The sequence below is a fragment of the Niallia sp. Man26 genome (assembly GCF_022049065.2).
In the GTDB taxonomy this organism is placed as follows: Bacteria; Bacillota; Bacilli; order Bacillales; family Cytobacillaceae; genus Niallia.
In genome coordinates, this window is record NZ_CP095744.1 from 1 (window position 1) to 57,671 (window position 57,671).

Annotated in this window: 62 protein-coding genes, 1 pseudogene and 1 other annotated feature (1 of these 64 running past the window's edge); of the genes and pseudogenes, 35 read left to right on the forward strand and 28 right to left on the reverse strand. The window is 37.3% G+C overall.

Annotation, left to right across the window (positions count from 1 at the left end):
- Positions 1 to 23: 23 nt before the first annotated feature.
- Positions 24 to 1,742, reverse strand: coding sequence for a glycoside hydrolase family 2 protein (locus L8T27_RS19420; RefSeq protein ID WP_237942400.1), 1,719 nt, complete (start codon positions 1,740 to 1,742; stop codon positions 24 to 26).
- Positions 1,743 to 1,899: 157 nt separating this feature from the next.
- Between L8T27_RS19420 and L8T27_RS19425 the strand changes: the two genes are divergently transcribed.
- The 5 genes from L8T27_RS19425 (at position 1,900) to L8T27_RS19440 (ending at position 4,664) form a co-directional block, all read left to right on the forward strand.
- Entirely contained in the window at positions 1,900 to 2,736 is an 837-nt protein-coding gene (locus L8T27_RS19425) for an AraC family transcriptional regulator (protein WP_233315662.1), read from the forward strand.
- Between the two features lie 107 nt (positions 2,737 to 2,843).
- Positions 2,844 to 3,437: a hypothetical protein gene (locus L8T27_RS19430; protein WP_237942402.1), complete on the forward strand. Its 594-nt coding sequence runs from the start codon at positions 2,844 to 2,846 to the stop codon at positions 3,435 to 3,437.
- 59 nt (positions 3,438 to 3,496) lie between these two features.
- Positions 3,497 to 3,631 (forward strand): hypothetical protein, encoded by a 135-nt coding sequence (locus L8T27_RS28765; protein ID WP_282581454.1) that lies wholly within the window; start codon positions 3,497 to 3,499, stop codon positions 3,629 to 3,631.
- 55 nt (positions 3,632 to 3,686) lie between these two features.
- A complete protein-coding gene (locus L8T27_RS19435) occupies positions 3,687 to 4,187 on the forward strand; it encodes an NUDIX hydrolase (protein WP_237942403.1) in 501 nt (166 codons plus the stop codon).
- Between the two features lie 51 nt (positions 4,188 to 4,238).
- The gene (locus L8T27_RS19440; RefSeq protein ID WP_237942405.1) at positions 4,239 to 4,664 is read left to right on the forward strand and encodes a stage III sporulation protein AH; all 426 of its coding nucleotides are present in this window, start codon (positions 4,239 to 4,241) and stop codon (positions 4,662 to 4,664) included.
- A 25-nt stretch (positions 4,665 to 4,689) separates the two neighbouring features.
- Here the strand turns inward: L8T27_RS19440 and L8T27_RS19445 are convergent, their stop codons facing one another.
- Positions 4,690 to 5,562, reverse strand: a complete 873-nt coding sequence (locus L8T27_RS19445; RefSeq protein ID WP_237942407.1) for an AraC family transcriptional regulator — start codon at positions 5,560 to 5,562, stop codon at positions 4,690 to 4,692.
- Positions 5,563 to 5,729: 167 nt separating this feature from the next.
- Between L8T27_RS19445 and L8T27_RS19450 the strand changes: the two genes are divergently transcribed.
- Complete coding sequence (locus L8T27_RS19450) at positions 5,730 to 6,881, forward strand: DUF2264 domain-containing protein (protein ID WP_282581455.1); 1,152 nt, start codon at positions 5,730 to 5,732, stop codon at positions 6,879 to 6,881.
- Between the two features lie 48 nt (positions 6,882 to 6,929).
- Positions 6,930 to 8,108, forward strand: a complete 1,179-nt coding sequence (locus L8T27_RS19455; protein ID WP_237942409.1) for a glycoside hydrolase family 88 protein — start codon at positions 6,930 to 6,932, stop codon at positions 8,106 to 8,108.
- Positions 8,109 to 8,151: 43 nt separating this feature from the next.
- Here L8T27_RS19455 and L8T27_RS19460 read toward each other — a convergent pair whose 3' ends face one another.
- From L8T27_RS19460 to L8T27_RS19470, 3 genes are read right to left on the reverse strand one after another with little or no spacing between them, the layout of a single operon-like run.
- Positions 8,152 to 8,424 carry a hypothetical protein gene (locus L8T27_RS19460; RefSeq protein ID WP_233315517.1) on the reverse strand — a complete coding sequence of 91 codons (273 nt, stop codon included), beginning with the start codon at positions 8,422 to 8,424 and terminating at the stop codon, positions 8,152 to 8,154.
- A gap of 1 nt (position 8,425) precedes the next feature.
- On the reverse strand, positions 8,426 to 8,815 hold the full coding sequence (locus L8T27_RS19465; protein ID WP_233315516.1) for an SHOCT-like domain-containing protein: 390 nt from the start codon (positions 8,813 to 8,815) through the stop codon (positions 8,426 to 8,428).
- Positions 8,816 to 9,190, reverse strand: coding sequence for a DUF2089 domain-containing protein (locus L8T27_RS19470; protein ID WP_233315515.1), 375 nt, complete (start codon positions 9,188 to 9,190; stop codon positions 8,816 to 8,818). It lies immediately after the preceding gene.
- A gap of 274 nt (positions 9,191 to 9,464) precedes the next feature.
- On the opposite strand from L8T27_RS19470, the gene L8T27_RS19475 reads away from it, so the two are divergent.
- Both L8T27_RS19475 and L8T27_RS19480 read left to right on the forward strand, forming a co-directional pair.
- Positions 9,465 to 9,956: an HIT family protein gene (locus tag L8T27_RS19475; protein ID WP_237942411.1), complete on the forward strand. Its 492-nt coding sequence runs from the start codon at positions 9,465 to 9,467 to the stop codon at positions 9,954 to 9,956.
- Between the two features lie 72 nt (positions 9,957 to 10,028).
- Entirely contained in the window at positions 10,029 to 10,160 is a 132-nt protein-coding gene (locus tag L8T27_RS19480; RefSeq protein WP_233315513.1) for a YuzL family protein, read from the forward strand.
- Between the two features lie 39 nt (positions 10,161 to 10,199).
- Here the strand turns inward: L8T27_RS19480 and L8T27_RS19485 are convergent, their stop codons facing one another.
- On the reverse strand, positions 10,200 to 11,036 hold the full coding sequence (locus tag L8T27_RS19485; protein WP_237942412.1) for an STAS domain-containing protein: 837 nt from the start codon (positions 11,034 to 11,036) through the stop codon (positions 10,200 to 10,202).
- Between the two features lie 146 nt (positions 11,037 to 11,182).
- Positions 11,183 to 12,004, reverse strand: coding sequence for an STAS domain-containing protein (locus L8T27_RS19490; RefSeq protein ID WP_233315511.1), 822 nt, complete (start codon positions 12,002 to 12,004; stop codon positions 11,183 to 11,185).
- A 189-nt stretch (positions 12,005 to 12,193) separates the two neighbouring features.
- Here L8T27_RS19490 and L8T27_RS19495 point away from each other — a divergent pair, with 189 nt between their 5' ends.
- A complete protein-coding gene (locus L8T27_RS19495) occupies positions 12,194 to 14,119 on the forward strand; it encodes a beta-glucoside-specific PTS transporter subunit IIABC (RefSeq protein ID WP_237942414.1) in 1,926 nt (641 codons plus the stop codon).
- A 22-nt stretch (positions 14,120 to 14,141) separates the two neighbouring features.
- Positions 14,142 to 15,551 (forward strand): aryl-phospho-beta-d-glucosidase, encoded by a 1,410-nt coding sequence (bglH, locus tag L8T27_RS19500; RefSeq protein WP_237942416.1) that lies wholly within the window; start codon positions 14,142 to 14,144, stop codon positions 15,549 to 15,551.
- A 45-nt stretch (positions 15,552 to 15,596) separates the two neighbouring features.
- Here bglH and L8T27_RS19505 read toward each other — a convergent pair whose 3' ends face one another.
- Entirely contained in the window at positions 15,597 to 16,703 is a 1,107-nt protein-coding gene (locus tag L8T27_RS19505) for a GGDEF domain-containing protein (protein WP_248574488.1), read from the reverse strand.
- A gap of 162 nt (positions 16,704 to 16,865) precedes the next feature.
- Positions 16,866 to 17,033 carry a hypothetical protein gene (locus tag L8T27_RS19510; RefSeq protein ID WP_237942420.1) on the reverse strand — a complete coding sequence of 56 codons (168 nt, stop codon included), beginning with the start codon at positions 17,031 to 17,033 and terminating at the stop codon, positions 16,866 to 16,868.
- Between the two features lie 175 nt (positions 17,034 to 17,208).
- Positions 17,209 to 17,433, forward strand: a binding site (T-box leader).
- A 40-nt stretch (positions 17,434 to 17,473) separates the two neighbouring features.
- On the opposite strand from L8T27_RS19510, the gene argS reads away from it, so the two are divergent.
- The 3 genes from argS (at position 17,474) to L8T27_RS19525 (ending at position 20,230) form a co-directional block, all read left to right on the forward strand.
- Entirely contained in the window at positions 17,474 to 19,156 is a 1,683-nt protein-coding gene (gene argS / locus L8T27_RS19515; RefSeq protein ID WP_237942422.1) for an arginine--tRNA ligase, read from the forward strand.
- Positions 19,157 to 19,265: 109 nt separating this feature from the next.
- On the forward strand, positions 19,266 to 19,565 hold the full coding sequence (locus L8T27_RS19520) for a hypothetical protein (protein ID WP_237942424.1): 300 nt from the start codon (positions 19,266 to 19,268) through the stop codon (positions 19,563 to 19,565).
- Between the two features lie 338 nt (positions 19,566 to 19,903).
- Positions 19,904 to 20,230, forward strand: a complete 327-nt coding sequence (locus tag L8T27_RS19525) for a hypothetical protein (RefSeq protein ID WP_233315505.1) — start codon at positions 19,904 to 19,906, stop codon at positions 20,228 to 20,230.
- A 143-nt stretch (positions 20,231 to 20,373) separates the two neighbouring features.
- On the opposite strand, the gene L8T27_RS19530 is transcribed toward L8T27_RS19525, so the two are convergent.
- The 8 genes from L8T27_RS19530 to L8T27_RS19565 all read right to left on the reverse strand — a co-directional run bounded on the left by L8T27_RS19530 (position 20,374) and on the right by L8T27_RS19565 (position 29,656).
- Positions 20,374 to 21,855, reverse strand: coding sequence for a glycoside hydrolase family 30 protein (locus L8T27_RS19530; RefSeq protein ID WP_237942426.1), 1,482 nt, complete (start codon positions 21,853 to 21,855; stop codon positions 20,374 to 20,376).
- 93 nt (positions 21,856 to 21,948) lie between these two features.
- Positions 21,949 to 24,657 carry a beta-glucosidase gene (locus tag L8T27_RS19535; protein ID WP_237942428.1) on the reverse strand — a complete coding sequence of 903 codons (2,709 nt, stop codon included), beginning with the start codon at positions 24,655 to 24,657 and terminating at the stop codon, positions 21,949 to 21,951.
- Positions 24,658 to 25,143: 486 nt separating this feature from the next.
- A complete protein-coding gene (locus L8T27_RS19540; protein WP_233315502.1) occupies positions 25,144 to 25,782 on the reverse strand; it encodes a nitroreductase family protein in 639 nt (212 codons plus the stop codon).
- A 294-nt stretch (positions 25,783 to 26,076) separates the two neighbouring features.
- Positions 26,077 to 26,415 carry an AzlD domain-containing protein gene (locus L8T27_RS19545; RefSeq protein WP_233315501.1) on the reverse strand — a complete coding sequence of 113 codons (339 nt, stop codon included), beginning with the start codon at positions 26,413 to 26,415 and terminating at the stop codon, positions 26,077 to 26,079.
- Positions 26,406 to 27,137: an AzlC family ABC transporter permease gene (locus L8T27_RS19550; RefSeq protein ID WP_237942431.1), complete on the reverse strand. Its 732-nt coding sequence runs from the start codon at positions 27,135 to 27,137 to the stop codon at positions 26,406 to 26,408. The genes L8T27_RS19545 and L8T27_RS19550 overlap by 10 nt, the downstream gene beginning before the upstream one ends.
- A gap of 76 nt (positions 27,138 to 27,213) precedes the next feature.
- Positions 27,214 to 28,023, reverse strand: coding sequence for a TrmB family transcriptional regulator (locus L8T27_RS19555; protein WP_233315660.1), 810 nt, complete (start codon positions 28,021 to 28,023; stop codon positions 27,214 to 27,216).
- 190 nt (positions 28,024 to 28,213) lie between these two features.
- The gene (locus L8T27_RS19560) at positions 28,214 to 29,011 is read right to left on the reverse strand and encodes a MerR family transcriptional regulator (protein ID WP_233315499.1); all 798 of its coding nucleotides are present in this window, start codon (positions 29,009 to 29,011) and stop codon (positions 28,214 to 28,216) included.
- A 51-nt stretch (positions 29,012 to 29,062) separates the two neighbouring features.
- The gene (locus L8T27_RS19565) at positions 29,063 to 29,656 is read right to left on the reverse strand and encodes a GNAT family N-acetyltransferase (RefSeq protein ID WP_233315498.1); all 594 of its coding nucleotides are present in this window, start codon (positions 29,654 to 29,656) and stop codon (positions 29,063 to 29,065) included.
- A gap of 397 nt (positions 29,657 to 30,053) precedes the next feature.
- Here L8T27_RS19565 and hutP point away from each other — a divergent pair, with 397 nt between their 5' ends.
- The 6 genes from hutP (at position 30,054) to L8T27_RS19595 (ending at position 37,808) form a co-directional block, all read left to right on the forward strand.
- Positions 30,054 to 30,482, forward strand: a complete 429-nt coding sequence (hutP, locus tag L8T27_RS19570) for a histidine utilization transcription antiterminator HutP (protein WP_233315659.1) — start codon at positions 30,054 to 30,056, stop codon at positions 30,480 to 30,482.
- Between the two features lie 207 nt (positions 30,483 to 30,689).
- Positions 30,690 to 32,201, forward strand: a complete 1,512-nt coding sequence (gene hutH, locus L8T27_RS19575; protein ID WP_237942433.1) for a histidine ammonia-lyase — start codon at positions 30,690 to 30,692, stop codon at positions 32,199 to 32,201.
- A 64-nt stretch (positions 32,202 to 32,265) separates the two neighbouring features.
- Positions 32,266 to 33,924 carry a urocanate hydratase gene (hutU, locus tag L8T27_RS19580; RefSeq protein WP_237942435.1) on the forward strand — a complete coding sequence of 553 codons (1,659 nt, stop codon included), beginning with the start codon at positions 32,266 to 32,268 and terminating at the stop codon, positions 33,922 to 33,924.
- A gap of 14 nt (positions 33,925 to 33,938) precedes the next feature.
- Positions 33,939 to 35,213: an imidazolonepropionase gene (gene hutI, locus L8T27_RS19585; protein ID WP_237942437.1), complete on the forward strand. Its 1,275-nt coding sequence runs from the start codon at positions 33,939 to 33,941 to the stop codon at positions 35,211 to 35,213.
- A complete protein-coding gene (locus L8T27_RS19590) occupies positions 35,210 to 36,478 on the forward strand; it encodes a Zn-dependent hydrolase (RefSeq protein ID WP_237942439.1) in 1,269 nt (422 codons plus the stop codon). Before hutI ends, L8T27_RS19590 begins: the two co-directional genes overlap by 4 nt.
- A 4-nt stretch (positions 36,479 to 36,482) precedes the next feature.
- Positions 36,483 to 37,808, forward strand: coding sequence for an amidohydrolase family protein (locus L8T27_RS19595; protein WP_237942441.1), 1,326 nt, complete (start codon positions 36,483 to 36,485; stop codon positions 37,806 to 37,808).
- Between the two features lie 607 nt (positions 37,809 to 38,415).
- Here the strand turns inward: L8T27_RS19595 and L8T27_RS19600 are convergent.
- Positions 38,416 to 39,582 (reverse strand): RNA-guided endonuclease InsQ/TnpB family protein, encoded by a 1,167-nt coding sequence (locus L8T27_RS19600; protein ID WP_237944093.1) that lies wholly within the window; start codon positions 39,580 to 39,582, stop codon positions 38,416 to 38,418.
- Positions 39,583 to 40,340: 758 nt separating this feature from the next.
- Here L8T27_RS19600 and L8T27_RS19605 point away from each other — a divergent pair.
- Together L8T27_RS19605 and L8T27_RS19610 are read left to right on the forward strand one after the other, a co-directional pair.
- Positions 40,341 to 41,111 carry a TerC family protein gene (locus L8T27_RS19605; RefSeq protein ID WP_233315491.1) on the forward strand — a complete coding sequence of 257 codons (771 nt, stop codon included), beginning with the start codon at positions 40,341 to 40,343 and terminating at the stop codon, positions 41,109 to 41,111.
- 112 nt (positions 41,112 to 41,223) lie between these two features.
- Positions 41,224 to 42,450 carry a TolB family protein gene (locus tag L8T27_RS19610; protein WP_237942448.1) on the forward strand — a complete coding sequence of 409 codons (1,227 nt, stop codon included), beginning with the start codon at positions 41,224 to 41,226 and terminating at the stop codon, positions 42,448 to 42,450.
- A 43-nt stretch (positions 42,451 to 42,493) separates the two neighbouring features.
- On the opposite strand, the gene L8T27_RS19615 is transcribed toward L8T27_RS19610, so the two are convergent.
- Positions 42,494 to 43,129, reverse strand: coding sequence for a YczE/YyaS/YitT family protein (locus L8T27_RS19615; RefSeq protein WP_237942450.1), 636 nt, complete (start codon positions 43,127 to 43,129; stop codon positions 42,494 to 42,496).
- Between the two features lie 126 nt (positions 43,130 to 43,255).
- Here L8T27_RS19615 and paiA point away from each other — a divergent pair, with 126 nt between their 5' ends.
- The gene (paiA, locus tag L8T27_RS19620) at positions 43,256 to 43,771 is read left to right on the forward strand and encodes a spermidine/spermine N(1)-acetyltransferase (RefSeq protein WP_237942452.1); all 516 of its coding nucleotides are present in this window, start codon (positions 43,256 to 43,258) and stop codon (positions 43,769 to 43,771) included.
- Between the two features lie 57 nt (positions 43,772 to 43,828).
- Here the strand turns inward: paiA and L8T27_RS28770 are convergent, their stop codons facing one another.
- The 4 genes from L8T27_RS28770 to L8T27_RS19635 form a co-directional block, all read right to left on the reverse strand.
- Entirely contained in the window at positions 43,829 to 43,951 is a 123-nt protein-coding gene (locus L8T27_RS28770; RefSeq protein ID WP_267913362.1) for a hypothetical protein, read from the reverse strand.
- A gap of 230 nt (positions 43,952 to 44,181) precedes the next feature.
- Complete coding sequence (locus L8T27_RS19625) at positions 44,182 to 44,649, reverse strand: DMT family transporter (RefSeq protein ID WP_233315487.1); 468 nt, start codon at positions 44,647 to 44,649, stop codon at positions 44,182 to 44,184.
- Positions 44,650 to 44,661: 12 nt separating this feature from the next.
- Positions 44,662 to 45,090, reverse strand: coding sequence for a DMT family transporter (locus tag L8T27_RS19630; RefSeq protein WP_233315486.1), 429 nt, complete (start codon positions 45,088 to 45,090; stop codon positions 44,662 to 44,664).
- Between the two features lie 82 nt (positions 45,091 to 45,172).
- Positions 45,173 to 45,487: an ArsR/SmtB family transcription factor gene (locus L8T27_RS19635; RefSeq protein ID WP_233315485.1), complete on the reverse strand. Its 315-nt coding sequence runs from the start codon at positions 45,485 to 45,487 to the stop codon at positions 45,173 to 45,175.
- A 164-nt stretch (positions 45,488 to 45,651) separates the two neighbouring features.
- On the opposite strand from L8T27_RS19635, the gene L8T27_RS19640 reads away from it, so the two are divergent.
- From L8T27_RS19640 to L8T27_RS19660, 5 genes are all read left to right on the forward strand, one after another.
- Entirely contained in the window at positions 45,652 to 46,230 is a 579-nt protein-coding gene (locus L8T27_RS19640) for a LysE family translocator (protein WP_233315484.1), read from the forward strand.
- A 23-nt stretch (positions 46,231 to 46,253) separates the two neighbouring features.
- On the forward strand, positions 46,254 to 47,030 hold the full coding sequence (locus tag L8T27_RS19645; RefSeq protein ID WP_237942456.1) for an AraC family transcriptional regulator: 777 nt from the start codon (positions 46,254 to 46,256) through the stop codon (positions 47,028 to 47,030).
- 111 nt (positions 47,031 to 47,141) lie between these two features.
- The gene (locus tag L8T27_RS19650; RefSeq protein WP_233315482.1) at positions 47,142 to 47,282 is read left to right on the forward strand and encodes a hypothetical protein; all 141 of its coding nucleotides are present in this window, start codon (positions 47,142 to 47,144) and stop codon (positions 47,280 to 47,282) included.
- 29 nt (positions 47,283 to 47,311) lie between these two features.
- Complete coding sequence (locus L8T27_RS19655) at positions 47,312 to 47,551, forward strand: hypothetical protein (RefSeq protein WP_233315481.1); 240 nt, start codon at positions 47,312 to 47,314, stop codon at positions 47,549 to 47,551.
- A gap of 141 nt (positions 47,552 to 47,692) precedes the next feature.
- Positions 47,693 to 48,733, forward strand: coding sequence for an NAD(P)-dependent alcohol dehydrogenase (locus L8T27_RS19660; RefSeq protein ID WP_233315480.1), 1,041 nt, complete (start codon positions 47,693 to 47,695; stop codon positions 48,731 to 48,733).
- A gap of 67 nt (positions 48,734 to 48,800) precedes the next feature.
- Here L8T27_RS19660 and L8T27_RS19665 read toward each other — a convergent pair.
- Positions 48,801 to 49,690 (reverse strand): annotated as a pseudogene (locus L8T27_RS19665) (LysR family transcriptional regulator).
- 230 nt (positions 49,691 to 49,920) lie between these two features.
- Here L8T27_RS19665 and L8T27_RS19670 point away from each other — a divergent pair.
- The gene (locus L8T27_RS19670) at positions 49,921 to 51,093 is read left to right on the forward strand and encodes an MFS transporter (RefSeq protein ID WP_237942457.1); all 1,173 of its coding nucleotides are present in this window, start codon (positions 49,921 to 49,923) and stop codon (positions 51,091 to 51,093) included.
- Between the two features lie 38 nt (positions 51,094 to 51,131).
- Complete coding sequence (locus L8T27_RS19675; RefSeq protein ID WP_233315477.1) at positions 51,132 to 51,398, forward strand: HPr family phosphocarrier protein; 267 nt, start codon at positions 51,132 to 51,134, stop codon at positions 51,396 to 51,398.
- 30 nt (positions 51,399 to 51,428) lie between these two features.
- Here L8T27_RS19675 and L8T27_RS19680 read toward each other — a convergent pair whose 3' ends face one another.
- From L8T27_RS19680 to L8T27_RS19690, 3 genes are all read right to left on the reverse strand, one after another.
- Complete coding sequence (locus L8T27_RS19680; protein ID WP_237942459.1) at positions 51,429 to 51,908, reverse strand: hypothetical protein; 480 nt, start codon at positions 51,906 to 51,908, stop codon at positions 51,429 to 51,431.
- A gap of 89 nt (positions 51,909 to 51,997) precedes the next feature.
- The gene (locus L8T27_RS19685; RefSeq protein ID WP_237942461.1) at positions 51,998 to 53,062 is read right to left on the reverse strand and encodes a saccharopine dehydrogenase family protein; all 1,065 of its coding nucleotides are present in this window, start codon (positions 53,060 to 53,062) and stop codon (positions 51,998 to 52,000) included.
- Positions 53,063 to 53,398: 336 nt separating this feature from the next.
- Positions 53,399 to 53,818 (reverse strand): CBO0543 family protein, encoded by a 420-nt coding sequence (locus tag L8T27_RS19690; RefSeq protein WP_237942463.1) that lies wholly within the window; start codon positions 53,816 to 53,818, stop codon positions 53,399 to 53,401.
- Positions 53,819 to 53,934: 116 nt separating this feature from the next.
- Here L8T27_RS19690 and L8T27_RS19695 point away from each other — a divergent pair, with 116 nt between their 5' ends.
- Both L8T27_RS19695 and L8T27_RS19700 read left to right on the forward strand, forming a co-directional pair.
- A complete protein-coding gene (locus L8T27_RS19695) occupies positions 53,935 to 54,351 on the forward strand; it encodes a hypothetical protein (protein WP_233315473.1) in 417 nt (138 codons plus the stop codon).
- A gap of 37 nt (positions 54,352 to 54,388) precedes the next feature.
- The gene (locus L8T27_RS19700; RefSeq protein WP_233315472.1) at positions 54,389 to 54,931 is read left to right on the forward strand and encodes an RBBP9/YdeN family alpha/beta hydrolase; all 543 of its coding nucleotides are present in this window, start codon (positions 54,389 to 54,391) and stop codon (positions 54,929 to 54,931) included.
- 39 nt (positions 54,932 to 54,970) lie between these two features.
- Here the strand turns inward: L8T27_RS19700 and L8T27_RS19705 are convergent, their stop codons facing one another.
- Complete coding sequence (locus L8T27_RS19705) at positions 54,971 to 55,894, reverse strand: substrate-binding domain-containing protein (protein WP_237942465.1); 924 nt, start codon at positions 55,892 to 55,894, stop codon at positions 54,971 to 54,973.
- A gap of 149 nt (positions 55,895 to 56,043) precedes the next feature.
- Between L8T27_RS19705 and modA the strand changes: the two genes are divergently transcribed.
- The 3 genes from modA to L8T27_RS19720 all read left to right on the forward strand — a co-directional run.
- Positions 56,044 to 56,853, forward strand: a complete 810-nt coding sequence (modA, locus tag L8T27_RS19710; RefSeq protein ID WP_237942467.1) for a molybdate ABC transporter substrate-binding protein — start codon at positions 56,044 to 56,046, stop codon at positions 56,851 to 56,853.
- Positions 56,854 to 56,858: 5 nt separating this feature from the next.
- Complete coding sequence (gene modB / locus L8T27_RS19715; RefSeq protein WP_237942468.1) at positions 56,859 to 57,515, forward strand: molybdate ABC transporter permease subunit; 657 nt, start codon at positions 56,859 to 56,861, stop codon at positions 57,513 to 57,515.
- An 80-nt stretch (positions 57,516 to 57,595) separates the two neighbouring features.
- A protein-coding gene (locus tag L8T27_RS19720; RefSeq protein ID WP_233315468.1) for a hypothetical protein crosses the window boundary here: on the forward strand, positions 57,596 to 57,671 show its start. 140 nt of this gene lie beyond the right edge of the window; 76 of the gene's 216 nt are visible here — the first part of the coding sequence; the start codon lies at positions 57,596 to 57,598; its stop codon lies off the right edge, out of view.

Genomic DNA, 57,671 nt, shown 5'->3' on the forward strand with positions numbered 1-57,671 from the left:
AACTTGTGGTTTTTTTGATATATTCAAAGTTTGCCAGATGACCAAGAATGGTAGATGCGTTTCACTTCTCGGAACGATAATTTTGGCTTGCGATATTCATTAACGATTCCTTTGTTGTTAAAGCTCCGAGCTCTATCTCGGAAATGGGCACCATTGCTTTGCAAATCTGCTCGCGTATCTGCAAACTGCCATATATATGTTCCGCTAATCTTAGGATCATTGCGAAAGATTGTCAGTGCTTCAGTGAGGATTTTCGCTTGATAATCCTCACTGAACAGCCTCGGCTCCCAACCAGTATCACCATAGATACCTGCTCCTCCGAACTCGGTCATAATGACCGGTATATCACCAGCTCCCATGTCTTCTGCACGCTTATGGAACTGCTGCAGCATTTCTTTAAAGCCGCCTACATTGCCTTCATACCAGCCAAAGTATTTATTAATGCCAATCACATCAAAAAGCGGGAGAAGAATATCCTCTAGAGGATGCATGGTAGCGTATGTAATCAGTCTCGAGTTGTCGAGTTGTTTCGTCTTTTGTATCAGTTGCTCTGTCATTTTGTAAGCACTGTTTGTACGTGTATCAATCTCATTATGAATCGACCAAAAGATAATGGAAGGATGGTGATAATGCATAGTAATCATTTCAGCCATCATCGTCTGTGCACGCTCCTGGAACAACGGATTACTGACGGTTTCGTCTGGCAAGAGAGCACCCCAAATGGGAATTTCGCTCCAGAACAGGATGCCGTTTTCGTCAAGTAAATCAAGCCAATACGAACTTTGAGGATAATGAGATCCGCGTACAGTATTGCACCCCATTTCTTGAATGATTTGAAGATCTTTATACATCAGCTTAGGAGGAAAAGCAAATCCCCATTCAGGATGTTCTTCGTGGCGATTGACGCCTTTAAGAAAAATAGGCGAGTCATTAATAAGAATCTGGTGATCCTTCGTTTCGATTTTTCGGAATCCAATGCGTTCCACTTTATCATCCTGTTCAAGGCATGCTTGAATCGTATACAACTCTGGCTTGCCAACATTCCATAACCGCACTTCGTTCCAATTCAGCTTTATTGTATGGTCTACAGTTTGATTTGCACAAACAGCTACATGGTCAGAATATAAGCTTTGGCCATCTTCATAAAGTGATAATGCTGTAATCATATCGGTTTGAGCGAGTGAGCTAATTCGTACTTGGAAAATGACGGCGGCATCGGCTCCTTCTAATTCATAGTCAATCTTAAGTTTCTCAATGTATAAGTCTGGTAAAAATTGCATCTCCACAGATCGAATGATACCACCATAGTGAAACCAGTCCACAAGTCTTGTCGGAATGGTAAGGTCATCAAGAGTACTATCTGTTCGAACAATAAGTTCATGCTCTCCTGCTGAAAGGGATGGGATAATGAATTCAAACGGTGTATATCCACCAAAGTGATAACCGAGATGTTGGCCGTCTAGATAGACATCGGCAGCACCGAGCACAGCATGAAAAACTAATCGGACATGGTTAGTATCCTCTATTCTTATTGTTCTTCTAAACCATGCAACACCTTCATAGTCGTACATATGCAACCCGTTATTCCAGCAAGAGGGAACATAAATGGACTTAACAGGCTGTGGAAAACGATCAAACCATTTTTCTTTAAGACCGACATTTTCAGGATCTAACACAAAGTCCCATGGTCCATCTAAAAGACTTGTCTTACGGATATGATGTTCTTGAAAGGTTCTTAGCAAAGCTATTCCTCCTTAATTTTTAATACTTGCATAGCCATCTTGGTGAGGGATTGATAATATGAATAGTATCATGATAAATTCTCGTTCTGAATGGAAAAAAGACGGCGTCTACTTGTAAAAATCGAGCTTAATTATAAGGGGAGATAGAAACTTGAAAATGCCAAAATATGATTTGAATCAGTTCGTCTTGCATATTCATTTTACGCTCGACAAAGTTACATATCCTGGTTGGAAGGATGTCCGCAATCTGGTGAATGTTCATAGTTTATATTGGATTCATGAAGGAGAAGGGAGTTTTTATACTAATACTGAACATAAGGTGAAGAAAGGAATGATGGTTTACTTAAGACCTGGTCTGCAGATGTCGATGCGTTCAGAAATACATGCGCCGCTACGCATGACAATGGTGCTGTTTGATTGTGCGGAGCTTAACTACGATGTAGTTTGGAAGGACGTTAAGAGAGTTGCGAAACTGAGTCTGCCTTTTTTAAATCAGTACAATTGCAAACAGGCAGAGGAATTAGGCATGCTCTTTGAGGAAATTCATCAAGAATGGGTGCCTGGAGTTGCACATGGTGCTGCAGTTTCCCAAGGTAAACTAAAAGTAATGCTTCATAAGCTCCACAACATGGAGCAGCCCGATTGGAGCATAAATGAATCAAGTACATTAAGCGCCTTTAATAAGATAAAAAAATATATGGAAAACGGATACCAGGATAACATTAAAGTCGAACAGTTAGCGAAGCAATACAGCATTTCAGCAACCTATCTTCGCAAGCTCTTCCTTAAGTACACAGGAATGGGACCAAAAGAGTATCTTAGTTATATCCGTAACGAGCGAGCGTGCAGTTATTTAATATATACAGACTATCAAATTAAAGAGATTGCAAGATTATGCGGTTATTTTGAAGAATATCATTTTAGTAAGATGTTTAAACAATTAAATGACCTATCACCAAGTTCATATCGGAAGATTCATAAAAAGATAGAGTGAGCTTTTAAAAGGCATGGAACCTCTTTAAGAAATGGCACGTATATAATTTAGTTTAAATAGGTGGAAGTTTGATTTATATAAAAGGTAATAAGGGGGAGGGATTCTTTATGAATTTTTCTAACAAACAGTTGCAAGATTTAATTCAAGGAAAGATTGTTGGCGATAGCTTTCCTTATTGTACAAAAAATGAGGAAGAAATTGAGGCACATATCCGAAGGTTATTTCATCGAATAAATCGAATACCTAATATCGTTTGTGAAGCAGAATGGAATCATTTTGGCAGTGGCTATGCCTCCTTTATTGAATTTTTTTGTTATCAAAAAGAGGATGTTACTGTCGTTAAGGAAATTAACAACATTAAAGAGTTACAGACAGAAGGAATTATTATTGATATTTGTCGTTTAGCACCTGTAGCAATTATGGGGGAAGATACTAGATATAAGACAATGCGGACAGATACGAACGAAATAATTGGCGGTGCATACGGTTGTTTATTTGGTGGTCCACATCTGTTAAATATTAGTGAGAAATACGAGACTATTGTGAGAAAATTGGAGTATGCGCTAAAAGAATTTGAATATGAACGGTTAGAAACAGAAAAAATACACCAGCCTTTATCCTTTCAAGCAAAAATCCCAACTATATATAGTAATTCTAACGATTATGTAATTATGGACGCTATCTTTTATTGGGAAGATTAGATTTTCTTGTATTTCAAAAAAACTATGTATGGATAAATAACTTAAGGTGGCGACAAGTTATGGCATGCTCATGTAAGATAATAGATGGATTCATGCTTGAGCTGTCAGAGAGTCCTGATATCAATCAAGTGGGTAAAGCTGACAGAATTAAAGGACCATATCATCAACTATACAAACAACAAGATAAATATTGAGTTATTGTAATAGCTGACTTTAGAAGATAACTTTACGAGAGATGGTGGCTTGTGAATGGGGATGTCAGAATACTATAAAAATATACGTTCGAAAATTGGTAACGAGCTAATATTAATGCCAAGTGTTGCTGCCATTATCAGGAATGATTCTGGAGAAATCTTATTACAAAACAAGGGGAATGGGGAAAAGTGGAGTCTTCCTGCTGGTGCAATAGAGCCAGGAGAAGCACCTGCCGAAGCAATGGTTCGTGAAGTATGGGAAGAGACCGGATTAATTGTTTTGCCGAGAAAGTTAGTAGGAGTGTTTGGCGGAAAAGAATTTCGTTATCAATATCCAAATGGCCATCAAGTCGAATATAACGTTTTTATGTTTCAGTGCGAAATTACCAGCGGCAATCTGAATCCTCATGATCAAGAAACGGCAGAGCTTCAATACTTTAGACCAGATAGGATGCCGGAACTTGCATTACCTTATCCAAAAGACATATTTTTACAAAAAAGGGATGAGCTTTATTTTCAGTGGAATAAACATTGGCTAGAGAAGCTTCCAGAGTAGGATTGTTCGATTTCTAACGTAAAAAAGCAGTGTAACTGAGGAGAAATAAACATGCTGATAATAACAGAAAATGTAAAAGGGAAACGGTATAACCATTTAATGGATTTGCTTACCAGACATTGTAATAAGTTTGCCTTCGTTGAGAATGAGATGGAGGAAGAGAGCCATGCTGCAATTGATGCCAGGATTGTTTATATAAAGGAACACTTGCTGGAAAGGAAAATTCAACGAGAATGGGAAACAACGAAACTTCCTGAGGCCACCGCATATGTTTCTTATTTTCAATTAAATAATGCCACAAGGGATTTCCTGAAGGAAAACAGCAATTCCCTTTTTAGCTGGCTCCATCCAAAATTGCCGGAAGACTTAATGTTTTATCAGAATGATAAATGTATATTAGCTGGATGTTCACACGAGGGCTACTTTATAGTGGAAGAGACCTTGTGGGGAGAATTTCTATTAAATACAGAGCGGTGATTTGCCAGCTCTGTATTTAATTTTTTTAGTTATGCGACCTTCTGTGGGAGAGTCTATACTGGTGAGGAGTCGTTCCAACGAGTTTTTTGAATAACTGGATAAAATAAGATACACTTTTGAAGCCTAAGCTTTCACCAATTAATTCAATAGATTTATTTGTCATTTCTAGCAATTGACAAGCTTCTTTTATTCTCCGAATGGTAAGATACTCTGTTAAACTACTTCCCGTTTCACGCTTGAAACTTCTTGATATATATGATTTTGATAAATGAAGCTCATTTGATAAATGTTCTAAGTCAAAGGGCTCCTTATAATGTGCTTCTATCCAATTCATTATCTTTTCAGAGTAGAATAATGGCCGTAATTTATTGTTTGAGGTTGAATCAGGATTAGCATCGGTGCTGTTTATACGGATACATGAGAGCAATTGCATTAAAAAAAGCTGGCTGTCTTCTTCCCAGTTGTTTGTTTGCAGTGATTTATTAAATTGTTCATACAGCTCATATATATAGTTATAATCATTTTCTAAATCAAAAGCTTGAAGTTCGTTTACTCCAAACTGTAATTTTTTTAACAAGGCACTCAGTCCTGGGAAAAAATTTAGGTTTTTCTCTCCGAATGACATTGTATCAAAGTGAAGAATACTTCTCTCATAAGGAGATTGGGGGGATACTTCTACATATACCTTATGTAATTGAAATGGCTGGAAAAAGAAAAGCATTCCTTTTTTTAACTCATAAGTCTGTTGGTTAACTATTACGCGCCCTTGTCCACGATATACAAATAAAAGTTCGCAACCTTGATGCCAGTGATAATATCCTTGGAAATTCTGCTCAGAAACCCTGCGATAAACCCAGTTAAATGGTTTGAGATCTATTTGTTCAAATAAATTCTTCATATAATTCCTCCATATAGTATTCAAACATTGAAAAACTTATTATTTAAGGTGCAAGAACAATAGAGCGACATTTTTGGTTATTTAACAAACACTTTTAGAATAATACGTAAGTTATAATTTAGTAAAGAATTTGGTGATAAAAAGAAAGGAAATCGGAGGAGGAAAATGTGAGCGTCTCAAATGATAACGATCGAGAGTATTGGCTGCAATCCATGCTGAAAATTGCAAGTCCGGTGCTTCAAAACTTAAAAAATAAATCATTAAAAAAAGTAATGCCAGTCGAGATGAAGGAAGGTACAAATCGTCAACAATTCACTCATTTGGAAGCGTTGTCCCGACTGCTCGTTGGGATGGCTCCATGGCTGGAAAGGAAAAGTGAAAATAAGGAGGAAGAAGCACTTCGTATGGAATATGGTGAGCTGGCACGCATAGCTATTGATGCAGGCACAGATCCTCACTCTCCTGATTATATGAATTTTTCAACAGATTTTCAGCCGATTGTTGATACTGCTTTTTTAGCGCATGCTTTTCTTAGAGCTCCTGATGAACTATGGAAAAAACTAAGTGGTAGGGTTAAAAACAATGTGATACTTGCAATGAAAGCTACCCGAACAAAAAAACCAATCTTTTCTAACTGGCTTTTATTTTCTGCATTAATTGAAGCCTTTTTATATAAAGTGGGAGAAAAGGATTGGGATCCGATGCGTATTGATTTTGCTGTAAAGCAATTTGATCAATGGTATTTGGGAGATGGTGTATACAGTGATGGACCTGAGTTTCATTATGATTATTATAATAGCTTTGTTATCCATCCTATGCTTGTAGATTTATTAGAAACTGTTGGTGAAGAGTACACAGATTGGCTGGGAAAAAAGGAAACCTTTATGGAAAGATCAAAAAGATATGCAGTTATTCAAGAGCGCATGATTTCGCCGGAGGGAACATTTCCGCCAGTGGGAAGATCTATTGCTTACCGTTTTGGTGTTTTTCAAACTTTAGCTCACCATGCACTTCGCAAGGATTTACCTAAGACACTTGCTCCAGAACAAGTTAGAAGTGCACTGACTCAAGTTATAAAACGGACACTGGAAGCTCCGGGCACATTTACAGAGTCAGGGTGGCTGACTATTGGTTTTTGCGGCCATCAACCAGGGATTGGGGAAGGATATATTTCTACAGGCAGTGTTTATTTGTGTGCGGCCGTTTTCTTGCCATTAGGTTTGGCCGAATCAGATCCATTTTGGAGTAATTCTTCAATGGAATGGACGGCAAAAAGAGCTTGGTCAGGGAATAACTTTCCAATTGATCATTGTTTATAATACTAGAACGAATCTGATGAAGTCCATATCTGAAAGGGGAAAGTAGAGATGAGTACGATTCACGAAGAAATGAAGCATGATAAATTTAAAGCCAAAGCTGTTTTAGATTCAAAATGGCTTGAAGAGGAAATTCAGTATGTTTTGCAAAAAATCGATGAAAATCTAGACCTATTTACGGAGAAGGTACCACCGGCTGCATCAACAAATTTAATGTATATTCCTGAAGATAATAATGATTGGACTGCTAGCTTTTGGATTGGAATGCTTTATTTAGCTTACGAATATACAGGGAATGATAAATATCTTGATGTAATAAAAACCCAGCTTGAAAGCTTTAGTGAACGCTTAACGAAGAATATTCAGTTAGAAACACATGATATTGGTTTTTTATACTCTTTATCCTGTGTGGCGGGCTACCAAGTGCTGAAAGATGAAACCGCAAAAGAAATAGCGATAAAAGCAGCTGATAAGCTGATTACTCGGTATCATCAAAAGGCGAAGATTATTCAAGCATGGGGCGATTTATCTGACCCAGAACAGCTTGGAAGGATGATTATAGATTGTAATATGAATTTGCCGTTATTATATTTTGCTTCCAGAGAAACAGGTAATCAGAAGTATTATAATATTGCCGTAAATCATGCTAAACAAGCAGCCAAGTATATTGTGAGAGAAGACGCATCAACATACCATACCTTTTATATGGATACAGAGAATGGTGAACCGCTTTATGGAAAGACTGCGCAAGGATATACCGATCAATCGTGCTGGGCCCGTGGCCAGGCATGGGGAGTATACGGTTTTGCATTAAGCTACGTACATACAGGGGATAGAGAGTTTCTTGATATTGCTGAAAAACTGGCAAACTACTTTTTAAATCGTCTTCCTGATGATAATATTTGCTATTGGGACTTAGTCTTTACAGAAGGAAAGGAGGAACGTGACAGTTCTGCTGCAGCCATCATGGCTTGTGGACTACTCGAATTAAGCAAGAACTTGCCAGTTTCCCATCAATATAAGGAAGTCTATGAAAATGCAGCCATAAAAATGATTAAGTCACTAGCTGAAAGCTATACTACTAAAAAAGCTCACTCCAATGGTATTTTGTTGCATGCAGTCTACTCTAAGCCTGACAATAATGGGGTAGACGAGTGCTGTATCTGGGGAGATTACTATTATTTAGAAGCATTAATACGCACAGTCATGAGCTGGAAGATGTACTGGTAAAAAAAAGAAAAAAAGCACAATCCCATGATAAAGGAATTGTGCTTTATAACCTTATAGAAACTTCTGTTCCATCTTTAAGGCTTGTTTCAACCAGCAGTAAACCGCTTTGGCTGGAAAGCTCTCTTAGCAAAGGCTTTAAGTCATACCTGCTAATATAAGGGATTTGAAATTTTGTTTTTCCGGATTTTTCGATTGCACCATTCACAAGCACGAGAATTCTCTTTGAAGTTAGAATTCTAATGACAAGATGTAAAATAGCATATGGAACTGGAATAATAAAGCGTTTCCCATTTACTTTAACTTTTACCTTCATCATATTACTCAACTGTAACCAATACTTTGTCACCATTTGCTGCTGTAACATCTACAATTTGTCCGTCCAATTCATTATCAATTGCATCTATTAACAGTGCAATGTCAATATCCTTCACATATTTTTCGGATTGGGGAATTCTCTCCGCAATACTAGAGCCTACATTTAAGACAGCTTTTATAAGTTTAATTGGCAGATTAACGTTGACATTATCCCCGTTTTCCGAAGTAACACGGATCTTTAGCATTTTGTTTAAATAGGAGGCTGAGGTATGTTTTTGTAGATTGACCTTGTTGTCTTTTCCTTGCAGGGCATCAATTAATTCAGCAGCTTTGTCTTTACTCAGCTTACCTTCTTCAACCATTGTTAAAACTCTTGAAATTTCTTCGCTCATTTAGGATTCCTCCCCATTTAATAATTCAATTGCTTCTTCAGCAGTTATTTCGCCTTTTTCCAGCATTAAGATTACTTTTTTACGATCAATTTTATCTGCTTTCTTAGTGGTAGAATAACCAAGAGAAGAGATAATATCATCTAATTTCCCGCGGACAGTTGGATAAGAAATACCAAGGTCTTTTTCAACCTCTTTTATATTTCCGCGGCATTTTAAGAAAGTCTCGATAAAGCTGAGCTGTTCTTTGTTAAGATTTGCAAAATTAGAAAGTTCGAATTCATTTTCGATAGTGGTATGACAATGAGTACACTGTAGCCGGGTAATTTTTAATTGCTTTGCACAAACAGGGCACTCTGAAATAAGAGGATAAGCCATAATTCCCTCCTTTTTTTATTTATAATGCAATCATACATTAATGATTAAATAAAATAAACAATAAAATTAAATAAACAAAAAAAATAACTTAATTAGTTTAATATATTCAATTTAAATATTAAATAATTTTATTTTAGTGTGTGGATTTTAATTTTAACTTGGGTTGTTTTATTTGAATTGGTAAATTTAGTGAAAGGAGAAGGGGTTATAGGAAGGAATCTAGAAATAATCTTTATCCGGTGAAATAGAAGGTTATCATAATAGGGGGATTCTAATGAAGAATATAACCTTATCTAACGGCACCACTGTTGAAGTTGAATGTTTAAGCTGTGCCTTAACAAGCGGAATAATTGAACCAGATGGTGGTGCAGTATATGAAACTGAACATTTTCACGCACATCAAGATGTTGCTTATCCAATTAAAGGGTTAATGATATTAGCTTCTAAGCGGCATATAAAATGCTTCGATGAACTAACGGACCAAGAGCAGTTAGATTATATAAAGACCTTGTCAAAGATTAGGCATGCTCAAAGGAAAGTTTTGGGAATAGAGTATGTTTATTATTTTTATAATGAAGACACAACACATCATTTTCATACTTGGATGGTCCCAAGGTATGATTGGATGGCGGGCTTTGGAAGTTCCATTGAATCAGTAAGACCAATCTTACTTTATGCTAGAAATGAAATGAATAATAAAGAAAATATAGATGAGGTAATGGCTGCAATTAATTCTCTCAGGAAAGAGCTAAATAATGATGATTAGGAATTAGTACATTACGAAACAAGTCTCATAACATACAGGATTTGCGGAACAATATAGTTGGAGGTGAATACAGTGTCTAACAGAAAAGCTGATCCATCAACAATTGGTTTAGGTTCTACAAATGTTCAAGGACAAGGTACTACAATGAAAGAAACGGGGAACAGAAAGTCTGATTCTTCGCGAAAGAAGCAAAAACAATCTTAATATTGGATGAAGAAAAAACAGACGGACTCCGTCTGTTTTTTAGATATTCGCCAACTTGATGGCATTTGCGAGAGAGGAATTGACTGAGATATTATCGAATTTTAAACCGAGCTGAATAGCAGTTTGAGCAACTTCAGGACGAATGCCAGAAAGATCGGTTTTAACGCCGATTAATGATAATGCTTCGATTAGTTGAAAGATTTGATGTGCAACCATTGTATCAATAATGACTACACCGGAAAGGTCAAGAAGCAATCTGTTTACTCCTAAACGGTTGCATTGCTCTAACGTTTTCTCAAGTAGGATTTTCGCACGTGCTGTGTCAATCTCCCCAACTAATGGCAATAATGCTGTTTGGTTATTTAAGGCAATAACAGGTGTGCTGAGTTCAAGAATTAACTCCTGCTGGGCATGCAGTCTTTTTTCGGAGTTGCGATTATACTCTTTTGTAAACCATTCAATCACATTAGCCATTGTTTCTGTAACAACCTGATATATTGTATGTATTTCGCTTACGGCAAGATTATCTTTATGTTCCTCGATAAATTCCGTCATTAAATCAAGGTACTGCTTTTGCGTTCTGTGAAATTCGCGGATGATAAAATGAATCGGTGTTAGCGAATGTTCCTGATCCTGCGCTACCTTTAGTATCCATTGTTCAAAATCAGCTGAAAATTTTCCTTCTTCCTTACGAAATACTTCTGCAAAGTTCTCGTGGAACTCATAGTTTTGTTGCTTCACGCCTTTAATGATTTCTGGATCATTAGAAGCATAAACTCCGCTGCTATTGGATTTATCTAGACTTTCATACCAGTCTTCTGTTATTTGCCATGTTTTTTTAACAAAAAAATGATAAAGTTCATTATTTGAATACATTTCAATCCTCCTGTTGGTGCAATTATAGGTTGTCCATAGAATTTTACACTATCTGAGTTCATCCGTCTAAAGTATTGGGTGGCGATCATGTATTTTTACTGCATTGTAAAACAAAATCCCCCTTAATGGGGGATGGTAAAATAATTTTACAAATAGGTTTTTAATGTATCTTGCAGTGTACCTCGTGTTTCCGCATCTTTTTCGAAGCGGATGCCTGCATGAACCATTTTTTTGACAAGTTCAGGTCTAAGTCCTGTAAGGATTGCCTTACAGCCCATCATGGAGATTCCAGCTAAAATCTTTTCAAAGTAATCAATCACATCCATTTCCATTCTCGCAATCCCGGAAAGGTCAATGATGAGTGTTTGAATTCTTGAATCTGCAATATCATTTAATACCTTTTCTTCAATCACTCTAATTCGATACGAATCAATTGCTCCAATAAGAGGTAATACCGAAACAGATTGCTTAACTGGAATGATTGGAACAGACAAATGTTCTACCATTTCTCTTTGTCTATATAGCATTTCATCTTTAAAGTTTGAGTAATTAAGAAAGAAGCTGTTTAAGAATTTATCCATTTTTTCATTTATGCTTTTTTCTAAGATATAAAAATTATTGCGGTCTGATATTATATTCTGCTGTTCATCAATAATATAGATAAAATGCCATATTGTTCTTCTAATTGCCTGCACCCACTCCAGTTTTAACTCTAAAGTTAATGAGTGCTTTGCCCAAGCAATTCCTTCGACTTTAGCAAAAGAAACCAATTCTTCCTCTTTTTCGTCCATAACGAAAAATGTCATTTTTTTGGCGTTTTTTAATAAATCGATGTTTCCCTTATTTAAGATATCCGTAATTTTTGTTGAGACATTAACTGCTTCCGTAAGCAATTTGCTTTCAAACTTATCCCCATTTTCATTAATAAATATCTTTACTTCATCTTTAATATTATTAATTGGATTCATTTTTAACTACTCCTCTTGGCTTTGTTAATTAATATGTACCCCTTTATCTATAAATCATTATATATAAAATACTGCTTGGAGAGCAATTATTGTTTCATTACCAAAATATTTTAGGGGAAGGATAGGCTTCCTATCTTTGCAACACAATAAATATATGAGTTACCCAATAAAGGAAAGTAGGTGGAATTAATGAAATATGAACAGTTGGCAAAGGATATTATTGCAAATGTTGGAGGTAAAGAAAATGTCAACAGCGTTGTTCATTGTATTACTCGCTTGCGCTTCAAGTTAAAAGACGAAAGCAAGGCTCAGACCGATATAATTAAAAATATGGAAGGTGTAGTAACTGTTATGAAAAGCGGTGGCCAGTATCAGGTGGTCATCGGAAATCACGTTCCAGACGTATATAAGGCGGTAGTGGAGGTTGGCGGGCTTAATACACAATCGTCGTCTGAAGATAACGGAGGCGGAGAAAAGCAAGGGATATTTAATCAATTCATTGATATTATTTCCAGCATCTTTACACCTGTATTAGGTGTTTTGGCAGCAACCGGGATGATCAAGGGGTTTAATGCGTTATTTTTAGCATTAGGCTGGCTTGAGGCAACATCTGGAACTTATCAAATATTAAATGCACTCGGTGATTCCTTATTTTATTTCTTCCCGATATTCCTAGGGTATACAGCCAGCAAAAAGTTTGGTGGCACAACTTTTATTGGGATGGTAATAGGTGCTTCCCTTGTTTATCCGACCTTAACAACGTTAACGACAGGTACACCGATTACTACATTATTTTCAGGCACTGTGTTTCAGTCACCAGTATTTATTACGTTTTTAGGGGTGCCTGTTATATTAATGAGCTATGCTTCTTCTGTAATACCGATCATCCTAGCCGCTTATTTTGGAGTGAAGCTGGAGAAGTTTTTTAAAAAAATTATTCCAGATGTTGTTAAAACCTTCTTAGTTCCATTCTTTACACTTTTAATCGCAGTGCCGATAACGTTTTTAGTGATTGGACCGATTGCCACTTGGGCAGGTGTATTAATTGGACAAGCTACACTTTGGCTATATAATCTCAGTCCAATTATTGCCGGTATTTTCGTCGGCGGATTATGGCAGGTTTTTGTTATTTTCGGCCTGCATTGGGGGCTTGTGCCGATTGCGATTAACAACCTGACTGTGCACGGAGCAGATCCGATACTCGGCACGATGTTTGCTGCATCTTTTGCACAAATTGGTGCTGTGCTTGGTGTATGGTTAAGAACAAAACAGCAAAAATATAAAACATTAAGCATTCCTGCATTCATTTCCGGCATATTCGGGGTTACAGAGCCTGCCATTTACGGAATAACGTTGCCATTAAAAAAACCATTTATTATCAGCTGTATTGCAGCGGCTGTCGGCGGAGGAATTCTTGGCTTTGCCAAGTCGCAAATATATATGGTCGGAGGGTTGGGAATCTTCGGAATTCCTACTTATATTGATCCAAAAGCTGGCATAACTTTTGCCTTCTGGGGTGCTGTTATTGCCATTATTGTCGGCTTTGTCTTAGCATTCATTTTAACGTATTTGTTTGGCAATTCTAAAACAGAAACAGCAGATTCGACGGCTAACAACCAGGCAAATAAAGAGGAACCGCCAGCAGTTAAGCTCGCTGATGAGGTTATATATAGTCCGATAAACGGCGAAGTCTTATCATTATCTTTGCTTAAAGATGAAGCATTTGCATCAGGAGCGTTAGGTCAAGGGGTTGCAATTGAACCTTCTGAAGGTAAAGTATATTCTCCAGTAGATGGTACTGTCACAGCGCTTTTTCCTACAAACCATGCAATTGGAATCACTTCTGACAATGGTTCAGAAATCTTAATCCATGTTGGGATGGATACGGTTGAATTAAATGGCAAGTTTTTTACCGCACATGTCAGCCATGGAACGAGAGTAAAAAAAGGTCAGCTGTTAATTGATTTCGACTTAACGGAAATTAAAAAAGCAGGCTATGTTGTTTCTACACCTGTGATTGTGACAAACCAAGGAGATTTTGAACAAATAACACCAACCGAACAAAAGCAAACAAAAGTTGGAGAACAATTAATAGAAACAAAAATAAAAGCTTAAATAATGAACAGAGGTGATGAAAATGAGCAGGTCTGTGCAATTTCCAGAAGGTTTTTTGTGGGGCGGTGCTGTTGCTGCAAATCAGTTGGAGGGTGCTTATCAGGAGGATGGCAAAGGTTTATCGACAGCAGATGTTTCTCCTAATGGAATCATGAGTCCACCTGATTTCTCGATGGAAAAATTTAATTTATATCATGAAGGTATTGATTTTTATCATAAGTATAAAGAGGATATTGCTTTGTTTGCGGAAATGGGCTTTAAAGCATTTCGTTTTTCCATTGCATGGTCGCGGATCTTTCCTAATGGAGATGACCAGCAGCCTAACGAAAACGGACTTCAATTCTATGATGACATGATTGATGAATTGCGAAGACATAATATAGAACCAGTTGTAACGATGTCCCACTATGAGATGCCGCTTAACCTTGTTGAAAAATATGGCGGCTGGAAAAACCGGCAAGTTGTAAGCTATTATGAAAAATTTGCGAAAACTATTTTCAAGCGGTACCGCAATAAGGTTAAATATTGGATGACTTTTAACGAAATCAATGTACTGCTGCATGCTCCATTTACTGGAGGCGGTCTATTGTTTAAGGATGGCGTTAAAAATGAACAAGACATTTACCAAGCGGCACACCATCAGTTTGTAGCAAGTGCCCTGGCTGTGAAAGCAGGTCATGAGGAAATTCCGGAATCGCAGATTGGCTGTATGATTGCTTCAATGATAACTTATCCATACAGTTCAAAACCAGAAGATATGTTTGCTGCTTTAACTCAAGACAGAAAGACATTGTTCTTTTCAGATGTTCAGTCTCGAGGATACTATCCAACTTATATGACGAATTATTTTGCTGATAATGGCATTAACATTGAAATGGATACAGGGGATTTGGAGCTTTTACAAGATTATACGGTTGATTATATCGGATTCAGCTATTATATGTCATTTGTAGCTAGCACAGACCCCGAACATCAAGCAGGCAAGGCATCTGGCAATTTATTTGAAGGCTTAAAAAACCCTTATTTAGAATCATCTGAATGGGGCTGGCAAATTGATCCGGTCGGATTAAGAACAGTCTGCAACCAGCTGTATGACCGCTATCAAAAGCCATTATTCATTGTTGAGAACGGACTTGGTGCAGTGGACAAGCTGGAGGAAGACGGTACCATTCAAGATGATTATCGAATTGACTACCTACGGAAGCATATTTATGAAATGAAAAATGCAATTGGTGATGGTGTAGAAATAATGGGTTATACCTCCTGGGGTCCAATTGATTTAGTCAGTGCCTCTACAGCAGAGCTGAAGAAGCGATATGGCTTTATTTATGTAGATAAAGACAGTGAAGGAAAAGGCTCGAATGAGCGACTAAGAAAAAAGAGCTTTTATTGGTATAAACAAGTGCTTGAATCGAATGGAGAAGTATTGTAACGCATAAAGATTAGGACCCTAGAATAGAGATAGGGTCCTGATTGTTTACACTGTTAAAACAGGAACAGTATTAACATCCTGATTGATGCAGACCTTGTTTCTTCCTGTTCTTTTTGCTTGATACAAGGCTTTATCCGCTTCTTCTATAAGGGAGCAAATATTATCCGTTGTTTCAGGGAAGCTTGCTGCACCGATTGACACTGTAATGTTTATGGTCTCATTCGAGCTAATAATAAATGGTGTATTTTCGACGATTTTCCTGATGCGTTCACCAATTTCGTAAGCCCTTTCGAGCGAACAATCTAATAAAATATCCGAAAATTCTTCTCCGCCATTTCTGCTCACGATGTCGAAAGAGCGGGTTGTATTATGGAGGAGATTTCCTAATGCTTTTAATACGATATCTCCATCGCCATGTCCGTAATTGTCGTTAATATGCTTGAAGAAATCAATATCGATATACAAAAAAGAAAGCTTTTCTCCTTTTTGCCCAACACTTTCAGCGAGTGAATTAAAAACCTCATCAAATTTCCTGACGTTATTTAAGCCAGTCAGTCCATCAGTTGTTGACTCTAATTTATACTTCTCAAATAGTATTGTCTTTTTTCTTAATAGCTCCAGCATATAAAAGGCAAGGATGCCGGCAGCATAAGAGGCAATCCAATAAATAGGAAGGAGGACATACAGTGCTTCTGTGCTTTCAACTAGAAAAACAGCCGTAACTGATAAGATAATATTGTTAGTAGTTAAAAGAATTGCAATTTTCACCTGCAAGCTGCCTTTTGATTTAGGAGAAAACAGGACTGCAAATAATGACACAAGCGTGATATACCCTATTGCTATTAAAGATGTCACACTTATTCCTATTAACAGCCTTCCGACAATAAAGAACAACAAAGATATGGTTACGGGAATAAAACCGCCATAGAAACCCACCAAAATAATAGGGATATGTCTCAAATCAAAGATGGAATCGCCAATATGGATACTGTAAAACATTAATATATCAGACGAGATACCGGCAACTATCCCAGCAAAAATTTTATAGTTCATATTAGAATTACGATTTAATGGTGTTTTCAAAAGTTGTGTATATAAAAAAATAAGTGATGTCAAAATGGCAAAATTTGCGAACAGTTCTTTTAATATCATAATTATCACCACAGCTAATTTACCATAACAAGAGCCGTTTTGTAACTAGTACTTTTCACCAAACTTTTTGGTAGTTTTAATGGTGCTTACATATCAATACGAGGAAGCTTATCTTTATGCTAAGCAAGAAAAAATCCCGGTGGAATTATCCATCGGGCTGACTCATTTAATAGTCTTTAATAAAACTTCAGGGAGGTCACTTAGGAACAGCCCCTCGCTTAAAAGCTTAATATCATGATGTATTTGTTGCTTGATTGCAGGATCTTCACATTTATAGTAATCGTCCATTAATCGTTTCAGTTCATGGCAAATCAGTTCAATTTGAATCATCCAACTATCCTTTCATTTGTAGACCTAATAATTATTATGCAATAACTGTAAGAATGATGGAAGAGCTTCGACAAAAGAAGTGAGATAGTGATACAAATTATGTAAAGAATTTTTCGATTAGATGAAAAAAATGGTTGCTATTTCTTAATAATTGGATATAATAACCATAATATTAAGAAAATCGAAGATGAAGAGAGTAGTCAGTTGTGGAGAGTAAAGCGAGTCAAGAATGGTGGGAGCTTGGCATGAAGCAATTGATGAACCGCACTTTTGAGATGCATTCCTGAAAAATCAAATAGGGAATGCCGGGGAATGCCTCGTTAAAAACTGGAGTGGTTTTTCATTTTGGAAAACAATTAGAGTGGTACCACGGGATAATATTAAAGCTCCCGTCTCTTATTTATATAAGAGACGGGAGCTTTTTATTTGGAGGGAAAGAAATGGACATTAAAGGTGAATTTGCTGAAATTCTTTTTGAGGCTTTAGGTGGAGAAATTAATAAAGGCAAGCTAATTTTTATGATGGAAAACCCGAAGTTTGCAAATTTAGGAGACTTGGCTTTTCCTTGTTTTGAATTGGCAAAAGTATTCCGAAAATCGCCCCAAAGTATAGCTCAGGAATTAGTTCCAAAAATGAAGGCATCAAAGTTTGAAAAAGTGGAAGCTGTTGGCGGCTACTTAAATGTGTTTTTGAATAAAAACAAAGTGTCACAGGCCGTCTTGGAACAGGTGCTTAACAAAAAAGCGCAATACGGGGATTTAAGTATTGGCACAAACAAGGTAATGACAATTGATTTTTCTTCTCCCAATATTGCGAAGCCTTTTTCAATGGGACATTTACGTTCAACAGTAATTGGGAATGCTTTAGCATTAATTTCTGAAAAATGTGGATACCGCACAATTAGAATTAACCATTTAGGCGACTGGGGAACGCAATTTGGAAAATTAATACTTGCATATAAACTATGGGGCAATGAGGAAGAGGTAAAGCAGCAGCCCATAAGAGAGCTGTTGAAGTTGTATGTGAAATTTCATGAAGAAGCGCTTCAATCCCCTGACTTAGAGAGTGATGCTCGGCATTGGTTTAAAAAATTAGAACAGGCTGATCCAGAAGCAGTGGCTTTGTGGGAATGGTTTCGGGCTGAATCCTTACAGGAATTCACAAAAATTTATGAATTAATGGGTATTCACTTTGATACCTTTGACGGGGAGGCGTTTTTTAATGACAAGATGGATAAGGTTATCCGAAAACTTGAAGAACTGAATCTGCTTCAAGAATCAGACGGAGCACAATTAGTTCCTCTTGAAGGCATGCCTCCATCCTTAATTAAAAAAAGGGACGGAGCAACACTGTATGCAACCCGTGATTTAGCAGCAGCGATTTACCGGCAGGAAACATATCACTTTGATCAAGCACTGTATGTTGTCGGCAATGAACAAACATTGCATTTTAAGCAATTATTTGCTCTGTTAGATAAGATGGGAAACAAATGGCAGCAAGGAATGAAGCATGTCTCTTTTGGCATGATGCTTAAAGAGGGCAAAAAAATGTCAACGCGAAAAGGGAAGGTAGTTCTATTAGAAGAAGTGCTAAAATGTGCCATCTCCCTTGCATTGGAAGATATTAAACGGAAAAATCCTAATCTTAGCAACAAAGAGGAAATCGCTAAACAAGTTGGTACAGGTGCAGTTATCTTTCATGATTTAAAGAACTTCCGCCAAAACGACATTGAGTTTTCTCTCGAAGATATGTTGAAGTTTGAAGGAGAAACTGGGCCGTACGTACAATACAGCCATGCCCGGGCTGCTTCGTTGCTGAAAAAGGGTAATTTTAAAGCAGAGGCAGCAGCTTTAGGGACTCAAGAGGAAGAAGCATGGTCCATTATTATGACGTTAAATGCTTTTCCGGAAACAGTCAAAAAATCACTGGAAGATTATGATCCGTCTCAAATTGCTAAATATGTTGTGGAACTAGCGAGAGCTTTTAATAAGTATTACGGAACTGTACGCATTTTAGATGATGAAAACCTTAAGCAACAAAGATTAACACTTGTATATGCAGTGAGAATGGTTTTGAAAGAAGGGCTCCGGCTGTTAGGGTTAAAAGCACCAGAGGAAATGTAAGTGTATATTGGAGTACTTAAGGCAGGAGGCAGTGCAGCTTTCCTGCCTTTTATTTCGTTTTTTTCCTAATTTAAGGACCATACTAATTATCATTAAGGAGGTAAAAAACATGAGATTATCCTATATCATTGATCTAATAATTGCGATGATGGGTTCTATGTCTAATCAGAGAACTCTCGATACTAGAAGAGTTGATTCTCACATAGAGAAATTAAATCAACTGGTTTGGTTTCAACAACTATTTGCAGAGGAAAAATATCGGAAATTATTTATAACAAATTATAAGATACGCCAATATTTGGACAGTCCATTTCGCGTGAAAAGACTGGAGAACAGCACAAAAACGCAAGAAAGGTTTTTGAAACTGCTGAATAAGCAATTAGCAAAGGGAAGGAAACGTAGTATATAAAGAGATAAATTATACCCTATCAAAAAAAGGAAAATGATAGGGATATATGCTGCTAGACAGTTTCTTTATATGAATTAAATTTTATGTTCTTTTACTATTTTCAAAAAAATGGATGTGTCTATGGGGAAATGCGGTTTCTGCAAAGGGGGAGCGTTAATATACTGTAATTGTAAATAAGAATTCATTGGTGATAGGAAAGAACGCCGTGAAAATCAGTTTGATATAAGAAGGCTGCATCTACATTTTAAAAGGATTTTTGTTAACTACAAAAAAATGGACAAGCCAATTTTACTAGTTTATAGCCTTCCACCATTTTTTATATAAAAGGAGAAGATATTATGGCTAAAATTAAAAAACCTGTATTCCCTGAACCTGAAGAGCCAGAAGTGCCAGAAGAAGAGGAAGAAACTGCAGAAGAAATGATGGTACTCGCTGCATATATTCCGATTGCAAAAATGGGCCGCTTTGCAGGTATTGCTATTGGCACACCTGTAACTGTTTATACAGACAATGCTTACTATGCTTCCATCTATGGTTATTTCCAAGGACTTGTGAAAGACAAAAAAGATATCCTTGCGTTAATCTTGTCTAACGGAGTTCTATTCCGCATTCCTGTTAAAGAAGCTAAATTTGTAGCTCCAGGTGCTTCATATCCAAAAGAGTAACATTTAAGAAAAATTAAGTGATTTGAATAAATGATGTTAAGAACTTTCCTTCCTAATGTTTTCTTCTTTACACCCTCAAATCTTATGAAATTCCTCTATTAAAAAGGTGCATTTCATGGAAATGCACCTTTTTCTATCTTCTATTAAGGTTGCCAAGAGAATGTGACAGCACTTTTGGGAGGAAGACTGTAAGTAAAGTAAGTGCCGTTAGTCTCGATTTGAAAGCTTTTCTCCTTATCCATAGGATTCAGTGCTAGGAGGATAATAGATTTGTCTGGATTTTGGTAAGCAACCGTTTCAATAGTGCCTGGAAAATTGGATGAATAAATTCTTACTGCATGAGGCTGGACAAATTTGCTGGCATGTCCAAGGGCATAGTATTCTGCATTTTTCGTTGTAGTCCCTGTTTTTTTGTCTATTGTTAACAACCCTGTACATATACTGCAGCCTCCGTTTACAGGACCGTTATTTTCATCTAGTGCGATATTCCACATTAGCACAGCTTTTGCCCAATTGCGCGGGCCGCCAATCATAAGATTGCTCATCTGCCAGCTGAAATTATCAGCAAAGCTTTCACTCCATTTACCTGAACTGCATTCAGTAAGATAAATATGTTTAGAAGGAAAATTTTCATGAATTTGTGCCATAGCAGCAGGAGTTCCTTCGTAGCAGTGGAAAGCAGTTCCATCGATATACTCTGCAGCTGTACTGTCTTCAAATAATGCACTTGTGTATTGGACAGCACTGTCCCAATTATGATCAAACCCTATGATTTTTGTCTCCAAGTTATTTGCCTGAAAAGCTGGACCTAAATACTGTCCAATGAATTTAGCCTGCTCCTCGGCACCCATACTCATAGAAGGGTAGTTAGCTGAAGTGAATTCTGGCTCATTTTGAATGGTAACGGCAGAAATATCTATTCCGTTGCTTTTATATGCTTTAACATAACGAACAAAGTAATCAGCATAAGCTTTATACACTTTGTCATTCGTATAATCTAAATACCAGCCATTCAACGTTTTTTCACCGAATTTCATCCAGGCAGGTGCACTCCAAGGCGTACCCAAGACTTGAATATCTTTATTTAATGTGAGAATATCTTGCAGACTCCCTACAACATCCTTGTCTTTTTTGATAGAAAAATAGTTCATATCATAATCTGGTTCACCGTTTGTGTCATTATACGTATAACTGCTTGGATTTCCATTGACATCGACAGAAAAATCGGAAGAGCCAATAGTATGCCTGACTATTGATAGATTAATTCCCTTGCTTGTAAATAAGTCCGTTAAAATGCTGTTTCGGTCAGAATCATCTTCATTCTGTAGCAAATAGGCAGTTGATCCAGTTACAGCAGCACCAAACCCGTCCATTTGTTGATAGGCAGTATTCGGCTCAATTGCTACAGTAGGGAGAGAAGGGGAGTGCTGATTTGAAAAATACAGGGAATCCTTTTTCTCTAGTAAATCTGCCTGATCACCTGTCGTCTGCCAGACCAATACTTCTGTTTCGTCCACTTTCTTTTGGTTACTCGTCTTGTTAACAGGGTTCATATATGCAAAGATAAGCAGTGCTAGCAGGAGCATAAGCAGCAACAGGAACGTCCATATTTTGTATTTAATCATAAATTTAGTTCCTCCTGAAAAAAGATCCCCACAAAGCTTTTTTGTGGGGATTTTCTTTTCGATTATCTTTTTTATCTTTGTTGTTGTTTGTTATTAGTTTTTAGTATTGTTAGCTTTGTTTAACTGCTTGCTTGTTGATTTAGAAATAGTAACACTGCCTTTTAGACGAATGTCACTGGAAGAGCTGCCCACATAAACAGGCACATTACCTGAAGGAGTAACCCATTCGTTTTTCTTTTCATCATAATAAGAGAAGGCTTTTGCATCCAGTTTAATGGTCACTTTCTTCTCTTTTCCAGGTTTAAGCTCAACCTTACTGAAGCCTGCCAATTGTTTAGGAGCTGTCTCTACATTAGTAGGAAGCTTTCCAGTATAAACTTGGACAACCTCAGAGCCTGTAACATCACCTGTATTTTTTAAGTTTAATGTAACTTCAACTGTTGGTTCAGTAGATTTCTTTGTACCTTTCACCTTTGTTTTTAACTTGTTATACTTGAAATCTGTATAAGACAAGCCATGTCCAAAGGAGAAGGCTGCTTCAATGCCAGATTGCTCATAGCCGCGGTAGCCAACAAAAATATCCTCTGAATACTTAACAGCTTCGTCAATGCCAGGATATTGTTCCTCTGAAGAAACTGGTGTGGAATCTTCATCGACAGGGAATGTGACTGGCAGTTTTCCAGAAGGGTTTACATCGCCGAATAATACGTCAGCAATCGCATTTCCTTGTTCTTGACCTGGATACCATGCTTGCACGATCGACTCGACCTTATTTTTCCAGTCTCCCATTTTAACTGCAATGCCGCTTTCATTGACAACTACGACATTTTTATTTACCTTCGCTACTTCTTTAATTAACTGTTCTTGGTTATTAGGCAGTTCCATGTCCGAACGATCAACATAACCTTCACTATCATATGTTCTTGTTACAATAACAGCTGCATCTGATTTTTTCGCTAAGTCAACAGCATCAGCAATATTTTCGTCAACAATATTGTCTGCAGCTTCCCAGCCAAAGCGTAATTGACCGCCATTATCATTTCCAGACGCTTCTTTGTAGTCCGTTTTATACTCGATTTTTACATCATAATTTTTGTTTGCTTCCAGAGTAACTGTTTTTTCAATTGTATTCAATTGTTCTCCAGCGTTATCAATCACTAGAGTTCCATCAAGATACACTTTGCTTGAACCATAGCTTGTCGTAGAAAGGTTATACTCTCCAGACTTTGGAACATTGATTACACCAGTGTATCTTGCAGACATCATGCCGTTTAAGCTTGTTGGCAGGCTGTCCAATTTTGAAGATTGTGCATTAAAACCTTCATAGTTATAGAAACCAAGATTTAAGTTTACTTGTTTAGCAGTATGCTCATATTCTGGATTTCCTTCCATGTTCTTATTAGACCAGTATTCAGCTTTTAATCCATTTTCATCAGAATCAGCCTCTGGCATTAAGAAAGAAGATGGAACGGCATCAGGACCTGGTAAGATATCTCCAGCACTGATGGAATCTGTACCAGGCGCATATTCAACTTGTACATCTGCTCCTGCACGATTCTTAATACCTTCTAGCGGACTTACTGTATATGTTGGATTAACTAGGGAGCTTCCTCCGCCAGCTGCTGATGCAGTATCAGCATCAGGTCCAATAACAGCAATTGAATCCAGCTTATCTGTATTTAATGGCAAAATGTCCTTCTTATTTTGCAGTAACACCATCGTTTCTGCAGCTATTTGTCGGGCGATTTCGCCATGTGCGGCCACATCGATTGGGTTGTTTTGTGTTGGGTTATCGAATAATCCTTTATCAAATATTTGGTAAAGAATTCGGTATGCACTTTGATTAACTGTTTCTTCACTTACTTTTCCATCCTTCACAGCCTGCAAGAGCTCTTCGCCCCATACTCCAAAAGGCTCACCTGGTGTTTCTAAGTCGAGTCCTGCATTAATTGACTCAGCTGTGCTGACATTAGCTCCGTAGTCACTCATCACGAAACCTTCAAAGTTTAAGCTGTCTCTTAACAAATCAGTCAGTAAATCAGGATTTTCGCATGCATAAACGCCATTTACTTTATTGAAAGAGCACATAACACTTCCTAAATCAGCATTTTCAATGACGCTTGCAAAAGGTCTTGCATAGATTTCATTGATTGCTCGTTCACTAGCTTGAGAGTCGCTTGTAAAGCGGTCCTTTTCTTGATTGTTCAATAAGTAATGCTTGGCTGTTACCAAGACATTATTGCTTTGAATGGCATTTACATAACTAGATGCCATTTGTCCTTGTAAGTATGGATCCTCACCTAAAGATTCAAAGTTTCTTGCCCCGAAAGGATTGCGGGCAATATCTAGCCCAGGGCCAAGCATAACATTATGTGTTGTATTGAATGCTTCATTTCCAATCAAATCACCATATTCTTCTGCTGTCTCCGTATTCCATGTTGCTGCAAGGCCGATTGCGGAAGGCAAAGCAGTTGATTGTTTGTTTTGAATTTCAGGATTGGCAATGCGGACACCTAGAGGCCCATCTGCCATTTGTAAGGCAGGAATACCGTATTTCTCTAATCCTTCGTTATAAAATCCGTAATAGTTGTTAACATTGCCAGTAATAAAGTCTACTTTATCCTCCAATGTCATAGCTTCTACTAAAGTTTGAGTTCTTTCCTCAGCAGAAAGACTCTTGTCCATCCATGAAAACTCTTCTGCAGATGTTTCCAATGGAGGCGCTGCAAGACCGAGCACCATTGTAAATAAGATGCTGGCTTTTGTCAGTTTGCGTTTCCCCTCTGATAATAAAGCCATCATTTCACTCCTTTTTTTATATTGAGTAGGCCTTGTAATATTTGTCTCTAATTAGTTTGGCCTACCGCTTGAACACCTAACATCATAGCGGAGTGAGTCAGAAAGACCATAGAGAGAATGTTGTAATTTTTAAGAGAGGAAAAAGTGAGATTTTGGCTAAGAAAAGGAAGATTGTTGAAGGAACATCATCTGATTCTCCTGCGAAATTTGTAAATAAAGGAATGAGTGACGGTTACAGAGAAAATGACCAAATATCTATTGAAAAAAGTGAATTACATAATTATGACAAACTATTCTGAAATATTAGCAATAGCTTAGACAACAGAATGTAACAATAAAAAATAAGCGTCATTTTAAGAAATATTGGTGTTTAGATTTGTAATATTATTACGGAAAAATGGGAGAGATATAAAAAAGAGAACCAAGGTTAAGATTGTCCCTGGTTCTTTTCTTCCTAGTATTCTTTAAAGTAAATGTAAAAACTAGTTATTATCTCCATTCTGTTGTTGTTTCAACAGGGAGGCGGTATGATTCGAAACCTTCATGTGCTGCTTTACCGATAGTCAGAAGCATAATTGGAATATAGCGGTCTTTCTCAAGGCCGAAGCTTTCAGCAATTTGATCTTTTTCATATCCGCCGATAGGGTTTGTATCATATCCGTAAGCACGTGCCACCAGCATTAATTGCATAGAAACAAGACCAGCATCTAGCATAATAGTATCCTTCATGACTTCCTCGGACATATTTTCATAATATGGTGTAAAAGCATTCAATTGAGCGTCTTTTACTTCTTGAGGCATTAGGCCAAGCTCAACAGCCTTGCTGTAGATTTCCTCCGCATAATCAAAGTTCTTCTTGTCACCGAACACAGCGATAACAGCAGAAGAGCTCAAAACTTTATCTTTGTTAAAGCGTGATAGAGGAGCTAGTTTAGCTTTTCCTTCTTCACTGTCAATAACTACAAAGCGCCATGGCTGCATATTAATAGAAGATGGAGCTTTAGAAGCTTGTGTTAAGATTTCACTCATCTCTTCACGGCTGATTTTAACAGTAGGGTCATACACCTTAATAGAACGGCGTCCGTATACAATCTCATTGAAATCATTTATTTTTTGAAATTTACTCATAGTAAACTGTCTCCTTTATAATTAAAGTTATTTGTTGACGTATCAATATTTGACATATCAACTATTGATACGTCAAATAATAATATATTTTTACGGAAAATGCAAGTCATAAGTTTAGGGAATTCTTTTTTTAGAGATTTTGTCTATATTTTAGTTGGAGGATAGGGGAGTACATTTTTAAACATTCATGCATAGAAAAGGAAGATGGCATTTAACGATGAGAACGGTACAAATTTTCTAAGATAGATTAAAGGTAATAGTTGCACCTAAAAAAGGTGCAATTATTATATTCTTTCATATTGAAAATCCAGCAAGTAACCATCTCATTAATACAAACGCAATAACTCCAGCAACAACTGTCCATAATAAACTGCGAGTCTTAATGGCAATAAGAGCTGTTATAATGGCTGCTGGCAGCTCCTCGTTTAGCATTATCTGTACTTTGTTATCTTCCATAAATAATTCCTGTCCAATTATAGCGGCGAGTATGGCAATAGGCACAAAATGCAGCCAGGTTTGAACGTTATCTGACAGCTTTAATCGGCTGAGTACCATTATAGGCACAACTCTTGGTATAAAGGTTACGATAGCTCCTCCAATTACAATTAAAAGTACAGCAGCGTTTATTTCCATTTGGTCATCACCATCCCGATAGTGGCTGCTAAAATAGTGGCAATGATAATGCTTAAACTGCCTGAGAGCCACCGTGAACACACTATTATCATTATTGTTGCTATTATGCTGACAAGTATGTCAATACGCACAGTTTTTCTGACTGAAATGGATATAGCTAATAAACCAATATAAACAGCTGGCAACGCAAATTCCAGACCAAGTGCATCAGGATTTGTTATCCACTTTGCAAAGTAAGCACCTGCCAAATTAGCAATTAGCCAATTTACATACGCTGTTATATTAAGACCGTGCATCCATTTTTCACTTATATTGTTCTTTTCTGCACTTTTTTGGATAGCCACACCGAAAGTTTCATCTGTTAACACTGCCCCAATTAACATATTACGAAAAGGGGACAAATGCTGAAAATAAGGTGATAGAGCAGCACTTAGAAGTAAGTGACGTATATTAACAAAGAAAATCGTTGTGATTACAGCAAGTGGAGTACTGATAAGATACATACTAGCCACAATAAACTGAGCGGAGCCTGAATAAACAAATAAGGTTAGTAATATTATTTCAGCAATGCTGAGTCCTGCTGTTTTTTGCACGATTCCACAGGCAAAACCAATGCTTAAGTAAGCTAATAATGTTGGTATACATGCTTTGACTCCTTGTAAGAATGTTTCCTCTGATCCTTTTTTCATTACTATGCTGTAGTTGGGACTGTCAAGCTGCATAGGTAAAGCTCCTTTCTTCAGTAGAGGTTATAAAACTAACTACTAATAAAAATTGCTATTAAAACGGTTCAAACAATTATTTGAACCGTTTTCCTGTAACAACCCGCAATAAATCTTTATTATCTCTCCAAAGAGCTTCTACTCTTTGTTCGCCAATTTCATTTGTCAATGCTGCAAAAATAATATCATGGCCAATATATTCGAGTGCTACCAATACAAGGGCAGGATCTTGTGTTTTTATAGCCCAGCCTTGGGAAGCTGGGGAACAATTCGCAATAATCACTTCTTCGTTATCACGAGCCACAATGGTCAGCCGGCCGTTTGTACGTTCCTCTGCGACTTTAGGAGACATATAATCATGATGTGTTGTATAGCCAAGCGTTGTGTTTGGCGCACCAAATAAAATGGAGGTGACTGCAACACCTTCTTTTTCTTTCCGTAATACAGCATCCTCAATAGGCGGTATTTGCGGAGCCCATACAGATAGCCAAATTTCTTCTTTTGCTCGTAAAATCAAATTATTCATTTCTGCTAGTACATTTTCATCACCGCTAATCCGGTGGATAGTATCTACCTCTTGTTCACTTTTAAGTGCTGCTAAGTTTTTCTCTAAATAATCAAAAGACTGTTCAAAGTTCTGCCGCAGTCGGGAAATTAAATCTTTTGCTGGCAGCGGCGCATATTGGACAGGTTCAGAAGGAACAATGTACACAGCACCTTTATCAAGCAGTTTTCCAAGCACTTCATAAATCATAGACCGAGGGACACTGGATCGTTTGCTAATCTCATAGCCTGTCATAGGTGAATGCTTTAAAAGGCTGACATATGCTTTACATTCATATTGGGAAAAACCGAGCTTCTGCAATTCTTTAAAGATTTCGTCCAACATAACACGTCCTTTCTTTTACTACTTTAGTAGTTAGGGTAATACTTACGTATATTTATAGTAGTTAGTTTAATACTTACTAATAATAATTTCAAGAATTTTTGTACTTTTATAATAAAAAGAGTGAATAGAATAGGGGAATTGTCAATGAAGCAAAAAAGCATGAACAAATCTGTTCATGCACTAAACTTTATATAGGGTCTTTAATCCTTACTTCCATTCTTGTCACATATTCTTCTGTTATATGAGTTTCATGAAAATCAATGAGATACGTTTCAAAAAGGTGGCCATCGGCTGTGTAATTGTTTGTTTTGATATACTCTTTCAGCTTCGTAATATACTGCTGTGTTTTTTTATAATTGCCTTTATAACAAGTAGATGCATATTTTCCTTTAGGTATTATCATTGTATTCGGGTCTGAATCATTTTCGATATAATAAAATACACGGTGATTAATCGAATTAGTTGAAGTTTTAACGTACAGAAAGCTGCCAATCATCTGTTGCTCTAAGTACGGAAGATTGTTTTCGTATTTTTTATACAGCTCTTTCAATGATAAGTCTACATGTTCACCATCAGTATCTTTATCATTACTGGCAATCACATATCTGTCAGGGTACTCAATCACCTGACATTCACCTTCAGACATTTGGGCAGTATGTGTAAATAAATCAATTCTTTCCTCGACGATATGCTGCATTTCTTGCAGTGCAGCTAACTCTTGTTCAAGAAAGTTTTGCTGTTTTTTCAATAAGTTTAAGGTCTTCTCAACCGTGCGTTTCTCTAAATAGTCTTTAATTTCTTCTAATGGTATATTAAATTTCCTTAAATCACGGATGATATTCAGCTGTTGTAAATGTTCATCTGTATAAATACGATAGTTATTTTCGCCTCTGCTAGGGACTACTAAATTAATTTCCTCATAGTAGCGCAAAGTATGTGCACTAATGTCATAAAGATTAGCGATTTCGTTTATTTTCCAATTCATAATTCCGCTCCATAACTGCGCCCATCTCTATTGAAATGGCAATTCTGCAGATTATTTTTGTACTACTGCTGCAGCAGTATTAGATAATGCTTTACATAGATGTTCATAACGATGGCCGCTTAAGACAAGCTCTGCCACCTTTGTATAGCCTATACTTGAATATAACTTTTTTGCTTTAGGGTTGGCAATATCTACATTGAGCCCGATTCTCTTAGAGCCTGCCTTTAACGCCATTTGCTCCATTTCTCTTAGTAACGCAGAACCAATCCCTAACCCTCTGTATGTTGGATTAACAACAATAGAGTCTAAATACCATTCGTCCGGTAATGCCTCTTTATCAACAAATAATTTTTCGTTATTATCATACCCGTTATTTACTAATATTTCCATGAACGGGTCATCAATGACCGGCTCATCAACAGCCTTGTATCCAAAGCATACACCAGCTATTTCTCCATCTAGTTCGTATACAATACCTCTCTTAAAGCCATATCGGTAAACAGGGTCTGCAACTGCTTCTGCTACCATTTCTAATAATGTGTTTTTAGGTATTTTCTTGAGCAATGATAATTCCATGTCCTCGAATATTTCCCATAGTAAGGACGCTATCGCCTTCGCATCCTTCTGTGAAGCTATTCTAATCATTTTTAAACCAACTTTCCATTTATATATATTTATTATTGCCTTAAGTATAAACCTTCTAGTAATTCTAAGGTCAAACACTAATTTGTGAAGTGAGAGCTAAATATAAAAAGTGGATGATTCGGAAAATTAAGAAATCTATATTGACACCTATTTGGAGATGTAAGAAAATAGAAATAGATATTTAGTTCAATAAACAGATGTAAGAGAAGTAAGTAAGAGCAAGAAATACAGTGCAGGTTGTGGAATTAGGTACATACATATGAGTCTTAGTTTAGTGTTTAGTTAGTAGAAGGAGACTTGGCAAGAGGAATTTTTTTGTTCTTTCATGCGAGGTTTTTTTGTTGTATACCTAAAATAAACTACAGGGAGGAGGATTGTCTTCGTGAAAAACTACTCAATGGGTAAGTTAACTTCATTGTTAACACTTTTAAATAACAGCAGCAGCGAGCAAACACTAAAAGATGAACTAAGCAGAAGAGGATACCGCTATACTGTTGGTAAAGTAGGAGCAATGGACTTATTTAAAGTTATTGCCGCTATTGAAACGACTGCAAAGTCAAATGAGATAATTGACGGAGACTCCTACAGAGAGGTTCATGCTCTATATCATACTATTTTAGAAGCACTGCAAGGTGTAGGGAGAGGCAATGTTCAATTTGGAGAAATATTGCGGACAGTCGGTTTGACATTTGGTATTGTACGAGGGGAAATTGAAAAGTACGGATATAATGGGGAATGGATCTGTGTCTGTATTTTCGGGACAATCGGTGCACCAAAAAAGGGTTTTGAGCATGATGCTTTAGGGCTTGGCTTTAATCATATTTAATAAATAAATATTTACAAAATATTCTGTCTACATATATAATAATGGTATTCAGTTATTAGCCATTTAGCCGATTTTTAATTAGTTTATAAAACCAAATAAATTGTATGCCCATAGTTTATAGTCTATTAGGGGGCTGTATGAAGAATTCATTTTCTTTGTGCAGCCCCTTTTTTATTTAAAAAAAGCATAAAGAGAGGTTGAAGGATCATGAATATCCTACTTGATGGGAACCATTTGACGTTAAAGGAAATTCAATTAGTATTAGCCAACAAAGCGACGGTAACCATCCATGAAAAAGCTTGGGAAAATGTAAAAAATAGCAGAGCTGTTGTGGAGAAGCTTATTGAGGAGAAAAAGGTTATTTATGGTGTTAACACTGGATTTGGCAAGTTTAGTGATACGGTTATTTCAAATGAAGACTTAGAGCATTTACAAATTAACCTTATTAGAAGTCATGCTTGTGGTGTCGGTAAGGCCTTCTCTGAAGATATATGCAGGTTGATGCTGCTGTTGAGAGCGAATGCTCTGGCGAAAGGCTTCTCAGGAATTCGCCCGGAAACGCTCCAACTGCTGGTTGATTGCTTAAATTTCGGAATCTCTCCTGTCATTCCGAGTCAAGGCTCACTTGGAGCAAGCGGTGATCTTGCACCATTAGCTCATCTGGCCCTCGTCTTAGTTGGGGAGGGAGAGGCTGTTTATCAAGGGGAAAAGCTGGATGGCAAGGAAGCATTAAAGCGTGCTGGCTTAAAACCGATACAGCTTAAAGCGAAAGAAGGGCTTGCTTTAATAAATGGCACGCAAGCCTTAACTTCAGTAGGCGTGATAGCTTATTTAGAAGCACAATCCCTCGCTGTTTTAGCAGACAGAGTAGCTGCCTTGACGTTAGAAGGACTTAGAGGAATAGTCGATGCATTCTTTCCTGAATCCCATCAAGTAAGACCTTATCCAGAGCAGCAGGAAGTAGCGGCACGTATTCTTTCCTATGTAAAAGGCAGTCAATTAACTACAAAGCAGGGAGAGATCCGCGTGCAAGATGCTTACTCTTTACGCTGCATACCACAGGTACATGGTGCTATATGGCAAACATTAAATTATGTACAAGAAAAGCTGATGATTGAAATAAATGCGGCAACAGATAATCCATTGATTTTTGCTGAAAGCGGAAAAGTCATATCAGGAGGGAACTTTCACGGTCAGCCTATCGCATTTGCGATGGATTTCTTAAGTATTGCAACTGCAGAGCTGGCAAATATTTCAGAGAGAAGAATTGAAAGACTCGTAAATCCGCAGTTAAATGATCTGCCAGCCTTTCTAAGTGCTAATCCAGGACTTGAGTCAGGATTAATGATTACCCAATATGTTGCTGCGGCCCTTGTTTCGGAAAATAAAACATTGGCACATCCCTCCAGTGTTGATTCCATCCCGTCGTCTGCAAATCAAGAAGATCATGTCAGCATGGGAGCTACTGCGGCACGCCATGCCTATGAAATCGTGCAAAACACACGGAAAGTGCTTGCAATTGAAGCTATATGCGGTGCACAGGCAGCAGATATTAGAGGTGCTGAAAAACTCTCTCCCCAATCGAAGATATTGCATGAAAAAATTCGTGCAGAGGTGCCATTAATCACAAGCGATCGTATCTTTTCCACAGATATTGAAAACTTAGCACAAGCTATGAAAACACAAGAATGGTCCTTTGCTGCGAAACTATCACTCTAGCTAAGGAATAAAAGTAGAAGATTATCCATCTAATTATATAAATGAGTAGCAGGAGGAATGGAAAATGAAACTTGAAAAAAATGCAATTAAAGCGCCGCGGGGAACTGCTTTGAATACGAAAGGCTGGGAGCAGGAAGCTGTTCTCCGAATGTTAATGAATAATTTAGATGCAGAAGTAGCGGAGCATCCAGAAAAACTGGTTGTATATGGAGGGATTGGCAAGGCGGCTAGAAACTGGGAATCCTTTGAACGAATAGTTGCGTCATTAAAAGAGTTAGAAAGCGATGAAACCTTGCTTATTCAATCAGGCAAACCAGTGGCCGTTTTTAAAACACATGAAGCAGCACCCCGTGTTTTATTGGCTAATTCTAATCTTGTGCCGGCTTGGGCAAATTGGGATACCTTCCATGAGCTTGATAAAAAAGGACTGATGATGTATGGCCAAATGACGGCAGGAAGCTGGATTTATATTGGCACACAGGGAATAGTTCAAGGAACGTATGAAACGTTTGCTGAATGCGCGAACCAGCATTTTAATGGAACGTTAAAAGGAACAATTACCGTAACAGCAGGACTTGGTGGAATGGGCGGGGCCCAGCCACTGGCTGTAACAATGGCTGGCGGTGTGTTAATTGGCATTGATGTCGATCGAAGCCGGATTGAAAAGCGAATCGAGACTCGTTATTGTGATGTACTTGCTGAAACATTAGATGAAGCAATTGCACTAGCAAAAGATGCAAAGCATGCGGGCAAACCGCTTTCAATCGGCTTGCTTGGAAATGCAGCTGAAATGCTGCCAGAAATGGTGAAGCGCGGATTTATTCCAGATATCGTTACAGACCAAACATCTGCCCATGATCCACTTAATGGCTATCTGCCAGCTCATTTTTCTTTGGAAGATGGAGAGAGGCTTCGTTCAGAAAATCCAAAAGAGTATGTAAAAAAATCAAAAGCAAGCATGGCTGTACATGTAAAAGCTATGCTGGCAATGGAGGAGCAAGGAGCTGTCGCCTTTGACTATGGCAATAACATTCGTCAAGTTGCCTTTGATGAAGGAGTAGAAAATGCTTTTCACTTTCCAGGATTCGTTCCAGCCTTTATTCGTCCCCAGTTTTGTGAAGGAAAGGGACCATTTCGCTGGGTAGCATTATCAGGCGATCCGGAAGATATTTATAAAACAGATGATGTTATTTTACGAGAGTTTGCTGATAATGAGCATCTGTGCAATTGGATCAGAATGGCCCGAGAAAAGATAGAATTTCAAGGCCTGCCAGCGCGAATCTGCTGGCTAGGTTATGGAGAGCGGGCCAGATTTGGAAAGATCATTAATGAAATGGTGGCACGCGGGGAATTGTCTGCACCAATCGTAATAGGAAGAGATCATTTAGATGCTGGCTCTGTTGCCTCACCAAACCGGGAAACTGAAGCAATGAAGGATGGCAGTGATGCAGTGGCAGACTGGCCGATATTGAATGCATTGCTCAACACGGCAGCAGGTGCAAGCTGGGTTTCTGTTCACCATGGAGGCGGTGTGGGAATGGGATATTCCCTTCATGCTGGAATGGTTGTTGTTGCAGATGGCACAGAGCATGCTGCCAAGCGCCTTGAAAGAGTGCTGACAACAGATCCTGGAATGGGCGTTGTGCGGCATGTGGATGCAGGCTATGAAGCTGCAATTGAAACGGCAAAGCAAAAAGGTATCCATATTCCAAATCTAAAGTAAAGGTTGAGATACAAGTGACAGATCTTCTTTATATAAAAAAAGCTTCACAAGTAATTACCGTAAGCGGAAGCAGTGACAAGCCGAAATCTGGAAAAGCAATGGCTGAAATAGGCGTCATTGAAAATGGCAGTGTCGTAATAAGCGGTGACCGCATTGTATATGTCGGTACAGATCAAGCAGCAGAGGAATTTGTTAACACGCAACCTGAGACTGTAACTTTTGTAAGTGGGGAAGGCAAAGTGTTAACTCCAGGGTTGATCGACCCTCATACACATATTGTGTTTGCAGGGAGCCGGGAACAAGAATTGGAAATGCGCTTAAAAGGCGCCAAGTATATGGATATTTTAAAAGCTGGCGGAGGCATTTTAAACACGACGAAAGCGACAAGAGCAGTTTCTGAAGAAGAACTGATCGCACAGACCGCTAAGCGATTAAATCGGTTTTTATTACATGGTGTCACAACATTGGAGGCGAAAAGCGGCTACGGCTTAACCTTAGAAGCTGAATTAAAGCAATTACGGGCAGCCCAAAAGCTAAATAACATACATCCCATTGATTTAGTTTCAACCTTTATGGGTGCACATGCTGTTCCTGCTGAATATAAAGAAAATCCTGACGATTTTGTTCAGCTGATTGTAGAGGAGATGCTCCCTGTCGTTGCTCAAGATAAACTGGCTGAGTTTTGTGATGTTTTCTGTGAGGAAGGTGTTTTCACAATTGAGCAATCAAAACGTATTCTGGAGGAAGGAAAAAAGCTGGGGTTATTACCAAAGATTCACGCAGATGAAATTGTCTCTTTTGGAGGGGCGGAACTTGCAGCAGAGTTAGGTGCTGTGTCAGCAGATCATTTGTTACGTGCTTCAGAGCAGGGGATAAAGGCAATGGCAGAAAAAGGGGTGATTGCTGTGCTGTTGCCTGGGACTGCCTTTTTCTTAATGACTGAACCAGCCAATGCCCGAGAAATGATAGATGCAGGCGTGCCAATTGCCCTTTCGACAGATCGGAATCCAGGCTCCTCTCCAACAGAATCATTGCCTTTTATTATGAATTTAGCTTGTTTAACAATGAAGATGACACCAGAAGAAGTGCTGACAGCCTGCACTATTAATGCAGCCCATGCCATTAACAGAGCTGAAGAGATTGGCAGTATTGAAGTAGGCAAAAAAGCAGATTTAGTTTTATTTGATGCTGTTAATTATCAAACACTTCAATATAATTATGCAGTTAATCTCGTAGATACAGTTATTAAAAGCGGCGAAATTGTAGTCAAAGGTGGTGCGATTTGTTGAAAGGAAAGAAACTTTCCATTCATATAGCTCGCTTAATGACAGATATTGATGAGCTCGGCCAGATTGGCATAAATGCTTTAGGTGGTCTTGACAGGACCACCTTTAGTCAAAGTGAATTGGCAGCAAGAAATTGGCTGAAAGATCAACTTCATCAAGTGAATTTGATTGTTAAAACGGATCAGGCAGCTAATATTTGGGGCAAGCGTACAGGACAAGAAAAGCTTCCGAGCATTGTTTTCGGCTCACATCTTGATACTGTTCCAAATGGCGGGAAATATGATGGAGCGTTGGGTGTGCTGATTGCGCTTGAAATCATGAGAGTATTTGAAGAAAACGAAATAATGACAAGACATCCGTTACAATTAGTGTCTTTTAGTGCGGAAGAGCCGAACCCTTTTGGATTATCAACATTTGGAAGCAGAGCAGTTACTGGTAAATTAACAACAGAGGAAATTTTAAATGTAGCAGATCCAGCAGGAACTTTACTAACTGATGCCTTACAGGCAGCAGGCGGCGATCTGGATACTTTTGAGAATTGTGTGCTTCAGCCTGAGGAGTTAAGTGCCTATTTAGAAGTGCATATAGAACAAGGCAAAAGATTGCTAAATAGGTCCGTTCCCATCGGGATAGTAACGGCCATTACCGGAATTTATCGTGAGAGCATTACGGTAATTGGCGAGGCGAACCACGCGGGAACGACAATTATGGAAGATAGAAAAGATGCTTTAACTGCCGCTTCGGAGCTTATTTTATCCCTTGAGCGTGCCTGCTTAAATCATCCTTCGAATGAAGTGGTTGGCACAATCGGCAGGATGAACATACTCCCTAATGCGCCAAATATTATCCCTCACAAAGTGTGTATGACTTTAGAGATTAGAGGGAAATCATCTGTAGAAATACAAGATATATTGGCGGCATTTACGACAGAGTGCTTACGAGTGACAGAAAAGCGGTTTGTTCATATAGACAGGAAGGTCTTGCTTAATCAATCGCCTGCAAGTATGGATTCATTCATAATTGATACGATGAAAGAAATTGTGAGTAACTGGGAATATCCTTATTATCTCCTTGGCAGTATGGCGGGTCATGATGCTGCCCATATGGCGAATATCACCAAAAGCGGGATGCTGTTTGTTCCAAGTCTTGGCGGAAAGAGCCATTGTCCAGACGAGGAAAGCCGCTTGGAAGACATTGAAAAAGCAGCAAATACTTTGCTGCATACAATTCTTATGCTAGATCAAAAATTAGACACACAAAGGGGATGATAGATTGAGTGTTTTATATATGGCCGATTCTATTTATATAAATAATCAATTTCAAAAAAATCAAGCAATCTATGTTTTAGACGGAGTCATTAAAGAAATTGGTCCTAAAAATCGCTTATTAGAAAAATACAAAGGCGTTACTGTAATTGAATGGGAAGGAAAAGCAATTGTGCCTGGCACTGTGAATGCTCATAATCATTCTTTTCAAAGCTTATTAAGAGGAATTGCTGTAGATCGCCCATTTCTAGAATGGAGAGATCAAGCACTTTACCGTTATACTCCCTTACTAGATGAGGAGGCAATTTATACAGGTGCCTTATTTGCATTTGGAGAAATGCTGAAATACGGAGTTACGGCAGTTAGTGATTTCTTCTATGTTCATAATGGCGGTACTGCTACAGATGAAGCTGTCATTCAAGCTGCTAAAGATTTAGGTATTCGTCTCGTTTTTGCAAGAACAATGTACGATTGGGAAGGGGCCCCAATAAGTTATCGGGAAACAGTGGGAGAGGCAGTGGACCGGACACGAAAATTAGCGATTAAGTATCAAGGTGATTCCATGGTTTCCATTCATCCTGCACCTCATAGTCCTCATGCAGCTTCTCCTGCAATGATTCAAGCAGGACATCGCCTCGCTAAGGAGCTAGGAACACCCTTTCATATTCACGTGGCAGAAGAAACATTTGAAGTCGATGAAATCCTTGGAAAATACGGCTTGCGTCCAGTTCATTATCTCCATTCACTTGGTGTGGTAGATGAAAGCATGATTGCTATTCATTTAGTGTGGTTAGAAGATAGTGAAATAAAAATATTAGGCCAAAAAAACGCAAGGCTTGCGTATTGCCCATCCAGCAATATGTTTTTATCAGATGGAGTAACAAGAATTCCTGACTTACTGGATGCGGGAGTTCGCATTTCACTCGGATCTGATGGAGCTTGCAGCAATAACCGCATCAGTATTTTTGAAGAAATGAGAATGTGTTCTCTGCTGCAAAAAGTTACACGCCTTGATGGAACATGCATTAATGCTAAACAAGTATTCGACATGGGCACGAAAGCAGGAGCTGAGATGTTGCAGCTTCCAACTGGAGAGTTGAAAGTAGGCATGAAAGCAGACTTTGTTACATTAGATTTAAAAGATTTATCTCTTTCTCCTAAATCTGAACTATTTGCCAATATAGTCTATTCCATGCAGCCAAATGCTATTTCAGATGTTATCGTCGATGGAAAGCTGATAGTAGAAAACGGTCAAATTAAGACAGTTTCAGAAGCGGAAATTGTGAAAAGGGTAGACAGCTTAATGGAAAAATGGCAAAGTATACAAGATTAATAAAAAGATGCAACCAAAAAAATGCTGGTTGCATCTTTTTGTTGAAACAATATAATTCCTAACTCCGTTATAAGTATTGGTAATACAAATAGAGACTTATTCAAGTTTTGTTGGAGATGGAAAGTATGAACAATCAAAACAAATCCAGTTTGATTATTATTTTTTGTTAATCATTCTGCTGTTAATGATAATCAGCACGATAAATATCCAAAGTGCTCAAAAATTTCTGCCATACACAGCAAATTTTGCTGGCCAGCAAGTATTTTGGTACATAGTTGGACTGGTAATGTCGGCTGTCATTTATTATTTTGATTTTGAACAAATAAAAGCAAATGTCTTTTTATGCTTATTTATTAGGAGTATTAATGCTCGTTGCCTTATTTTTTGCTCCTTCGTCGATTGCTCCTGTTATTAAGGGAACGAAAGCCTGGTTTGTGATTGATAAGATTGGCTGCTCCTACAAACATACCCAAATGTGTATAATTCATAGATAATTCTTGCTTCTACGTGTCCCATCTCGCCATTTGCTCGCTACTATGGTTGGTATAACACTCCACAAGCGTAAATTCCCGCCGTATAAGCCAACGGTACATATATACTATCCTCTTTAGGTGAGAACAGTATATGTTGGTGCTTGTTCTAAATTAATAGCTGCATTCTCATCTCTATCCATCGTATGACCGCATCTATCACAAATAAATGTACGCTCCGAAAGGGATAGTTTTAGCTTTTTGGTTTGACATTTAGAACATAACTTACTAGAAGGATAGAATCTATCCACTTCCCGTAATTCAACGCCTAATTTACGGCATGTATGCTTAAGGTTCGTTTTAAATTGATAGAATTTTTGATTGGCTATTACTCGGGAAAAGTGCTTGTTTTTCATCATTCCCTTTACATTCAAATTCTCTAATGTGATAAAAAGTGGCTTGGTTTTCGTCACTTCTCTTATAACATAGGCTTGATATGCATTTCGAATGTTGGTTAAGCGTAGATGAATCTTTTGTACTCTCCCAATATTTTTATTTAGATTTTTCCTTTGGTTTGTTGTAGTTTCACCACCTGTTTTTGATAGTTTCTTATAATGTTCATATTTACGAGAAAGAGAACGTTGTTCTCTCTTAAGCTTTTTTTCTATCTTTCTAATACGAACTGATTTGTTTATGTTTTTAAACGTTCTTCCATCACTTAAAATGGCAAAATCCCTCAGACCTAAATCTATCCCTAATCCTTCTGCATTCAACATTTCATGAGTTGGTACTGCTTCTTCTTTGACCAATACAGAAATATAGAACCTGCCTGCTTTTTGTTCAATCGTACAACTTGAGACCGTGCCTTTCGTTGGGATGTAACCTTTCTCTTTCAAAACAAGCCAACCAAGAGTAGGAATCTTAATTCGATGACGTTCCACTTCTAAATCAGTCTTATTGTTTTTTGGAAAATACACCTTTACATCCTGGCGGTTTTTCTTTTTGAAACGTGGATATTTAGCTTCGCCTTTGAAAAACTTTTTAAAGGCGTTTTCTGCGTTCATAATTAGTTTCTTTCTAGCTTTAGAAGATACATTCTTAATCCATGGTTTTTCAAGAGAAAGTTCATTATTCACGTATTTATCAAAATCCATGCCGCTGCAAAATTTTGCATCTTTTTCATATAACTCCTTATTGTAATCAATAAAAGCATTATAAAGAAAGCGACAAACACCGATGGTGTTATTGACTTTATGTATTTGTTTATCGTTCAAGTATATCTCTGTTTTATAAGCTTTCATAATTCCATAATCCATATTTTTAGAGTTTTTAAAGTTGGTTTTTATCATACCATAAAATGATAGATTCATTATCTAATAGTTATTTATACCTATGAGTATAACTTATCACCTTCATACATATTTGTCCATTAATACTGATCCTGTTTATTACTCCTTGCAGCCTGTCGAATTCATGAAGGTATTTTTAATTGTTTTCTTAGCAAAGATCACGGTCAATCATATAATAAGAACACCATTTTATCGAACGATTGCGACAGATATAAAATTAATTGGGAATATATTAGGTGTTACAGAGATTCCCTGTTTATCTTAAAGCAGCCAGATGCAGGAACAGCAATGGTTATTGCCTTTGATAATATTGGTATGGGTAACAGGACTTGTGCCGGGCAGTAGCTCCATTTTCGGAACAATACTGTCCTTAACATTAGTATTAAATATCTCTGCTAAAACAAAATACTTTATGTTTGAAGGAAATAAGTATGATTAGCATTGTTATTGGCAGACTAAAACTAACAAAGCATAACTATATGGAATTAAGGGTATACTTTATTGAGTTATCCAAAGAAGATTATTCTCTTATGTATTTTAGTTTGGTGTGGCTGGAGAAAGTTAAAGAAATTTTAAATAAGTTTATAAATAAATACCCTTGTTAAGGAATAAATAAAGTTACAGGGTTATTTGGAAATTTGCAGACTTATTTAATTTTCTTTATTGTCAGCTTAAACCTTTCACATAATACATAATAGAAAGGAGAGAAAAAAATGGAGTCAATATGGTTGGAATATGCTTGGGCATTGTTGATTTTAATTGGCTTAGAAGGGTTGTTATCTGCTGACAATGCATTGGTTCTTGCAGTAATTGCGAAGCATTTACCTGAAGATGAGAAAAAAAGGGCAATAAATTACGGTATAATTATCGCCTTTATTTTTCGATTTGCAGCACTGTTTGCGATATCATTTATTGCAAACGTCTGGCAGGTACAGGCAATCGGTGCCGTTTATCTGCTTTATTTAGGCTTAAAGCATATCTTTAAGGCATGGTTTAAGAAAGAAAAGCCGCATACGGAAGTGGAAGAAGAGGCTAAAGGAAAGGGCTTCTTACCTACTGTGGGAAAGATTGCATTAGCAGATTTAGTTTTTGCGATTGATTCCATTTTAGCGGCAGTTGCTCTTGCCCTCGGCCTTCCTGATTCACCGCTTGGTGAGTTCGGCGGTATGGATGGAGGACAGTTTCTCGTTGTTCTTCTTGGTGGGATTGCCGGCCTAGTTTTAATTAAATATGCAGCCACATGGTTTGTACAGCTGCTTGATAAGCGACCTGCATTAGAAACAACAGCATATGTAATTGTAGCTTGGGTCGGTGTCAAGCTTAGCGTAATTACCCTGGCACACGAAGATATTGGTGTACTGGACCATCATTTTCCCCATAGCACTGGCTGGACGTTAATCTTTTATGGAGTATTAGTAGCGGTAGCATTAATCGGCTGGTTTGCGCCAAACAATAAAAATAAGGCTAAGAAAGACCCTGCCTAAAAATCATAAGCTTTATTCCCTTATCCACTTGGGAGTAGAGCTTTTTTAGTGTATTTTATAGCATTAGAAATAATAACTCGGGGCATCTTAGTAGCAGAATGGAGGACTAGTTATGAATTATCGAATGCTCTTATCTCTTTTTGTTATTTTTTTAAGTTTATCTACTGCTGCTGGAGCCGCAGTGGAAGTGCCTTTAACAGCTGCATTTGTGCGAAACAATCAGCTGTGGGTGAAGGAGGGAAGTGAAGAAAGACAGCTCACCTATTCTCAGCATGTATATAACCCTAAATGGTCCTTTGATGGCCGTTTTATTGCGTATATAGATGGGGATGAGCAAGGTGAAAAGTCTGATCTGTATATTTATGATATGGTCAAAAACGAAAGCTATCAACCATATGTGCAAGTGAGTGCAACGGATTTCAAATGGTCACCAAATAATAATCAGTTAGCTTATAATGATCAAGGAATATTAAACGTCACTAAAATAAAACACGGACGGCCTGAAATGTTTGAGAACGTTTCTTTAGGTGTCAGCGGATTTGAATGGTTTCCGAACGGCAAAGAATTTATTGTGTCTTCTCAATCCAATTTATTACCGACAGGTTGGGGCCCCATTGAATTATTTAAAGTTGCAGCTGATGCAAACTTACAACAAGAAAAGATTCATCCCTTTTTTACAATCCTGACTAATAAAGATTTATTTGCAATAACGGCAGAGGAGTTTAAGTGGAGTGATGATGGAAAGTGGCTTAGCTTTCTGGCTATTCCGACAGCATCCTGGTCCAATGACAGTAATTCATTATGTGTTATTACAGCAAAGGGAGAGCGTTTTCAAGAAGTCGGCAAAATGCTGAACAATCAGGATTGGTTTAATTGGGCCCCGAATAAAAATCAGCTTGCCTATATTTCTGGTGAAGGAAGATTTCTCGTTGAAAATAAGCGGACAACCATCGCAGAAATGCCTGCTTTTATCGGACAGAAAGTTTATACACCAAAGGGGGATGTTGACTTGGATTTGTCATGGTATTCTCCTGATGTAGTGATTGTTGCTCGTTCTAAGGAAAATAAAGAATGGAAGGAAGGCCCGGTACCTACAATGTATACTAGCCTTTATTCCATTCATTTGAAGTCTAATGACCAAAAGCAATTGACAGCACCTAAAGAAAAGGAACGAGATGATACCCCTCAAGCCGTTAATGGCTATATAACTTGGGTCCGGCATATGGAAAATGAGCAAAATAATGTTTGGATTAGAGAAGGGCTTGAAGGCAAAGATAGTATATGGATTAAAAATGTTGAGTCTGAACCTGTTTTTTATATAGAGAAGCATAAATTATAGCAGCTTGTAAAAAGGCGTGAGTATGGAGAAGTCTCACGTCTTTTTATATGGCCTGCTTTTTATCATGTGTAGACGGATTAGAATCTGCGATAAACCTGTTTAATACTTTTTTCGCTGCTGGCATAAAGTATTGCAGAACAAGTCCTCCTAAACAAACCGTTAGTAACGTACCAATGCCAATTGGTCCACCTAAACTGAATGCAATAATTAAAAATACTAAATAAATAAATGTTCTCGAAAGAAAAATAGTTGTGTTAGTTAGTTCCTGAATAATTAATGTTAACCGATCGACTGGAATTGGAGCGAAGTTTGTGTGTAAATATATGGCGGTTCCAAATCCAATCACAATTAAGCCGCTAATAAAACAAATCAATTGGCTATACCAAATTTCAGGTGTTATTAAACCGTGCAATAAAAACAGCCATAAATCGATGCCAATTCCAGTTATAAAAGCTGTTACCAATCCTAAAGCTTCAGGCTGCTGTCTTTTTAACAAGGAGTTAAATAAAATCAAGATAATTGCTAAGATAAATTCCCAGCTGCCGGCAGTTAGCCCTATATTTTGAGATAAGCCAACTAAAAGGGCGTCAAAAGGTGAAGTTCCAAGATTCGATTGAATCGTTAAGGAAATTCCACAGGTTAAAATAAATATCCCTATTACATAAAATACATATTTCACATGATTGCCTCCTTGGAATTTTATTGCAAATGCAACAAAAATACATTATATTTAATATAAGATATCTTTATTGCATTTGCAATAAAATTAGTTGGCTTATTATAAATAAAAGGAGCAGCATTTCAAATGATATTAGAACTTAAAATATGTACAGTTAAAGATTTACAAAAGCTTCGAGAAATCAGTTATGAAACCTTTAATGAAACATTTAAAGACCAAAATTCACCTGAAAATATGAAGAACTACTTAGATAAAGCATTTACTTTAGAGCAGTTAGAGAAAGAGCTATCCAACATTTCATCCCAATTTTTCTTTCTATATTTAGATAAGGAATTGGCTGGATATTTAAAGGTAAATACGAATGACGCACAAACTGAGGAAATGGGGACTGAGTCACTTGAAATCGAAAGGATTTATATCAAAAGCCGATTTCAAAAACACGGACTTGGGAAGGTTCTTTTCCAAAAAGCACTTGATATTGCCAGAGAAAACAATAAAAAGAAAATATGGCTTGGCGTCTGGGAAAAAAATGAAAATGCTATAGCCTTTTATAAGAAAATGGGATTTAGGCAAAAGGGAGCTCATTCCTTTTATATGGGTGATGAAGAACAGACTGACTTTATCATGTGTAAAACACTTTAATAAGGCGCAAAAGAGAAATGAACAAGAATAACGTTCATTTCTCTTTTGCTTAGTCTTTTAACGCTTCAGCACTTTTAGAAAGCAGTCTCTGTATTTTGCTCCATTCGGCAGCAATCCAACGACAAGATAAACATCATTAATTCCTTGTATAGGGTCATCTAACACCATCTTTGGTTGCATGTGTTTTTCGTCTACGAGAAGGGAAGTACGAACAGCTCTTGCTACTTGTCTTATTATATTAAAAATTATTATATGGTATGGATCTTCCTTTAAGCGGAACGATTGTGTCCTGACGGTGTATTGATATGCCGTACACACTGAATTATCTTGCAGTGCAATTTTATATATAGCTGATATATCAAAAAAAGATGGTGTTCCTATTGTTAGGAACACCACCTTTTATCAGGTTGTTAAGAATTTTGTGCTTCTTCATTCGAACGCTTATTGCCTTTATAGATGAAGTATAAAGAAATAATCATAAATAGTAATGCAAAGGCCCGTTTCATATCCAATTCAATAACTAAACTATTGAACCAGCCAAAATGATCAATTATCACTCCAATTACTAGTTGACCGGCAATCCCCGCGATATTTGTTGCGATTACCCCAATTCGAGGAACGGCGATAACAGTCAGCAGCAAATAGGCTGTGCCTAAAAAGGCTGCACTTAATTGCCACTTAGGTGCTTCTAAAAGTGCAAGAATATCCCCATGTCCAAAAAAGATAATGAAAACAGTAAGAAACAAGGTTCCAGTTAGAAAAGTTAAAAAAGTAGTTTCAATTGTGCCTGCTTTGCGGCTGAATGTACCATTGATAGAAGATTGAGCGCTTAGTGTGATACCGCCGATTAATGTGAATAAAATCATAAATAACCCCAAATTGATAACCTCCTAGTTTATTAATATAAGTGCGATAATCATAGAGATTACGGCAAATATCTTTTCCTTGTTAATTTTAGTCTTTTTACTGCCAAGCCATCCGAAATGCTCAATTACCATGCTCATCACCAGTTGTCCGATGATGACTGCAACCATTGAGATTCCAACACCGACGTATGGAACACTAATAACAATAGCAGTTAAATAAACGACACCTAATCCGCCGCCAAGCAATGTCCACTTAGGTGCTTTTAATGTATAAGAAAGATCTCCTTTACCAAAGAAAATCCATAATAGCCCCATAATAATAGAGCCCATAAAGAAGTTATAAAAACTTGTTTCTATTTGTCCAATTGTTTTTCCCAGTTCAGCATAAATAGCTCCTTCAAAGCTGAGCGCTGCTCCAGCCAGAAGGGCTAACAAATAAGAAAGATAGCGCATAAAATTAGTTCTCCTTTTTCGAATAATTATATATCTAGAAATATAGATATAGAGTCTTAAAAAAACAGAAATCCATGCAAAGTTAGATTTCTGTTTGAAAATACTTTGCTAGCTGTTGAATAAACTCCTCATTTCGCCTGTAGTATGTCCATTGACCATGACGAATAGAGTCAAGCAGTCCAGCTTTTTGCATCATGTTTAAGTAGCTAGAAACGGTAGATTGAGAAACTTTAGCCTTTTCTTGAATATCCCCAACACAAACTCCGCCTTTGTAGCTTACCTCCTTAGGCAAATGAGCGCCTTGTTTTGGGAAATGCTTCTCAGGTTCCTTCAGCCACTCTAAAATATTCAATCTTGTTTCATTAGAGAGTGCTTTAAATACATGAATAGGTTCCATGGTACCGATTATATCGGTTTTTTTAGATATGTCAATTTTTACTTTTATAAGACATGCTTAACGGCCTTTTATTGAGTAAATGAGTTAATATCTGCAATAATATACTATATACATTATAAACATAGATGTAATATTCATAAGGACAAAAGGAAAGGAGTTCCCTCATGAATATTACATCATTTATAATATACTGCTTTATCGTAACATTCACACCAGGTCCTACTAATATCGTTATTTTATCAACAGTGCACAATTTTGGTACTAGAAAGGCAATGGAATATACATATGGAGCAACGGTTGCGTTCGGCCTACTGCTTGTTGTATCTGCTTTTCTGAACTCTGTGCTTTATACAATCATACCCAAGCTTTTAATGGTGATGCAGATTATCGGCAGCTTATACATGATTTATCTGGCAGTGCAAATATATAAAAGTGATTCAGCAAAAGGCAATTTAATAAATAATACAGGCACGTTTTTATCTGGATTTATCATGCAATTTGTAAATCCTAAAGTAATTCTGTTTACGATGACCATTATTCCAAGCTATATCATGCCGTATTTCCAGTCAGCATCAGCATTGATGACAAGTATAGCCGGTATTACTTTCATCGGTTTTTTAGCCTTTATTACTTGGGTGCTTTTCGGCGCAATATTTAAAGCCTTTTTGCAAAAACATAAAAAGGCAGTCAATCTTCTAATGGCTTTATTTCTAGTATACGCCGCTGGAATGATGTGGTTTTAGCAGAGAAAAAAGGGGTGGTTGCAGTGGAGAAATTTATTTATAAAAAATCAGCTGGCATAACTGCCTTAGCAGCCAGTATGTATGAGTTTACCTATAAAAAGCATGCTCATAAAGAGTATGCAATAGGGGTCACATTACGCGGCATTCAACGATATCATTTAGATGGCAGTTTGCAGTTGTCCCATAAAGGCGGCGTCATGTTTTTTAATCCAGAACAAGCTCATGACGGGATGGCACATGATGATGCAGGCCTTGATTATGTGATGCTTTATATCGATCCACAACTGTTCTTAGAGGTATCGGAGAAAAAGGAAATAATCAAGTTTTCAACACCTATTGTATACGATAAAATCCTTCAGCAAAAAGTTATAAGACTAGCTAATGCTATTCTTAATAAAAAAGGGGAAGATGTCTGCAGTGAGTTGCTGCTGTCGCTAACAGACAGTCTTGTTCAAACAAACCTCTCTCAAGAATATAAAAAAGATAATGTTCTGATAAGAAAAGCAAAGGAGATGCTTCGTGCTAACTTACTGGCCGTTCCTAAGCTTGACGATATAAGCGGTGAGCTTGATTTATCAAAATATCAATTTATCCGAATATTCAATGCTCATACAGGAATCTCCCCATATCAATACTTTCTAAACAGCAAGCTAGAACAAGCAAAGCAGTTAATAGAAAGAAAGAGAGATATCTATGCTGCTGTAGCAGAATGCGGTTTTGTAGATTTACCTCATTTAAATAAACATTTTAAAAGTGTCTATGGAACGACAGCATATGAATATTTGTCTAATTTAAATTGACTGCTAGACTTTGTCTAACAGTTTTTTTATGCATGAGGAGGATGAAACTTATCTGATGAATAAACGTATGTAACATTACCGGATTATGAAGAAATGGATAGGAGGGCTTTTTTGAAAAATAATGATGAAGAGAAAAGTAAAATTGAAACAGACGACAGTTGGAATCGAGCGCTGTATGGCAGTCCTACCATCGGTGGCTTTATTGTTATCGGAATCATCATTATCATCATTGGATACAAAATTTTATTTTAGCAAGGCAATAACCTTAATAGGAGTTAAAAATGAATCTTAAAAAAAGCCAAGAATATGTTTCGTTAGAAATTAGAGATTGGAACAATACAAATTTTGCAGCAACTTTATACGAGATTTGTGATTCTCACAGAACTTATTCTAATGATCAGATTGAAGTCCACCAAGTAGTTAAGCTAGGCAAAATTAATAAAGAGTGGAGATTTGTGATTATCTTAAATATCACACAGGATTTAGATAATTTAGGTACTTTAATAGAAGGACTGGGTTGATATACACATGTAATAAATTCACTTGAACTAATTTATATAACGTTCAGGTGTTTTTTTTAGTCTTTTTACTTGACTTAGAGTTAACTAGAAGGCGTATTCTAGTAATGTTAAAAAAATGAAACTACTAGGAGGCTAAGAAACATGACAACAGCTAAAGCGCGAGCAGTTGATGGTCCAGACAAACCGTTCAGAGCGGCAGAAATTAAGAGACGGGACCTTGATTTACATGATGTTTTAATTGAAATTAAATATGCAGGTATATGTCACTCTGACATTCATACTGCCCACGGCGAATGGGGTCCTGTAAATTACCCTCTTGTTCCAGGTCATGAGATTGCTGGTATTGTTACGGAAATCGGAGCGGAAGTAACAAAATATAAAGTAGGTGACCGCGTTGGAGTCGGGTGTATGGTTGATTCTTGCGGTGAGTGTGAAAACTGCCAAAAAGGAGAGGAACAATACTGCCTGAAAGGAAATATTCCTACTTATGCTGGTGTAGATAAATATGGCGAGCCTACACAAGGTGGCTATTCTACACATATCGTTGTAATAGAAGATTTTGTTGTCCGAATTCCTGATAATATTGAATTAGATGTGGCAGCACCGCTGCTATGTGCAGGAATTACAACATATTCACCACTGAATCGCTGGAATGCTGGACCAGGTAAAAAAGTAGCCGTTGTTGGGTTAGGCGGACTTGGTCATATGGCTGTGAAAATTGCCCATGCGATGGGTGCTGAGGTTACTGTTTTATCTCAAACATTGAACAAAAAAGAAGACGGCTTACAATTTGGGGCAGCTGATTATTATGCTACTAGCGATCCAGCTACATTTGAGAAGCTTGCTGGAAAATTTGACCTTATTATCAATACAGTAAGTGCAAAGCTTGACCTTGATGCGTATTTCTCTTTGTTAACCCTTGATGGAACAATGGTGAATGTTGGCGCACCTGGCGAGCCTTTGTCACTAAATGTGATGTCTTTAATCGGCCATCGCCGTTCATTTGCTGGTTCTATGATTGGCGGTATCCGAGAAACACAAGAAATGCTCGACTTCTGTGCGGAGCATAATATTGTTCCTAATATTGAAATTATCTCTGCAGATGAAATTGACGAAGCATATCAACGTGTTTTAGCTTCTGATGTAAAATATCGATTCGTTATTGATACAAGCACCATGTGATTTTGTGAGTGAAGGATGTCCCAAAGGGGCATCCTTTTTAGCTGTTTACAAATTTTATCAGAAAGCTTTAAAATTTCGCTTGGATAGCTTTAATAAAGACATTAGCAGCTTCAGAAAAAACTTGATGCTTGCGCCACACAATATTTAAACCAGATTCAAGGTTAGGCTCTAGCGGTCTAAAGCATAAATTGCTATCACTCGATGTATTCACTATTTTATCAATAGTAACCGCATAACCAATCCCTTCATCCACCAAAATGGCGGCATTATAGGCAAGATTATATGTTGTGACAATATTTAATTTATCAAAATCTTCACCGAACCAGTCTGCAAATTTATTTGTCGAGTATGTCTGTTTGATAGCCTGTCGTGAACATATTAAAGGCAGCTCCAAAAGTTCAGCTGCTCGTATTGCCGGTTTATCAGCGAGAGGACTGTCTTTGCGCATAACAACACCCCAAACGTCCTTAGCTGGGATATTCATATAGAGTTGTATTTGGATATATCTGCAGGTTCAATTAGGATGCCAAAATCGAGCAGCCCTTTGTCAAGCCGATCTGTAACATCGTCCTCGTTTCCGCTGTAAAGATGATAGCGTATATTAGGATACTTTAACTTTACGTCGTTAATTACACGGGCAATCCATCTCATCGCATCCGTTTCACCGCCGCCGATATAAACATCTCCGCTAATAGTTTCCTCCATTGAATGAAATTCCGATTCCAATTTATCGACCATGTTAACAATTTCTGCTGCTCTGTTTCGCAGCAAAATGCCTTCATCTGTAAGAATGATACTGTGACTGCTGCGAATAAACAATTTTTTTCCTAATTCCTTTTCCAAATCTTTCATTTGTCTTGATAAAGTCGGCTGTGTAACATGCAGCAGGTCTGCAGCAGCTGTGATATTACCAACCCTGGCAATTGCGAGGAAGTAGCGTAACACCCTTATTTCCATCTGTATTCCCCCTTCATTATGTTTAAGTATACATGTATCCAGAAATGCTTAACAGGCATTTCTAGATATGAGATATAAGTATTGGTTATATGTGAAAATCGAAGCTAAAATAAAAGCAAATGATTAAATCACATATGAAGGGAACATAAAAAAATGTCCGTAATTGCCAACAAAGTAGTCATCATTACGGGGTTTTGTGTTTTGAAATTCAGAAAGTTTGAGGTGTAATTTTGGTCAAGAATAATAAATTGCTTATCATGATATTAACCATCGGTGTATTTGGCATTATCAATACAGAAATGGGGGTTATCGGAATATTGCCTGCTCTTGCTGATCACTTTAGTGTCAGTGTCTCAAAAGCAGGCCTGCTGGTTAGTCTCTTTGCCCTTGTTATCGCAGTTTCTGGGCCGACAATGCCATTATTTTTTTCAGGCTTAGACCGAAAAAAAGTAATGCTACTTGTGCTTGGAGTTTTCATTATCGGTAACATTGTGTCCATCTTTACTACTAATTTTACCATTGCATTAGCTGCTAGAGTTGTACCTGCGCTGTTCCATCCTATTTATTGTTCATTAGCGTTTTCGGTAGCAGGTGCTTCGGTCCGTAAAGAAGAAGCACCTAAAGCTGTTGCTAAAGTATTCATAGGAGTATCTGCCGGAATGGTCATTGGTGTGCCAGTCGCAAGCTTTATCGCTGGCAGTATGTCATTACAATTGGCGATGTCGTTCTTTGCTGCAGTGAATATAGTCGCGTTTATTGCGACATATTTATTCGTGCCAAGCATGCCTGTTAAAGAAAAGCTTTCATACGGCTCACAGTTAGCCATCTTGAAAAAGCTGATTACTTGGCAGTCTATCATTGCAGTCGTTTTCCTTAACTCTGCAATATTTGGTGTATACAGTTATCTTGCTGAATATTTAACATCAGTAACATCCATGTCTTCTGCCTCGATTACTATTATGCTGACTGTATTCGGTGCAGCCAATATTATTGGAAATATAACAGCAGGAAAGCTGTTGACGAATAATGCTCGAAGAACGGTCATCGCATTTCCGTTTTTATTAGGAGCTGTTTATATGGTGTTGTTCCTATTTGGTCATTTCTCCATCCCAATGGCAATCATAACGTTTATTTGGGGAATTCTAGCTGGGGTGGGCGGCAATATCAATCAATATTGGATCATGTCCTCTTCACCAGAAGCTCCAGACTTTGCTAATGGATTATTTATTTCAGCTTGTAATTTAGGTACAACGATTGGCGCTGCTGCTGGCGGATTATTTATAGCTCAATTAGGAATTCAATATGTAGTCTTAGTAGGTTTTATATCATTAATTTTCGGGACCATCTCAATCTTGCTAAGAAACTATAAATATCGTTCTAGAACTAATCAGCTTGCTGGTTAATATCTAACAAGCACTATAAATGGGCAGGTGGAAAGCATTTGTTAATAACAAGGATTACAGTGGAAGTAAATCGGCTTCAAGCGCGAAATGCTGCCCTTTTTGTGGCAATAGCTCAGACCTTTCGCAGCGAAATAATCCTGACTAAAAAAGGAAGGTCCGCCAATGGCAAAAATATAATGAAAGTGATGGACTTATCTGTAGCAGAAGGTGATAAAGTTACCTTATTTGTAAATGGGGAAGATGAGCAGGCTGCCATTAGCAAGCTTAAGTATTGTCTAGTAGAAGAAATAAATGCCGAAATCTGATTTCCAAAATGAAAAAGAAGTTAATCTCATTTAGATATAACTTCTTTTTTCATTGGAAAACTTAAGCAGTATGTATCTAATAATAAAACCAATAACAACCCCAGGAATTACAAACATCATTGGCAAAAAAACAGGGTCGAGTGACTGGCCAAATAAAGTAATCTTACTAGAATAAATTAAGCCGAGTGTAACGAAAGCAGCCGCAGATAAAAAGGGAAGAAAAGACAATTGTTCATCAGCAGGCATCTCGTATTGATATGCATCCCACATAGCGAAGAAATATAAACAAGCATAAAATAATAACCATTCATAATTGATTACTTCTTCTGCTTTAGAGAATTCCCCTAAATAGCTGTACATAATGGAAGTATTAAAATGACTATATACGTTTATAAGAATCTCTGTTAGTACAAATAATGTACCTTTAAAGAAATGTCCAGTTAATAATTGGCTGAAACCTGGTAACGCAATACTCCACATAATCGCCTGGAATTTACCGATTTTCTTCATATAAACCCTCCTTTACTATAGTTTGGATAGAAAGACAGTGGTTATTCCAGTTATTTGTATAAATTAGCAAAATTTGTTCATTGTTCCTTTTATAAAAGTTGCGGAGCTTCCCAAATAATATAGTTCTTTAATTCATCCTGAAGAGCAGTCCAATCCAATACTTCTTCCATGTGGAAAACACCTGTACAGGAATTGTTTTCACACATATAGCAAGCAGCCCATACGGTTACCAATGCAGTTATTTTTGCTTCTTCTTTCCCATAAAGCTCTGTTTCTAACACGATTGGCTTCCCTGATTTACGTCCGGTAACGGTAATTTTTACACAAAACATCGGCTTTCCAATTGAAATTCTAGTTAACAATTTTGTAGACAAGCGAATAGGCAGGAAACGAAGCAGTCCAATTGCTTTCAAAAAGGCTAAAGCACCAGTTGCAAAGCGTGAATCAAAACAAAGATAAGTGGTGACATCATCAACTGCTATTGTATGATGCAAAACATGTTGATCTGCAAAATCAAAATGATAAGCGTTTCGCCAGCCAAGCTGTTCACCAAAATAGGCAGACTTCATGCCGCCAAAGCTTTTCAACTTCACCTGTTTACCTTTTATCCATTTATAATAGTCCGTTTTTGCTTGCCGTATTGTCCAATCAATGGCAGCAAGCCCATGTGTATCTCCTAACCCGAGCATTAAGAAAATATCCACTGCGTCTGTATGGTCGACTTTTTCTGCCATCCAACTAGCCAGTAGATTCGTTATTCCCGGATTTAACCCGACACTGAGCATCGCTGCAGAATTGGAGTTAACTGCTAAATCATGGAGCTGTTCCACTTCAGCTAAAAACCGGTATGATGCAGAAATATCGATATAATCAATCCCTGCTTGAAGACAGGTGGTAGCAAATAGAGCATTTTCTTGTTCCAGACAAACAATGACGAGTTTTACACTCGCCAGTAAGGATGCAGGAACAGCTTTATTGATATCTAGTAACAGCGGCAATACCTTTCCATTTATTGATGCAGAAAACGTTTCCGCTTTCTCCATGCTTCTGCCAGCAGCATACACATAGCCGGGATAAATTTCTCCTAACTTACTGCATATCAATCTTCCTACATGTCCATAACCACCAACGATAACAATATCTTTCCTTTCCAAAAAAACCACACCTTTCTAAATTTCCATAACTATAGGAACAGTGTATAGAAAGGTAAGTTAAGAAAATATCCCAGAATCATGGGATATTTTTTATTTATGGAAAAGTGTGGAAGTGTTAATATGTGCTTAGTAGGTTTTTGTTGAAAGAGGTGAAGTTAGTGGAATTATCGGGAGGTCAAGTAGTTAACTTTATTAGTACTATTAAGAGCAATCTCTATAAAGTAAGCGCCCTCCCTTTCCATTACTTAGGAAGGGGAGGCTGAAATATAAACCATAGCGAGCTTATGCTTAATAAGGATAATAGCCAAGCGACCCAAGGTTTCCATTTATGTACAGCTAATAAAGAAAAAGTAATGATGTAATCAAAAAGGACCAGCCAAGAGTCCAGCCGTAATGATGGAAAATACTTTTATTCACATAAGCAATTATTTCAATACTTTCAAAAATCACAGCCCATAATATAATCCAACCAATTCTATGAAAGAAAGAAGAAGGAAATCGTCCTAAGAACACAACAATAACAGACGGATAAATAAAAAATGCGATTGCGGTGCTAATTAATGTGTGGGTAGGGAGAATAAAGTGATCAACCCAGACAGGGTGAAACTCCCACACTCTAAAATCATGAAGTAGGGAAGCGTACAGCAAATCACCAATTATCCAAAATAATAATGTCGAATACCATTCATTAAAACGTCTCCAAACACCAAAAAATAAACTAATGAAGATAAAAAATACAACAAACATTGTTTGCATAATTGCATAAAAACCCCTAAGTAAATGTATTTTGTATTTATTTTCAGCTTACAGAAATATTATTATGCAATATTTGGATTACAGCTTTTTAAATCGATTGTTAGGGGGGGCTTTTTTTGAAAAAGAGTAACTGTTTTTTCATAAGTCTTGGTTTATTAGTAATTTTGTTGAGCGGCTGTTTAAGTAATGACAGATATTATATAGTCGTTGAAAAACGTGCAGGAGAAAATGCTGATTACAAGGAATTCAAAAAGATCACTAAACAAAAGCAGATTGAAAGAGTGAATCAGATTGTAGGCGGATTAGAATGGAATAACGGAAGTATAGATATACGCCCAGCAGATTACAGATACAGTGCGCAGTCTGATGATTCTGACACAGAAATTAAATCATTAAGCTATGATATTTGGCTAAATGACGAGAAAGATAAAGTAGAATTTATTGTCCCATCTTCTGAAAACCAATATATGCAACTAAACAGCGACGATAAAAGGTCGGCAGAACTGTTTGAAATACTTATAGAGGAGAAATAAATAAAAGACACAACGGCATAAAAGGAGAAGAATAATCTTGGATAAACTATATTTGATAGATGGATTCGGCGGCTCACCTGATATAAATTGGCTTGCTGATATTAAACAAAACTTTAAAGATTTTTTAGAGATACTAGTAGTGGAATACACGACTGTCTCAGTTGCAGATGTAAAACAATGGGACAGTGACTTAGACCGAGCTGTCAGCAATGCGCAAGATGCGTATTTTGTATGTCATAGTTTAGGTTGTGTTACTTTTTTAAGATTTCTTCTTCGTCATCATATACAGATAAAGGGAGCGGTGTTTGTATCAGGATTTGCACAAGCAATTAAAGATTTTCCACAATTCGATAATTATATGGATAACTTAGATTTAAACAAAATCACGCATTTATTAGGAAAGTCTTTTATAATATCCTCTAGAACAGATCAGATAATTGATTGGCAGATAACGAATGTGTTAGCAGAAAAATTAGGGATTCCATTTATTTTATTGCCTGATGGAGGGCATTTTACTTCAGGTGAGGGTGTAATTGAAATGAATTGTGTTAAGGATATCATTCGTTCTCAGTGGCTTTGATAGACATTAAAAAGGAGACTGCAAAAAATGCAGTCTCCTTTAAAATGTTTCATAAACAATATCTCCAGTTCTAGAAATATCATAATCTCTTAAAAGTTGTATTTCATCCCGAAAGTGGGCAGAGTTTAAAATATCTTTTATTGTCTGGATTAACGGTTCATTTTCAGGAGTTTTTAACATAACTAAATCGTAGCTTTCTGATATTAACGGTACAAAGTCGATTCCGACCATTTTTGCGGCTTTTTCAATTCCAACCCCAACATCAGCCATTCCATTTGCAACAGCTGTTGCTACACTATAATGGTTCGATTCTTCCTTATCATATCCATTTACCTCACTTGAAAGGATATTGTTTATTCTGAGCTGTTCATCAAGGAGAATTCGTGCTCCTGAACCTTTCTCACGATTGACGATTTTTATGTTTTTTCGCTGTAAATCTGTCCAAGCAGTCAAGCTTAACGGATTGCCCTTTTGAACATAAAAGCCTGCTTTTCTTGATAAGAGATTAAGTAAAATAAGGGGGCGTCCGACTAATATTTTTTTTAAATAAGGAACATTATAGTCTCCAGTATCTCCGTCAAACATATGTAAACTAACAATATCTCCTTTGCCATTGTACATGGAAATCAGGCTGTTTAAGCTTCCCGTGTAGGAACGCAATGCTTGATAAGATGAGTGTTTCTCCATATATTTACTCAGAATATCAAGAACCATGTCTTGTCCGCTTATTACAATGGTTTTCGCATCAGTTTCGCCTTTCGGTACAGTTACAGAAAGGTTCGAAGTTTGTTTTGTTTTATGGTTATTTATATAAACATCTAAATCTCTTGAATCAATCCTCATCTGCCTCCCAACACGGAAAACTGGGATATCTCCTTTTTTAACCATATCATATAAGGTAAGCTTGGAAACTTTTAATAGTTGAGATACCTCTTCAATCGTATAAGAAAATTCTTTTGACATTGTGCACCCCTCCATTAATATTTTAACGTAATCGTTAAAAAAATAATTAAGTAAATAAAAATTTATAAAAGTTTTCACAATTTTCGATTTAGCAATTAGTTATAATTAGTTATAATCAATTATAACTAATTATAAGAAGGGGATAAAAAATGAAGAATTACTATCGTTCCGTATTAAGTGTGCTTTTATTATTGATTATCCTTAGCGGGTGTTCAGCAAACGACAAAACGACTGCAGAAAATAGTAATAAACAAGATGCTAGTCAAGATAAAGTGGAATTGACGGTCTCTGCTGCTGCGAGTTTGCAAGATGCTTTGACTGATATTAAAGCAGACTTTGAAAAGGAAAATCCAAACATAATCCTCCATTTTAATTTTGGCGGATCAGGAGCATTGCAGCAGCAAATCTCCCAAGGAGCACCTGTTGACGTATTTGTCTCGGCAGCAGAAGATAAATTTCAGATTTTGGTGGATGATGGACTTATTGAAAAGAGTGACAGTACAGATTTAGTTGGAAATGAACTTGTATTGGTAGTCCCTAGAGATTCGGATAAAGGGATTAAGAGCTTTGAAGATTTAACAAAGACAGGTAAGATAGCTCTTGGTACGCCTGAATCTGTGCCTGCAGGACAATACGGTAAGGATACATTAGAAAGTTTAAATCTTTGGACTAAGTTAGAGGATAAAGTGATTTACGCCAAAGATGTGCGCCAAGTACTTACATATGTTGAAACAAATAATGTGGACGCCGGGATTGTATATAAAACAGATGCATTAACTTCCGATAAAGTGGAAATAGCTGCAACTGCAGAGGAAAGTAGCCATGATCCGATTATTTATCCAGCAGGGGTGATCAAAAATAGTACTTACTATGCAGAAGCAAAGACCTTCTATGACTATTTGCAAGGTGTTAATTCCTTAAAAATATTAGAACAATATGGTTTTAAAGGGATGAAGTAAAAAAGATGACTGCTGACTTTTTAGCACCTGTTATATTATCAATTGAAATTGCAGCTGTTTCAACATTATTTGTCATTGTATTTGGAATAATATTCGGGAAACTGATGGCAGGCAGAAAATTTAAGGGAAAAGTATTAGTTGATACAATTTTACTTTTACCTTTAGTACTGCCTCCAACGGTGGTAGGTTTTTTATTAATTATTATTTTTGGCCGGAACAGCCATGCAGGTCAATTTATCGAATGGGTTTTTAATCAGCCGATAATGTTTACTTGGTGGGCAGCAGTGATTGCTTCTACAGTTGTTGCATTTCCTCTTATGTATCAGTCATCCAGAACAGGCTTTGAAGCGATTGATGCAGATATAGAAAATGCAGCACGTGTGGATGGAGCCGGTGAATTACGTTTAATGATGTTTATTTCCATTCCGCTCGCCTTAAAGTCAATTGTGTCTGGAGCAATCTTGAGCTTTGCAAGAGCATTAGGGGAATTCGGAGCAACCTTAATGTTTGCAGGCAATATCCCAGGAAAAACACAAACAATCCCAACAGCTATCTATGTTGCTATTGATTCAGGCAATATGGACATGGCTTGGCTGTGGGTAACGAGTATAATAGTTATTTCGTTTTTTATGTTGGCAGTTGTATATTTTATAAGGTCTTAAAGGATATATCGCCCTTATTTGTACTTAAGCGTAATTAACCTCGGCAGCATATAATAAACAAACTGTAAGGAGGAATTATTATGCATCCGAGTATTATTACTGGGTTAAATGGTGGTGCACTTTATCAAAACTTTCCGAATCCATCATATGGAGCTT

Excerpts from the sequence above, each read along its gene's own strand:
- L8T27_RS19425 (WP_233315662.1), top strand. The coding sequence starts at position 1,900 with ATGCCAAAATATGATTTGAATCAGTTCGTCTTGCATATTCATTTTACG.
- L8T27_RS19430 (WP_237942402.1), top strand. The coding sequence starts at position 2,844 with ATGAATTTTTCTAACAAACAGTTGCAAGATTTAATTCAAGGAAAGATT.
- L8T27_RS28765 (WP_282581454.1), top strand. The coding sequence starts at position 3,497 with ATGGCATGCTCATGTAAGATAATAGATGGATTCATGCTTGAGCTGTCA.
- L8T27_RS19435 (WP_237942403.1), top strand. The coding sequence starts at position 3,687 with ATGGGGATGTCAGAATACTATAAAAATATACGTTCGAAAATTGGTAAC.
- L8T27_RS19440 (WP_237942405.1), top strand. The coding sequence starts at position 4,239 with ATGCTGATAATAACAGAAAATGTAAAAGGGAAACGGTATAACCATTTA.
- L8T27_RS19445 (WP_237942407.1), bottom strand. The coding sequence starts at position 5,562 with ATGAAGAATTTATTTGAACAAATAGATCTCAAACCATTTAACTGGGTT.
- L8T27_RS19455 (WP_237942409.1), top strand. The coding sequence starts at position 6,930 with ATGAGTACGATTCACGAAGAAATGAAGCATGATAAATTTAAAGCCAAA.
- L8T27_RS19460 (WP_233315517.1), bottom strand. The coding sequence starts at position 8,424 with ATGATGAAGGTAAAAGTTAAAGTAAATGGGAAACGCTTTATTATTCCA.
- L8T27_RS19465 (WP_233315516.1), bottom strand. The coding sequence starts at position 8,815 with ATGAGCGAAGAAATTTCAAGAGTTTTAACAATGGTTGAAGAAGGTAAG.
- L8T27_RS19470 (WP_233315515.1), bottom strand. The coding sequence starts at position 9,190 with ATGGCTTATCCTCTTATTTCAGAGTGCCCTGTTTGTGCAAAGCAATTA.
- L8T27_RS19475 (WP_237942411.1), top strand. The coding sequence starts at position 9,465 with ATGAAGAATATAACCTTATCTAACGGCACCACTGTTGAAGTTGAATGT.
- L8T27_RS19485 (WP_237942412.1), bottom strand. The coding sequence starts at position 11,036 with ATGTATTCAAATAATGAACTTTATCATTTTTTTGTTAAAAAAACATGG.
- L8T27_RS19490 (WP_233315511.1), bottom strand. The coding sequence starts at position 12,004 with ATGAATCCAATTAATAATATTAAAGATGAAGTAAAGATATTTATTAAT.
- L8T27_RS19495 (WP_237942414.1), top strand. The coding sequence starts at position 12,194 with ATGAAATATGAACAGTTGGCAAAGGATATTATTGCAAATGTTGGAGGT.
- bglH (WP_237942416.1), top strand. The coding sequence starts at position 14,142 with ATGAGCAGGTCTGTGCAATTTCCAGAAGGTTTTTTGTGGGGCGGTGCT.
- L8T27_RS19505 (WP_248574488.1), bottom strand. The coding sequence starts at position 16,703 with ATGATATTAAAAGAACTGTTCGCAAATTTTGCCATTTTGACATCACTT.
- L8T27_RS19510 (WP_237942420.1), bottom strand. The coding sequence starts at position 17,033 with ATGATTCAAATTGAACTGATTTGCCATGAACTGAAACGATTAATGGAC.
- argS (WP_237942422.1), top strand. The coding sequence starts at position 17,474 with ATGGACATTAAAGGTGAATTTGCTGAAATTCTTTTTGAGGCTTTAGGT.
- L8T27_RS19520 (WP_237942424.1), top strand. The coding sequence starts at position 19,266 with ATGAGATTATCCTATATCATTGATCTAATAATTGCGATGATGGGTTCT.
- L8T27_RS19525 (WP_233315505.1), top strand. The coding sequence starts at position 19,904 with ATGGCTAAAATTAAAAAACCTGTATTCCCTGAACCTGAAGAGCCAGAA.
- L8T27_RS19530 (WP_237942426.1), bottom strand. The coding sequence starts at position 21,855 with ATGATTAAATACAAAATATGGACGTTCCTGTTGCTGCTTATGCTCCTG.
- L8T27_RS19535 (WP_237942428.1), bottom strand. The coding sequence starts at position 24,657 with ATGATGGCTTTATTATCAGAGGGGAAACGCAAACTGACAAAAGCCAGC.
- L8T27_RS19540 (WP_233315502.1), bottom strand. The coding sequence starts at position 25,782 with ATGAGTAAATTTCAAAAAATAAATGATTTCAATGAGATTGTATACGGA.
- L8T27_RS19545 (WP_233315501.1), bottom strand. The coding sequence starts at position 26,415 with ATGGAAATAAACGCTGCTGTACTTTTAATTGTAATTGGAGGAGCTATC.
- L8T27_RS19550 (WP_237942431.1), bottom strand. The coding sequence starts at position 27,137 with ATGCAGCTTGACAGTCCCAACTACAGCATAGTAATGAAAAAAGGATCA.
- L8T27_RS19560 (WP_233315499.1), bottom strand. The coding sequence starts at position 29,011 with ATGAATTGGAAAATAAACGAAATCGCTAATCTTTATGACATTAGTGCA.
- L8T27_RS19565 (WP_233315498.1), bottom strand. The coding sequence starts at position 29,656 with ATGATTAGAATAGCTTCACAGAAGGATGCGAAGGCGATAGCGTCCTTA.
- hutP (WP_233315659.1), top strand. The coding sequence starts at position 30,054 with ATGGGTAAGTTAACTTCATTGTTAACACTTTTAAATAACAGCAGCAGC.
- hutH (WP_237942433.1), top strand. The coding sequence starts at position 30,690 with ATGAATATCCTACTTGATGGGAACCATTTGACGTTAAAGGAAATTCAA.
- hutU (WP_237942435.1), top strand. The coding sequence starts at position 32,266 with ATGAAACTTGAAAAAAATGCAATTAAAGCGCCGCGGGGAACTGCTTTG.
- L8T27_RS19605 (WP_233315491.1), top strand. The coding sequence starts at position 40,341 with ATGGAGTCAATATGGTTGGAATATGCTTGGGCATTGTTGATTTTAATT.
- L8T27_RS19610 (WP_237942448.1), top strand. The coding sequence starts at position 41,224 with ATGAATTATCGAATGCTCTTATCTCTTTTTGTTATTTTTTTAAGTTTA.
- paiA (WP_237942452.1), top strand. The coding sequence starts at position 43,256 with ATGATATTAGAACTTAAAATATGTACAGTTAAAGATTTACAAAAGCTT.
- L8T27_RS28770 (WP_267913362.1), bottom strand. The coding sequence starts at position 43,951 with ATGCAACCAAAGATGGTGTTAGATGACCCTATACAAGGAATTAATGAT.
- L8T27_RS19630 (WP_233315486.1), bottom strand. The coding sequence starts at position 45,090 with ATGCGCTATCTTTCTTATTTGTTAGCCCTTCTGGCTGGAGCAGCGCTC.
- L8T27_RS19635 (WP_233315485.1), bottom strand. The coding sequence starts at position 45,487 with ATGGAACCTATTCATGTATTTAAAGCACTCTCTAATGAAACAAGATTG.
- L8T27_RS19640 (WP_233315484.1), top strand. The coding sequence starts at position 45,652 with ATGAATATTACATCATTTATAATATACTGCTTTATCGTAACATTCACA.
- L8T27_RS19655 (WP_233315481.1), top strand. The coding sequence starts at position 47,312 with ATGAATCTTAAAAAAAGCCAAGAATATGTTTCGTTAGAAATTAGAGAT.
- L8T27_RS19660 (WP_233315480.1), top strand. The coding sequence starts at position 47,693 with ATGACAACAGCTAAAGCGCGAGCAGTTGATGGTCCAGACAAACCGTTC.
- L8T27_RS19680 (WP_237942459.1), bottom strand. The coding sequence starts at position 51,908 with ATGAAGAAAATCGGTAAATTCCAGGCGATTATGTGGAGTATTGCGTTA.
- L8T27_RS19690 (WP_237942463.1), bottom strand. The coding sequence starts at position 53,818 with ATGCAAACAATGTTTGTTGTATTTTTTATCTTCATTAGTTTATTTTTT.
- L8T27_RS19705 (WP_237942465.1), bottom strand. The coding sequence starts at position 55,894 with ATGTCAAAAGAATTTTCTTATACGATTGAAGAGGTATCTCAACTATTA.
- modA (WP_237942467.1), top strand. The coding sequence starts at position 56,044 with ATGAAGAATTACTATCGTTCCGTATTAAGTGTGCTTTTATTATTGATT.
- modB (WP_237942468.1), top strand. The coding sequence starts at position 56,859 with ATGACTGCTGACTTTTTAGCACCTGTTATATTATCAATTGAAATTGCA.